This is a genomic window from Oceanobacillus limi, from assembly GCF_900111445.1.
Lineage (GTDB): Bacteria > Bacillota > Bacilli > Bacillales > Amphibacillaceae > Ornithinibacillus > Ornithinibacillus limi.
Genome location: NZ_FOHE01000011.1, coordinates 55805 through 113475, shown reverse-complemented (window position 1 = coordinate 113475; position 57671 = coordinate 55805). Strand labels below are relative to the sequence as shown.

The following is a 57671-nucleotide window of genomic DNA, read 5'->3' as shown; positions in this document are numbered from 1 at the left end:
AGATCTACCCCTTTCCTTAGAGTATATAAATGTAAATGAAAGAATATGATTCTACATTTATATTTTACAAGAAAATTCTCATAATCTCTATAGTATAGGAAAGGGTTTCATGAAATGTTCACAATGCCTATTAATTGGAAATTTTTGCTTCAGCACTTATTTTTACATTTTTAGAAATGAATAAACGTTTGATTTCAAAGTTGTAAGTGAAATCATCGACCTTAAAATTCTTATTTTCAATTGTAGCTAATAACAATTCATTGCTTTCATTAACTACATTAATATCTTGTCCAATAATATGTTTGATTTCTTCTTGTACCATTTGTTCTAGCTGAACAAGTAGTAATGTGTCGATTCGCATGTCTTCTGCATTAGTTATTTCTAATTCAATGTTTTCGACTGTCATAGGTTTTTTGGATTGTTCGTCCAAGCTTTGATTGTCCTCTTTTAATGCATCAATTCGATTATTAGCCTCTGATAATTCTAATTGCAATGTACTATTCTCTTCCACTAATCGCTCATACATGGTTCCATACATAAAGATGACAACGAAATAGGAAATTAATGCACCAAAGAATACACCTGCTAAAAAACGTTGCCAGCCAGGCTTTTTATGATATGGTGGAATGTGCATTAGGTAATCTCCTCCTGTATAAGCCAACCGATTAATAACATAGCACCCTTCACGCCACCCATAGCTGATAGAATTAGTAACCCTTGTTTGACAATATCTATGGAAGATCCATCGGGACCTAAGCTTTTTTCTAAATTTTCGATAGCATCAAATGTTCCACCAATTGCGGCTACAATTGCCCATATCCGGAGTTTTTTTGCCAATCGGTTCATTTCTGTAAATGGAGCATCTCCAGTTGCGAAGGCACCAATACTTCCTATCAGAGTTCCGCCAATAATTACTCCAAAGGCTATAAAAAAACAATGTATCAAAGAAGCAAAGAATCTTTCCTCCATTTTAGACGCTCCCTTTTTGTTCTGTACTTCTTTCATTCTATGAAATGAGTAGACAAGTTATGTTAAAGGTATGTTGATATACAGAATGGATATAGATTCGTTATAATAGAAGAAACATTCCCGTTATTCGGGTTGATAGTGAAAGGTAAGGGCGGGATACGATGTCATTCACTCACTTGCAAGTTAAAAGTGGTTACAGCTTAATGAACAGTACAATAACGATTGAAAAATTAGTGAAAAAAGCTAGCGAGTTGCAATTTGATGCATTGGCATTAACCGATGAAAATGTATTATATGGTACAATTCCTTTTTATAAAGCATGTCGAACGTTTGGAATTACACCTATTATAGGAATGACTGTTACCGTATTTAATACGGACGAAGAGAATGAGTCCTGTGTACTGTTAGCGAAAAACAATCATGGATACAAGCAGTTGGTGAAATTAAGCACCACAATCCAAACAAGACAACAAAAGGGGATAGAGAAAGGGAAACTTAAAGAATATACGGAGGGTACATTATGTATTCTACCTATTCATAGCAGTAAGTTGAAAACTAGAATAACGTCTACCTCTTATGATCGGGTAAAACAATATTTAGATACTTGGGAAGCGATGTTTGCTCCTGGGGATTTTTACTTAGGAGTGGAAGATCATGGGGAAGAGAATGACCATGCAATTCATAATGCAACAAAAGCCTATTGTGAATTATACCAGACGAAAGCAGTTGCCATTAATGATGTATGTTATTTAAATGAAAATGAGGATATTGCATTTGACTGCTTGCAAGCATTAAAGCATGGAAAGCAGTGGTCCATCGAACATGCTAAACCTACAAAAAAGCAACATCACCTCCGTTCGTCACTAGAGATGGAGCAAGTGTTTCATGATTCATGGAAGGAAGTAGTACTAGAATCCGGTAATATAGCAAAGAAATGTGAATTAAGCTTCGATTTTGAGAAGCGTATGATACCTGCCTATCCAGTTCCAGAGGAAGTCTCTGCGCATGCCTATCTGGAAAAAATTTGTTGGCAAAACCTTGAACAAAGGTATGAAGTGGTAGACGAACACGTTACGAATCGACTAAATTATGAGTTGGAAGTCATTCAATCAATGGATTTTAGTGACTACTTTTTAATAGTTTGGGATTTTATTAAGTATGCAAAGGAAAATAACATTGTGGTTGGACCTGGGAGGGGATCGTCTGCTGGTTCAATTGTTGCGTTTGTTTTAGGTATAACTGACGTCGATCCAATGAAACATGATTTATTATTTGAACGTTTCTTAAATCCTGAGCGAGTTACCATGCCGGATATTGATATCGATTTTTCTGATCAGCGGCGTGATGAAGTAATTGAATATGTGCGTCGTAAATATGGGCAAGCACATGTTGCCCAAATTATCACGTTTGGAACATATGCCGCACGCTCTCTTGTACGAGAGTTAATCAAGAGTTTAGATGTTGACCAACAAGATGCCTATTTTATTTTAAAAGAGATCCCAACGCAGTCATCTAAGACATTAGTAGAACATGTGAAAGCTTCCGAAGAGTTAAAGAATTATATAAAGCACTCAGAAAAACTAAAGACATTATTCCAAATTGCTGTTGTTTTAGAAGGGTTACCAAGACACATTTCTACACACGCAGCAGGGGTTGTGATCAGTGAACAGCCACTTATCGAACATGTTCCCTTGACGGTTGGGACAAATGAAACGAGTCTAACCCAATTTACGATGACAGACCTAGAGTCAATTGGGTTATTGAAAATTGATTTTTTGGGATTGCGCAACCTAACATTACTGGAACGCATTTTACAATCTATTTCCTACACGGAAAAGGAAACGATAAGTTTAGAGGAATTTCCCGAGAACGACGGTGAGACATTTCGATTATTACAAGCGGGACTAACAAATGGGATATTTCAGTTGGAATCTGAGGGGATGAAACAAGTATTAACGCGTCTAAAACCAACTTCGTTTGACGATATCGTTGCCGTTAATGCATTATATCGACCTGGACCGATGGAATTTATTTCTGTATATATCGATAGGAAACATCAGCGAAAAGCAACGACGTTCCCTCATCCTGACTTAAAATCCATCTTGGAGTCTACTTTTGGTGTACTTATTTATCAAGAGCAGATTATGCAGATTGCTAATCGTATTGCAGGGTATTCCTACGGAGAGGCAGACATATTACGGAGAGCGGTTAGTAAAAAACAACAGGCGATTATGGAAGAACAAAAGCAACTCTTTATACAAGGATGTTTAAAGAACGGATATACAAGGGAAGTTAGTGAAGAATTATTTGCCTGGATTGTTAAGTTTTCGAACTATGGCTTTCCTAAAAGCCACGCCGTTGCTTATAGTAAAATTGCGTATCAGTTATCTTACTTAAAAGCACATTATCCGAAGAATTTTTATGCGGAATTATTAAGTTCCATTGTCAATCAACACGATAAAATACATGTGTATGTGAACGAAATGAAAAATCTAGGTATTCCTATATTTGCTCCAAACATTAATAGAAGTTACGGTAAGTACGCTGTTGAAGATAATGGTATTCGAATGGGGTTACTCGCGATTAAGGGAATTGGCAATCAGGTAATCAAAGAAATTATTCAAGAACGTAAAAATGGTGGTCCATTTAAAAATCTGTTTGATTTTTGCCTGCGAGTTTCACAGAAAGCGATTAACAGGTCTACTATAGAACAGCTGATAATGGCTGGTGCTTTTGATGATACGTATAGTAATCGAGCAAGTCTATTAGCTTCTATTGATCAAGCAATTGAACAGGGTGAATTGTTTAAGGAATTCTCTGATCAACCAAGTCTTTTTCAGGATCAATTGGAGCTAGATGTAAACTATGTAGATATAGAAGATTTTAGTCAGATGAAAAAATTGTCCGATGAAAAAGACCTATTAGGGGTCTATATCTCTAGTCATCCTTTAAAAGATGAGCGTGTTCTATTACGAAAGAATGGGTTTGTTTCATTAGATCAATCGAAGCGTCTAGTAGGGAAGAAACATGTAAGAGGTGTAGCAATTGTACAAGCAATTAAGGCTATTCGTACCAAAAGAGGTGACCAAATGGCGTTTGTAACACTTGGTGATGAGTCAGGTGAAATGGATGCAGTTGTGTTCCCAGATACTTATCGTACAATAAACCGTTGGTTAGCTGAAGAGGTAATAATTGTTTTTTCGGGTAAGATAGAAGAAAGAAATGGTAAGCTACAGTGGATTCTATCAGAGGTTGTTAAGTTTAATAGGGACAAGCTTGCAACAAATGTGCAAAAGCGCTTATTTATCAAATTAACCGAACAAACGAAAAAAGATGCTTTGTCATTCATACAAGGACTAGCTCAGGAATACCCTGGTAATACTCCGATTATTATTTACCAAGAAGAACAAAAGAGAACCTATCAATTATCCTACGACTATAATGTCGATCCAAGTTACGCCTGCTTACAGGCATTAAATAAAAAATTTGGAAGAAGTAGTGTTGTTTTAGAAAAATAAACAATGTTTTCAAAACGATTTGCTTTTTCATGTTGATACGTAGTAGATGTATTATGCGACGTAAGAAATGTACTCAAAAATGAAGCTGATGGTGGAATACGTAATCCGCCAATGGGAGAAAGCAGGATTCATTTGACCACCATTGGGTCGAAATAGCGGAATCACGATCCTCATCAATGACGAGGTGGATCCTCATTCCGCTAAATCGCCGATATCATTCTTTCGGAGCATGGTTTTGGATCCTCATTCCTTTATTCACCTATATTTAGTATAATTTACACTGATTTATGACTAATAGAGGAACGAGGATCCTCATACACCTGGTTTGGGCGGTATTTTTGTGATTTAGCGGAACCTCGATCCTCATCAATGACGAAGTGGAACCTCATTCCTTTATATTTAGGCTCAGGCAATCCGCGGAAAGTGAACATCTGACGTAGCGACTTTCTAACAATACTTCCATTGGGTGAAACCAAAAGTTGCGTCGCAGTATATACATAATGCGCAGCAAAAAATGCGAATACGGCTATTTTTAAAGAGGCAAATTGTCTATACTTTACAGACGTTTTTGATCTGTTATAATGTAATAGTTAAGTGGTCTGACCACCTATTTATCATAAATTATACCTTCTACTGCAAAAGGAGAGAATAAAGTGAATTTACGTGATGAAGCATTACAAATGCACAAAGTCAATAAAGGTAAATTATCGACCCAATCAAAGGTACCAGTTCGAAATGCAAAAGAACTCAGTCTAGCATATTCCCCTGGTGTTGCCGAACCTTGTAAGGAAATACACGATCGTAAGGAAACAGTTTACGATTATACAATGAAAGGAAATATGGTTGCAGTAGTAAGTGATGGTTCGGCAGTATTAGGACTTGGAAACATTGGGCCTGAAGCGGCATTACCAGTTATGGAAGGGAAATCCGTTCTATTTAAGAGTTTTGCTGGAGTAGATTCATTTCCAATTTGTTTAGACACACATAATGTAGAGGAGATCGTACGAACAGTTAAATTGATGGAGCCTACATTTGGTGGAGTAAACTTGGAGGATATTGCTGCGCCAAATTGTTTTATTATTGAAGATCGCTTAAAAAAAGAAACCAATATTCCAATCTTTCATGATGATCAGCATGGTACGGCAATCGTAACAGTTGCTGGATTAATTAATTCATTGAAGTTAGTAGGGAAATCTTTCTCGGATATAAAAGTAGTCGCAAACGGTGCTGGAGCTGCAGGAATTGCTATTATTAAATTATTATATCATTTCGGTGTCCGTGATATGGTTATGTGTGACTCAAGAGGTGCTATTTTTGAAGGAAGACCTTACGGAATGAATGACGTGAAAGATCAGGTTGCTAAATTTACAAATTTAGATAAAAAAGAAGGAAGCCTTGAAGAAATGCTTGAAGATGCAGATGTGTTTATTGGTGTTTCTGTAGGTGGAGCCTTAACAAAAGAAATGGTACAAAAAATGAACGAGGATCCTATCATCTTTGCAATGGCAAATCCGGATCCTGAAATCATGCCAGATGATGCGAAAGAAGCTGGTGCAAAGGTAATTGGAACAGGAAGATCAGATTTTCCTAATCAGGTGAATAATGTTTTAGCCTTTCCAGGTATTTTTCGTGGGGCATTAGATGTTCGGGCGACTAGAATTAACGAGAAGATGAAAGTTGCTGCAGCTGAAGCTATTGCTTCCCTTATTAGTGAAGCAGATATCAATCCGGATTATGTAATTCCTGCCCCGTTTGATGCGCGTGTCGCACCGCTCGTAGCTTCTAGTGTTGCAAAGGCTGCGATGGAGTCTGGGGTTGCTCGCATCCAAGTTGATCCAGAAGAAATAGCTGAGAAAACAAGAAAATTAACGAAAATAGAAAATTAATGGTCAAATCCTATATACGGTAATATAGGTGTAAAGGAGTGGATCATGGCTGTGTCCATGTCACCGAAGCAAAAGGTATATCAGGAAGTTCTACAGGAAATACGTAAGTTAATTGATGAAAATAAGCTAAAAACTGGTGATAAATTGCCATCAGAACGCGAGCTCTCTGAAAAGTTAGGTGCGGGGAGGTCGTCAGTTAGAGAAGCTTTACGTGCGATGGAACTGTTGGGTTTAATTGAGACAAAGCATGGTGAAGGAACATTTCTAAGTGCATATCGTCCCTACCAATCGGTTGAGGTTTTAGCATCTTTTATTTTACAAGAAACGTCTACAAGGAATGATTTATTACAAACGAAGAAGAAGCTAGAAAAAGAAGCTGCTAAAATGGCCTATGAACGTCTTACGGATCAGAATATTAATGAACTTGAAAAGCTAACAACGGATCTATCTGATGACATGAAAAAGCAACATCTTACCTATTTTACGTATTTATTTACTAAAACAGAGAACCTTTTATTAACCCGGATATGGAGGTTAATGGAAGAGTATTCACATACAATGGATGCACATTATTATGATCAAAAATTTTATGTTGAACTAATAAATATATTTAGAACTAGGAAGTATCCATCCATTGAATCCCTATTTGAGGATACAGTTATTATAAAATAATTTTTATCGACTCTTTATGACACCTTTTTTATATTGGATTCGATATAGTAAGTAGAGTTTCAACACTTCTGAATGAAAAAACCGATCGATCGCGGTCGTTCCGAAAAAAGGGGGAGTTACCTTGCTTAAAGACCTTTTTACTAAAAAAAGGAAATATGCATCGGTACCAAGCGAACAAGTGAAATCAGATATACCAGAAGGGCTCATGAAAAAGTGTAGCAATTGCTACAAAATATTTTACCGAAAAGAAATGAACAAAAACTTAAATGTTTGCCCGAATTGTGGGCACCATCATCAATTAACAGCCTGGGAAAGAATCGATAGTTTATTTGACGAAGGAACATTTGAAGAATGGGATGGTGGATTAGCACCTACTAATCCTCTTAATTTTCCAGGTTATGAAGAAAAGCTAGAAAAAGATCGTTTGAAAACAGGTCTAAATGAAGGGGTTGTAACAGGAAAAGGTACGATTGAGGGACAAGCTACTGCCTTTGCTGTAATGGATGCCAGCTTCCGAATGGGAAGTATGGGTTCTGTAATGGGAGAGAAAATAGCCCGTGCAATTGAAAACGCTAAAGAGCAATCCCTACCATTCATCATATTTACTGCTTCTGGTGGAGCAAGAATGCAAGAGGGTGTGTTGAGCCTCATGCAAATGTCAAAAACATCTGTTGCAATCAAACGTTTCTCTGATGCTGGTGGATTAATGATTTCTGTCATGACGCATCCAACTACTGGTGGAGTTTCAGCAAGCTTTGCATCCTTAGGTGATTACAATTTTGCTGAACCAGGGGCTTTAATAGGATTTGCTGGTAGACGGATTATTGAGCAAACTACAAGAGAAAAACTTCCAGATGATTTTCAAACTGCTGAGTTCTTATTTAAACATGGGCAGTTAGACCAAGTAGTTAATCGTCATGATTTAAAACAACTATTTGTCAAGATATTGAAAATCCATCAGAAGGGTGGGAGCTCTTCATGAAACAGGTACTAGAGTTTGAGAAACCTATTGTAAATTTAAAAGAGAAGATTGCAGAATTGAAGAAATTTACTAGTGAAAGTGATATTGATCTATCCGAGGAGATTACCACATTAGAAAAACGTTTAGCCACTTTAGAAGATGATATATATGGGAATTTAAAACCATGGCAACGTGTACAAATGGCAAGACATCAAGAACGTCCAACAACATTAGACTATATCGCGGAGTTATTTACGGATTTTGTTGAGTTTCATGGGGATCGTTCTTTTGGAGACGATGAGGCAATTGTATCAGGTATTGCTTTTTATCGTGATACCCCTGTGACTATCGTTGGACATCAACGCGGAAAAAATACAAAGGAAAATCTTCGGAGAAACTTTGGAATGCCACACCCTGAAGGTTATCGAAAAGCGTTACGTCATATGAAGCAAGCTGAGAAATTTAATCGTCCAATCATTACATTTATTGATACGAAGGGAGCAGACCCAGGCAAGGAATCAGAAGAACGCGGTCAAAGTGAGGCGATTGCTAGAAATTTAATGGAAATGGCTGGTCTGAGTGTACCAATTATCTGTATTGTAATTGGCGAAGGTGGAAGTGGTGGAGCATTAGCATTAGGGGTTGGTGATCGTATCCACATGCTTGAAAATTCGACTTACTCTGTTATTTCTCCTGAAGGGGCGGCTGCATTATTGTGGAAGGACTCAAGTCTTGCTCAGAAGGCTGCCGAAACGATGAAAATTACAGCACCTGATTTATATGATTTAGGTGTTATCGATGAGATAATTGCTGAACCAAAAGGTGGAGCACATCGTAATATTAAGGAACAAGCAGTTAACATTAATAAGGTTCTAGAAGAATCACTCAATGAATTAATAAATGTTAAAGCTGATGTATTACTTGAGAAAAGATGGGAAAAATATAAACAAATTGGAGATTATATGGAACTATAGGGAATAATCATGTGGGTTCGCAACCCTCATGATTATTTTCATTTTTATGTAAATTTTAGGAATTTTACATAAGGGAAATTCTCGGTTAATAAGTATGTTACATTTTAAATGGAATATACTGTTTAAACGTTGGTGCATCAATAAGTAAAACATAATTAAAAATTATTATTCAATCCATTGTTTTTAATTGATATTTTACGTTTTTACGATTATCTTGGATAAGGAGGTATCCTTATCTAGAACCGGTTTTGGTCTGACATGCTTAATTTTTAAGCAGGAGTACATACTAATACTGGATAATATAGAATATCAGCAACTTGAGGTGATTATTAAATGAAAAAAATAGGTGTTTTAACAAGTGGTGGAGATGCACCTGGAATGAATGCTGCAATTCGAGCAGTTGTTAGAAAATGTATCTATCATAATGTTGAGGTTTATGGAATAAAAAATGGGTATCAAGGACTGATCGAAGGTAATATTGAGAAAATGGAGATCGGGTCTGTAGGAGATATTATTCAACGTGGTGGAACGAAGTTATACTCTGCAAGGTGTGAAGAGTTTAAAACAGATGCCGGGCAAAATAAAGGAATTGAACAGCTTAACAAGTTTGGAATTGAAGGTTTGGTTGTAATTGGAGGGGATGGTAGTTTTAGAGGTGCCCAAAAACTAACAGCAAAAGGTTATCCTTGTATTGGCGTACCTGGGACAATTGATAACGATATACCAGGAACCGATTTTACTATTGGCTTTGATACAGCTTTAAATACAATTATTGAAGCGATTGATAAAATTCGTGATACAGCAACATCTCATGAACGTACATATGTAATTGAAGTGATGGGTAGAAATGCTGGTGACCTTGCATTATGGGCTGGTTTAGCTGATGGAGCAGAAAGCATTTTAATACCTGAACAACCAGATGACTTTCAGGATGTAATTGAACGCCTGAAGCGTGGTCATGAACGAGGTAAAAAACATAGTATTATTATCCTTGCTGAAGGTGTTGGAAGTGGAATTGACTATGGCAAGAAAATTCAAGAGGCAACAGACCTGGAAACACGTGTCACGGTGTTGGGGCATATTCAACGTGGAGGTTCTCCGACGGCAAACGATCGTGTGTTAGCTAGTAGGCTTGGAGCAAAGGCTGTTGATTTATTATTGGCAGGGAAGGCTGGTAGAATGGTCGGAATTGAAAATAATAAGTTAGTGGACCATGATATTGATACAATTTTAACTGTCGAACACACAATTGATGAAGAAATGTATCAGCTTTCTAAAGAATTATCGATTTAACTTTTTTGACATGAAATAGATAGATTTATTTTCATTTGATTTATAATGTAGGAGGAATTATTAATGAGAAAAACCAAAATTGTATGTACAATTGGTCCGGCTTCGGAATCCGTTGAAACGTTAGAGCAGTTGATTGGAGCGGGAATGAATGTAGCGCGTTTGAACTTTTCACACGGAGATTTTGACGAGCATGGTGCTCGTATTAAAAATATTCGAGAAGCGGCTAAAAAAGCTGGAGAAACGGTAGCTATTCTTTTGGATACAAAAGGTCCCGAAATTAGAACTGGTACGTTTAAGGATGGGCAAGCAGAGCTTGTAGAAGGACAACCTGTATATGTGTCCATGAAAGAAGTTGAAGGTACAGCGGAACGCTTCTCGGTAACGTATGAAGGTTTAATTGATGATGTTCATGAGGGTTCAAAAATATTATTAGATGATGGTTTAATTGAATTAGAAGTAGTAGAAATTGATCATACAAACAAGGAAATTAAAACCGTGCCATTGAATTCTGGTACAATTAAAAATAAAAAAGGTGTAAATGTACCAAACGTTAAGGTGAATCTACCTGGTATTACAGAAAAAGATGCCAATGATATCGTATTTGGTATCGAACAAAATGTAGATTTTATTGCCGCTTCATTTGTACGGCGCCCTTCGGATGTATTAGATATTAAAGAGCTTTTAGAAAAACATAATGCAGAGCACATTAAAATAATTCCTAAGATTGAGAATCAAGAGGGTGTTGATAATATTGATGGCATCCTTGAGGTTAGTGATGGTCTCATGGTGGCACGTGGAGATTTAGGTGTCGAAATCCCAGCAGAAGATGTTCCATTAGTTCAAAAAGAATTGATTAGGAAATGTAATATCGCAGGAAAACCTGTCATAACTGCTACGCAAATGCTAGATTCTATGCAGCGCAATCCAAGACCAACGAGAGCAGAGGCTTCTGATGTTGCTAATGCAATTTTCGATGGAACAGATGCGATTATGTTATCCGGTGAAACAGCAGCTGGTAATTATCCAGTTGAATCTGTTCAGACAATGAATAATATAGCAGTGAAGACAGAGACAGGCCTTGATCATGAGACAATTTTAAAAATTCGATCTGAATCCGTTGATATGACAATAACAGATGCGATAAGTCAATCGGTATCTCATACAGCAATGAATTTAGGTGTTGATGCAATTATTACACCAACTGAAAGCGGTCATACAGCACGCATGATTTCCAAATATCGCCCCAAAGCACCAATTGTTGCTGTTACATTTTCAGATCAAGTAAACCGTCAATTATCGCTTGTTTGGGGTGTACATGCTGTAATGGGTGGAAGAGCAACGACAACCGACGAAATGCTTGATGTTGCAGTTGAAACTGGTATTAGTGCGAACCTATTCAGAAGAGGTAGTCGTGTCATTATTACGGCGGGTGTTCCAGTTGGAGAAAGCGGAACGACTAACTTAATGAAAGTCCATGTAATTGGTGACGTGGTTGCAAAAGGGCAAGGAGTAGGAAAGAAGAGCGCATATGGAAAAGCTGTCATTGTTAGAAACGCTGAAGAGGCAGTAAAAAATGTTGAAACTGGTGATATTATTGTAACGTATGGTACAGACCGTGATATGATGCCAGCAATTGAAAAAGCAAGTGGAATTGTTACGGAAGAAGGTGGGCTAACTTCACACGCTGCAGTAGTTGGTTTAAGCCTGGGAATTCCGGTAATTGTTGGTGCTAAAGGTATTGTTGATCAGTTAACAGATGGAGAAGACATTACAATAGATGGTAGTAAAGGTGATATTTATAAAGGCCATGCTAGTGTTCTATAAGGAAGTACCTATAGCTTCTAAAGCATAATGTACAGTGTTAACTAAAAAAGAGGGGGAATCCCCTTCTTTTTTATAGGTGTAAATTCTGAATATTAGATCTAAGTAAAGAGAAAGTAAACGTCACGCATTCCTTCATAACAGAGATGAAAGCCTAAATGAAGGGAAGGAATCCTCACTCGGAAACTTATAACAAAGATGTAAAGCATCATTTATTCCAACAAAAAATGTCTTACATATTCAAATTCATAATAATGGAGGGGTTACATGCGTTGGTTATTAATAGCATTTCTTATTATACCAGCCCTTGAGATTGGAGTTTTCATTTGGGCAGGAGGAATGATCGGACCGTGGTGGGTTGTTGGACTCATTCTACTAACAGGAATTGTAGGTTTAGCTTTAGCTAGACAACAAGGAATAGAAACGTGGCAACGAGCACAACAATCCATGAATTACGGTCAGGTTCCAGCTGAAGAAATTCTTGATGGAATCTGTATTTTTGTTGGTGGTGTATTTTTATTTACACCTGGATTTATCACAGATATTGCAGGGTTTATTTTAGTATTACCTGGGACAAGAGGGGTTTTTAAAGGTGTACTACAAAAGCTTATTAAGCGACTAATGGATAAGGATGTTGTTATATATCGAAAGTGGTGAATTAGGCTAACCTTTAATAAATTCCCAAACTCTTGACAATGTACGTGATTGCACGAGTACATAAGAAAAAATCATTAATAATGGTGCAATCAATATCCCAATAACGCCCCAAATTTGGATACTAATAAAAACAACAAATAATCCAAAGAGTGGATTTACACCGATGCTATCTGATAGAATTTTTGGTTCTAAAATTTGCCGAACAATAATAATTAGACTAAAAAGTATCGAAATACTTATTGTTAACCAATAGTTCCCAGTTACAAAAGTAAATAAAATCCAAGGAATAAAAATTATCCCAGTACCAATAAATGGTAGTATATCGAAAATTGCTGCTAGGAATGTTATGGTTAAAGCATGTTCTACATTAAGAATCAATAGTCCGAAAAAAGTAATACATGTTGAAATACTAATAAGGATTAATTGCGCCTTAAAGTAACCACCGAAAGCATTTTTTAGGTGAGCGGCTAGGTCATGATAGTAATTGTGTAATTTTTCAGGGATGACTCGTTTTCCAGTATGCCTAAGCCGCTCCAAGTCTTTTGTAATAAAAAAAGTTGCTAAGATAATAAAGATAAAAATTGTTAATGAATTTGGTAATAGTAAAATGAGTGATGGAATATTTAAGAAAAAACTTTGTAGTGCTGCTGTCCCTGTAGTAGTAATGTATCCTAAAAAACTTTGTATGTTTTCAACAATAGTTTCCTGCTGTGCTGGTTGTAATGTATGAATGTAAGAAGTTATCGATTGATATAAAGGAAGTACTTTATCATAAACGAATGACTCGATAATTCCGACAAACGTTTCAAAATAGGTTGGGATTATATCGGCTAAATACAATGTACCTTGAACTACTTCAGAAATAATAAGAAATACAGTTCCTAAAAGAATAACAAAAATAAATATGATAACAGTAACTGTTGCTAAGCTACGAGGTAATTTTGCTTTTCTTTCCAGTACCGTCACCATTGGATTGATAAGTATAGAGATACCAATTGCAATGATGAATGGATAGGTATACATGAAAGTGTATACGAACAAAAAATAGCAACCGAAACTAATTCCTATGACGATGAGGCATCTTAACATTTGATTGGATAACTGCTTGTACATATGATTTCCCCATTTTTTAAAAAATCTTATCCTCTATAGTTTTATTTATGATGCTTTAAGAAAAAATAGACATGCTTTTAAGAATTAAATGGAATACTTTTTGCAACAAAAACAATTAATTTGTCGGTTGTAATCGCTTTTTTAGGAAATAATCTGAGAAAATCAAACGGTTTCAATTCACATTAGCGGTAGAATACTTTATAATTATTCATGGGGATGACAATGTTTATTTACATAGGGATATTGTCGAATAAAATTTACATTAACTATGTTATTACTCTTAAACTATTTCTAGAAAAGGAGAGGGTATTTTATGACAGCAACGAAAGGACTTGAAGGGGTTGTTGCAACTCAATCATCAATTAGCTCAATTATTGATGATCAACTAACATATGTTGGTTATAAAATTGATGACTTAGCTGAAAATTCAAGTTTTGAGGAGGTAGTTTATTTATTATGGAATTTAAAGCTACCAACCCAATCGGAATTAGATGCTTTTAAAAATGAAATTTCTAAACATATGGAAGTACCGCAAGCTGTAATTGACCATCTACGTTCCTACGACTTATCGACGGTACACCCTATGGCGGCATTACGCACTGCAGTTTCTTTATTAGGATTATATGATGAAGAAGCAGATGTCATGGAAGAAGAAGCCAATAAACGTAAAGCAATTCGTTTACAAGCACAAATTTCCACAGTGGTAGCTGCTTTCGCACGTATTCGCCAAGGTAAGGAGCCGGTTAAACCGAAAAAAGGTGTTAGTTATGCGGAAAACTTCTTGTATATGTTAAATGGAAAAGACCCAGAACCAATTGAAGTGGAAGCAATTAATAAAGCGCTTGTACTACATGCTGACCATGAGCTTAATGCATCCACGTTTACTGCTAGGGTTTGTGTAGCTACCGAGTCTGATGTTTACTCTGGTATAACTGCAGCAATAGGAGCATTAAAAGGCCCATTACATGGTGGTGCCAATGAACGTGTAATGAAAATGCTTTCTGAAATTGGTGAAGAAGAAAACGCAATTCCTTATATTGAAGAAAAACTGGCAAATAAGGAAAAAATTATGGGGATGGGACACCGTGTTTACCGAAATGGTGATCCACGTGCAAAACATCTTCAAAAAATGTCTAAAGAATTAACAAAACTTACTGGGCAAGAAAAATGGTATAATATGTCCGTGAAAATTGAATCATATATCAAAGAAAATAAAGGGCTACCAGCAAATGTTGATTTCTATTCAGCATCTGTATACCATAGCCTAGGTATTGATCATGATTTATTTACACCTATTTTTGCAATGAGTCGAGTGTCTGGTTGGTTGGCTCATATACTTGAGCAGTATTCCAATAACCGTCTTATTCGCCCACGTGCAGAGTGGATTGGACCAAACACACAAGAATATGTTGCAATTAACAACCGATAGGTGAAATAATAGAATGATAATAGCCGGTATTCCCGGCTATTATCATGGATTAAACCATAGAGGATAAGAAGACTAGGAGGATTTAGTTATGACACAAGGTGAGAAAATTATTGTAGAAAACGGACAAATGAATGTCCCAAACAACCCGATCGTTCCTTTTATTGAAGGAGACGGAACAGGACCTGATATTTGGGCAGCAGCTAGAAGAGTGCTTGAAGCAGCTGTTGAAAAAGCATATGATGGAACGAAAAAGATTGAATGGTTAGAGGTACTTGCAGGTCAGAAAGCATTTGACCAAACAGGAGAATGGTTACCAAAAGAAACTCTAGATAAAATTAACGACTATAAAATTGCTATTAAAGGACCTTTAACAACTCCAATTGGTGGTGGAATCCGTTCTTTAAACGTTGCACTACGTCAAGAGCTTGATTTATTTACTTGCCTACGTCCAGTACGTTATTTCGAAGGTGTACCATCACCGGTTAAACGTCCAGAGGATGTTGACATGGCTATTTTCCGTGAAAATACAGAGGATATCTATGCTGGAATTGAATGGCAAAAAGGTACTGATGAAGTGAAGAAAGTTATTAAGTTCCTTGAAGATGAGATGGATGTACATAAAATCCGCTTCCCAGAAACTTCTGGTATTGGAATTAAACCAGTATCTGAGGAAGGAACGAAACGTATTGTTCGTGCAGCAATCGACTATGCGCTGAATGAAGGTCGTAAAAGTGTTACACTAGTTCATAAAGGAAACATTATGAAATTTACAGAAGGTGCGTTCAAGGCATGGGGTTACGAAGTTGCTGAACAAGAATTCGGTGATAAAGTATTTACTTGGGCTGAGTACGATCGTATTGTGGAAAAAGAAGGTAAAGATGCCGCTAACAAAGCACAAGACGAAGCACTAGCAGCTGGAAAAATACTTGTGAAGGATGCTATCGCAGATATCTTCTTACAACAAATTTTAACTCGTCCAAAAGAGTTTGATGTAGTTGCTACGATGAACCTAAATGGTGATTATATTTCAGACGCACTTGCAGCACAAGTTGGTGGAATTGGTATTGCTCCTGGAGCAAACATCAATTATGATACGGGGCATGCAATTTTCGAAGCGACTCATGGTACGGCACCTAAATATGCAGGATTAGATAAGGTTAACCCTTCATCTGTTATTCTATCAGGTGTATTAATGCTTGAGCATCTTGGATGGAGAGAAGCAGCTGATTTAATCACAAAATCAATGGATAAAACCATTGCTTCTAAAGTCGTAACGTACGATTTTGCCCGTTTAATGGATGGCGCAACAGAAGTTAAAACTTCTGAATTCGGTGACGAACTGATTAAAAATATGGGATAATCACTCTTCTAATTTTAGATTCAGCTTGAAGCTTCAACCGTTTTACTTCTTGATAAAAGACAAGGGGGTTTTCAAATGGGTAAAAAACGAAATAAAATATCTGTGATTGGATCTGGATTTACTGGTGCAACTACTGCATTAATGATAGCCCAAAAAGAACTTGGTGATGTCGTATTGGTTGATATTCCTAACATGGAAGATCCAACAAAAGGAAAAGCTTTGGATATGTTAGAAGCTAGTCCGGTTCAAGGATTTGATGCAAATATTATTGGAACTGCTAACTATGAGGAAACCAAAGATTCTGATTTAGTTATCATCACTGCAGGTATTGCACGGAAACCAGGTATGAGCCGCGATGACCTTGTAAATACGAATGCTAAAATTATGAAGTCTGTTACACAAGAAGTTGTTCGTTATTCACCGCATACAACGATTGTTGTATTAACGAATCCTGTTGATGCAATGACTTATACAGTATATAAAGAATCTGGTTTTCCGAAAGAACGTGTTATTGGTCAATCAGGCGTACTAGATACTGCTCGTTTCCGTACATTTGTTGCACAAGAATTAAACGTGTCTGTAAAAGATGTAACCGGATTTGTACTAGGTGGACATGGAGATGACATGGTCCCATTAATCCGTTATTCTTATGCAGGAGGCATTCCTTTGGAAAATTTAATCTCAAAAGATAGACTTGACGAGATTGTTCAACGTACGCGTACTGGTGGCGGTGAAATTGTAAATCTCTTGGGGAATGGTAGCGCATATTACGCACCAGCTGCATCACTAACGGTAATGGCAGAGGCAATTTTGAAAGATCAACGTCGTATACTGCCTTCGATTGCATATCTTGAAGGTGAATATGGCTATAAGGATATTTATCTAGGTGTACCTACAATCCTTGGTGGTAACGGTATTGAAGAAATTATTGAGTTAGATCTAACAGAAGAAGAAAAAGCAGCATTAGATAAATCTGCTGATTCGGTTAAAAACGTTTTGAACATATTGCAATAGTTATCATGAAGAGCTTCTTTCCTTTTATGGAAAGGAGTTTTTTCTTTTATTTCGTAGAATATCATGGTATTATTTGATATAATAGAAAACGCTTACATTCTATGGAGGTGTCAACATGATAGGGAAGAAAAGGAAATTAGGAAAGAAGATCGATAATTTACATATTGGTGATTCATACACTGCAACTCACATGATTCAAGATAAGGATTTATTATTATATCTTGGTTTAACAAATGATGCCAATCCTCTTTATATCCAACACGATTACGCTTCACAGACTCCATATCATCGTCCAATTGTACCTTCCGTAATGCTATTTGGAATGGTGTCTTCCATTGTTTCGATGCATTTACCAGGGCCAGGAAGTCACATTACAGACCATGAAATGACCTTTCCAAAACCGGTATATCATAATACGGAAGTTAAATTTACGGTAGAGGTGACCTCCATTGATGTGGAGGCTCATAAAGTCACGCTATCTGTTCATGGGTTTGATGTAGAAGGGGATGAGGTCATAACAGGAGAATTAAAGGTTTGTCCCGCTTATAAACCAAAATCCATCACAGCAAGTTCTTTGGAGAATTTTTTCTAATAGTAGAAGATAAGAGTTATCTTTTATCGGATAGTTCTTTTTTGTTTAAGACTAATTTCAACTTGCCTACCTTAAATGTTGTTTTTAAAGTTTTCTTTACAATTCCATTCAAATATTTCTTTTATCTTTCATCCATTGTAAGATAGATATATAGAATGGCTTTTAGGGGAAATGGGGAATAGATGATGAATGAGAAAATACTTATTGTTGATGATGAAAGCTCAATCGTAACTTTGTTAAAATTTAATATAGAAAAAGCTGGTTATCGTACGGATGTAGCGTACAACGGACTAGAAGCTATCAAAAAGGTAGAAGAAAATGATTACGACTTCATCATTCTTGACTTAATGTTGCCTGAAATGGATGGGATAGATGTTTGTAAACATTTAAGAAGTGAACACATAGAAACTCCAATTTTAATGCTCACTGCTAAATCGGAAGAGTTCGATAAAGTGTTCGGGCTGGAGATAGGAGCGGATGATTATTTAACCAAACCTTTCAGCCCAAAAGAAGTATTGGCACGGATTAAGGCGATCCTAAGAAGGACCAACAAACAAGTAGAACAACGGCCAAATACAATAAAGATCGGTGACATAACAATATATCCAGAAAGATATGAAGCGGAAAAAGCGGACGAAGTATTAACGTTCACTCGAAAAGAATTTGAATTACTTCATTATTTAGCAAATCACAAAGGGAAAGTATTATCTAGGGATCAGCTTCTTAGTGCCGTATGGGATTATGATTTTGTAGGAGATACTAGAATCGTAGATGTGCATATTAGTCATTTACGGGAAAAAATTGAACCATCAACGAAGAAACCTGTTTATATTAAAACCGTACGAGGACTTGGATACAAAATGGAGGTACCAACATGAAACCCCTATTTAAAAAGCCAATTATTTATTACGCGCTAGGAATTACACTTTTGGTTATTATTACGGGTATTGTTTTATATCAAGTCATTGATAATTATATCGTATTAATATCAGCATTATTAACACAATATATTATTTTAATTATGATTCTTTTACATGTGTTTGACATGTATATAAAACCAATTCAAAAAGCTAGTAAAACAATGGATGCATTGATCAAAGGTAATTTTCGTGCTCGTATGCATCATCCGATAACAGGTAGTGTCGGAGAATTGAGCAGTAAGATTAATGCATTGGCACGAAACCTAAGTGAGTTGTCAATTCATGAGAAAATGCAGGCGGAACAGTTTTCAACTGTTATCGAAAATACCCAAAGTGGCTTGGTTCTAATTGATGATAAAGGGTATATTCATTTAGTGAACCGTAAATTCTTATCCATGTTTGGTCAAAACCAAAAAGACTACATCGGTTATCTTTATTATGACGTGATCAATCATGAAAAAGTACATCGTACAGTACAAGAAACTTTCTTATATGAAAAAAACGTAAAAAAGTCGATTAAACAAGACAATGATGGAAAGCAATACATTGAGGTTGTGGGTGCACCGATCTTTAATGAACGAAATCTATTAAAAGGTGCTGTACTTGTCTTTTATGATATTACCGAGCTAAAAAGGTTAGAAGTAATGCGTAAAGACTTTGTAGCAAATGTATCACATGAGTTAAAAACACCGTTAACATCTATTAAGGGATTTGCGGAAACGTTAATGGATGGAGCTCTTGATGATAAGGAAACAACGCAAGATTTTACACAAATAATTTACGACGAAAGCAACAGGCTTCAGGCATTAGTTGAAGACCTATTAACGTTATCCAAACTAGAAAAAGAAGAGTATCAACTGTCTTTAACAGAGTTTAATTTATCAAAGGTAATTAAGGAGATTATACCGATTATAGAACACCAGGCTAAAGAGAAGGAAATTAATCTTACAGTAAATTGTGAGCAAGATGTATTATTAGAAGCAGATTATGATAGTATTAAACAAGTATGTATAAATCTATTAACCAATGCGATCAATTATACCCCAGCAAATGGAGATGTGTCATTGACTGTTATCGAAACGGATGAACAGATATGTATTGTTGTTTGTGATACTGGAATTGGTATTCCATCAGAGGCATTACCTCGTATATTTGAGCGCTTTTATCGAGTCGATAAAGATCGGAGTCGAAATACTGGGGGCACAGGGCTGGGGTTAGCGATTGTAAAACATATTGTTGATGTTCATGAAGGTAAAATAGAAATAGACAGTGAAGTAAATAGAGGAACAGAAGTTACGGTATACTTCCCTAAAATTTATAAGTAAGCCTCAAATAAAAACCTCGCAAATGCGAGGTTTTTATTTAGGAATGATGGATTTGCTCTTACAAAAAATACATTGGTTTTTCAACCCAAAGTTCCTCGAAATCTTCCATAACATCTTCATCAAAGTAATCTGGGATACCAGAAGTATGTGTTAAAAGATGGTTAATGGTTATTTCTTCATGAAAATGTGGAAAGCTTATAGGAAGACAATTCGTTAACTTCGTGTCAAAGGATAACCTTCCAGCTTGTACCAACTGACAAATTGCTCTTTGCCTATATTGGAAAGTATTTCATCATTAGTTTACATATTTTTTTACGGCCGGTAGAGTAAATGATAAAATAAATGAAACAGAGGTTCGAGAATGGAGGAAGAAATTTAATGTCCAATAAACTAGTATTAATTGATGGTAATAGTATTATTTACCGTGCATTTTTTGCTTTACCTTTATTAAATAATGATAAAGGGGTTTATACAAATGCCGTTTATGGATTTACAACGATGTTGTTACGTATCTTAGAAGAACAGAAGCCAACCCATATGCTTGTAGCATTTGATGCGGGAAAAACGACGTTTCGGCATAATACATACAAAGAATATAAAGGTGGGCGTCAGAAAACACCACCCGAATTATCGGAGCAATTTCCATTAGTAAAAGAATTATTAGATAAGTTTAATGTCAAACATTATCAACTTGATCAGTATGAAGCAGATGATATTATTGGAACACTCTCCAAGCAGGCTAATGAAGCGCAGTGGGATGTGTCTGTTATCTCGGGAGATAAAGATTTATTACAGCTTGTTTCTGATTCAGTAACGGTGAATGTAACGAAAAAAGGAATCAGCGATGTGGAAGCATATACCCCTTCTTATATGATGGAAAAAATGGAGATCTCTCCAGAACAAATTATTGATTTAAAGGCATTAATGGGGGATAGTTCGGATAATATTCCTGGGGTACCGGGTGTTGGAGAAAAAACGGCTACGAAACTATTGAAGCAGCATAAGACCTTAGAAGAAGTATATGAACATGTAGATGAAGTAAGTGGTAAAAAGTTAAAAGAGAAGCTGATTACACATAAAAATGATGCATTCATGAGTAAAGAATTGGCAACGATTAATCGTAATTCTCCTATAGACATCACCTTAGAAGACCTACCCTATTCTGGATATGAAGTACAGGATGTTAGCTCCATTTTTAAAGATTTGGGCTTTCAATCATTACTTGAACGTATTGGTGCTGAAGATTCTACACAAGAGCATCAAGAAGAGTTAGAGGACATTGACTATCAAATCGCAGACGAGATAACACCTGATATGTTTACTGGAAATGAAGCTCTCGTAATCGAAATGCTTTCTGACAACTACCATAAATCACCCATAGAGGGGATTGGTCTTGTTAATCAGCATACATCTTACTTTATCCCAACAGAAGTTGCTACGAACTCGGAAGTATTTAAAAAGTGGGCTGAAGATGCTACTAACAAAAAACTAGTTTTTGATGCAAAGAAAACCTTGGTTTCATTATTAAAGCATGACATTCACTTACAAGGTATTACGTTTGATATGCTACTTGCATCTTATTTGTTAAATCCTTCTGAAAACAATCATGATATTCCAGCAATTGGTCATCGAATGGGGAAAAGAGGGGTATTAGTTGATGAAGAGGTGTATGGTAAAGGTGCGAAAATGAAAGTCCCTGAACAATCCATTTTTGCCGAGCATGTTGTGCGGAAAACGGCCTTGTTATTTGAATTGCAGGATGAAATGGAAAATCAATTAGAGAATAATGAACAAGCTTCCTTATTAAAAGAATTGGAAATGCCATTGGCGATCATTTTGGGTGAGATGGAGCATACCGGAGTGTTGGTTAATACAGACCGATTAGAAAAAATGCGGATTGAACTCAAAGAACGACTAGATGAATTAGAAAAAGACATATATGAAATTGCTGGTGAAGCGTTCAATTTAAATTCACCGAAACAATTGGGGCCAATCCTTTTTGAGAAATTAAAATTACCGGTGATTAAGAAAACGAAAACCGGATACTCTACCGCTGCTGACGTTCTTGAAAAACTAGAACACGAACATGAAATCATACCAAAGATTCTGTTGTATCGACAATTAGGTAAATTACAATCTACTTACATTGAAGGGCTATTAAAAGTAGTAGATAAAAAAACAAGTAAGATTCATACCCGTTTTAACCAGGCACTTACACAAACAGGTCGACTAAGCTCTATCGATCCAAATTTACAAAATATACCAATAAGACTGGAGGAAGGACGTAAAATACGCCAAGCTTTTGTTCCGGTTAAAGAGGATTGGCTAATGTTCGCTGCTGATTATTCGCAAATTGAATTACGTGTTCTTGCTCATATTGCAAATGATGAAAAACTAATCACAGCTTTTCAAAACGATATTGATATCCACACGCAAACAGCCATGGATGTTTTTCATGTTGAACGAGAGCAAGTAACGGATAATATGCGTAGACAAGCCAAAGCGGTTAATTTCGGTATTGTTTATGGAATAAGTGATTACGGTCTTTCCCAAAACCTCGGTATCAGTCGAAAAGAAGCCAAGCAATTTATTGACCGCTATTTCGAAAGTTATCCTGGGGTAAAACAATATATGGATGATATTGTTCAAGAAGCCAAGCACAAGGGATTTGTAACCACCTTGATGAACCGTCGGAGGTATTTACCAGATATCACAAGTCGTAATTTTAATGTACGTAGTTTCGCCGAAAGAACGGCAATGAACACGCCAATCCAAGGAACCGCTGCAGATATCATTAAGAAAGCGATGTTAGATTTACATGAAAAGCTTCTAGAAGAGAAGCTTCAAGCACGTATCCTTCTACAAGTACATGATGAATTAATTATAGAAGCTCCAAAAGAGGAACTTTCAGCTTTACAAGAAGTCGTGCCTGAAATGATGGAAAATACTGTAGACTTAAAGGTTCCATTAAAAGTGGACTATGCATATGGAACAAGCTGGTTTGATGCTAAATAAGGAGATAGAATAGAATGCCAGAATTACCAGAAGTAGAAACGATTAAAAACACACTTAAACGATTTGTTCTTGGAAAAAAGATTGCTAATATAACGGTTAATTGGGGAAATATCATAAAAGAACCCGATGACGTAGAGGAATTTAAACATTTACTTATCGGTCAAACCATTCATGATATTCGCCGAAAAGGAAAATTTCTAATGTTTGCTTTAGATGATCACATATTGATTTCTCACTTGCGTATGGAAGGGAAATATAGTGTCGTGGCAAAGGAAGAAGCAATTCCTAAGCATACTCATGTTATTTTCCATTTTACGAATGGGGAGGATTTGCGTTATAACGATGTACGAAAATTTGGCACGTTACACGCAATTCCTAAAGGAGAAGAGTTTAAAGAAAAGCCCTTAAATCAATTAGGACCGGACCCGTTTGATGACGGTTTTACGTTCGATTACTTTTATGAGAAGTTGAAAAAGACAAATCGCGTTATTAAATCGGTGCTTTTAGATCAAACGGTTGTAGCAGGTCTTGGAAATATTTATGTGGATGAAACTTTATTTAAAGCTGGAGTTCATCCCCTTAAGAAGGCAAATAAATTAACAAAAAAAGAAGTGAAGGCGATTCGTGAGCAGGCAATCTTGACTTTAGAGGAAGCTGTTACACAAGGTGGTACAACAATTCGTTCCTATGTAAATGGCCAAGGTGATATGGGGATGTTTCAACAAGAGCTTTTTGTATATGGTCAGGAAAATAAACCATGTAAGAATTGTGGGAGTCAAGTCATCAAAATGAAGGTGGGTGGACGAGGAACGCATGTTTGCCTCAACTGTCAAAAAAATTAGGAGAGAGATGCATGGCATTAATAATTGGACTTACTGGAAGTATTGCAAGTGGTAAAAGTACGGTTTCCCACATGTTTCATGATCTGAACATTCCGGTAGTGGATGCTGATAAAATTTCTAGAGAAGTCGTGAATCGTGGGGAAAAGGCTTATCAAGAGATTATCGATGTCTTTGGTGAGGGCATCTTGACAAAGAGTAAAATAATCGATCGCAAAAAGCTGGGGGCTATTATTTTTAAAGATGAAACCAAACGTAACCAATTAAATGGAATTGTACATCCTGCTGTTCGGGAGCGTATGCTTGAGAAACGAGATACTTATGTAGAGGCAGGAGAAAAATGTATCGTACTTGATATTCCTTTGTTATTTGAAAGCAAATTAACACATTTTGTCGATAAAACGCTAGTAGTTTTTGTTGATGAAGATGTCCAATTACAACGATTAATGGAGCGCGATGGTTATACAGAGGAAGAGGCCGACCAACGAATACAATCACAAATCCCGGTTAAAGAAAAAGCTAAATTGGCTGATGCTGTAATTAATAATAATGGAACAATAAATGAAACGAACCAACAACTGAAACAAATTCTACATGACTGGCAAGTTTTATAAGATAAGATCGAAGCTTACGGTGTTTTTATGCCGTAAGCTTTTTTTCATCTTGGTTATATTTTGTGGGATGATCAGAAGTTTAGTATGAGAAAGTTTTATTTCGAAATAACATCACTTTTTACTTAAAATATGTTATACTAATTATGGAAAACATATATAAAGTATAACATATATAGGAGGACTAGAAATGGAGAAAACTCGAATTGCAATTAATGGGTTTGGCCGCATTGGACGAATGGTGTTTCGTCAAGCGATTCAAGATGATCAATTAGAGGTTGTTGCAATTAATGCAAGTTATCCTCCAGAAACTCTTGCACATTTAATTAAATATGATAGTGTTCATGGCATTTATAACGGAAAAGTGGAAGCGCTTCAAAAAACATTAGAAGTCGATGGAAAGGAGATCTTCCTTGTTAACTCTAGAGAGCCGGAAAGTTTGCCTTGGAAAGAAAATGATATTGACATTGTCATTGAAGCAACGGGGAAATTTAAAACAAAGGAAAGTGCAGGATTGCATCTACAAGCTGGAGCGAAAAAGGTTGTCATAACAGCACCTGGTAAAGATATTGATCGAACAATTGTTATGGGAGTTAATCATAAAACATATCAAGCAAATGATGTAGTGATTTCAAATGCTTCCTGTACGACGAACTGCCTAGCACCGGTAGTTAAGGTGCTTGATGATCGTTTTACCATTATAAATGGTTTAATGACAACCGTACATTCATTTACAAATGATCAAAAAAATCTAGATAATCCCCATAAAGATTTACGTCGGGCTCGAGGCTGCACCCAGTCAATCATTCCGACATCAACTGGAGCAGCAAAGGCCTTATCGGAAGTGTTGCCACATTTAAAAGGAAAGTTACACGGCATGGCTTTACGTGTTCCAACACCAAATGTTTCTTTGGTCGATTTAGTTGTCGATGTAGAGGATTCAGTAACGGTAGATGAAGTTAATCATGCATTTCGGGTAGCTGAACAGAATGAAATGCATGGAATTTTAAGGTACAGTGAGGATCCACTTGTATCTATTGATTATACGACTACAGAGCATTCTGCTATTATTGACGGGTTATCTACAATGGTAATGGATGAGCATAAAATAAAAGTGCTCGCTTGGTATGATAATGAATGGGGTTACTCGAAGCGTGTAGTTGATTTAACAAAGTATGTTGGTGAAACAATCTATCAAAAGCATGCAAGTTTTTCCTAGATAAATAGAATAAGAAAACTGTTGTTTTAAGAAGTCCGAGCGGTGATTCCAAGTTTCATTCTGCAAAGAGTGAACTTGAGTTCGTTCGGATTTTTTCTTTTGTAGAGAATTCATACTTTGAGGTTAAGTTTGCTTGTTATTTCAGTGGTTTTAAACTTGCTTACGTCGACTGTAGGTTGTTTGGACTGTTTTAATTATAGTTGAATTTTGCTAGCTTACTTATTACGCTAGTCAGGTTTGATAACAATGTCTAAGTACGCAGCTATTACCTGGTTTTCTAATAAATTCTACTAGGGGAATTGTCGAAAACATGTTAAACTATAGGTAGAATAATATATCGGAAAATAATTAATTGGAGTTGACACAGATGGCTTTTCGTCATACAGTATCAAAGTATTTAAATAATCATGCAGAAACAAGTGAAAACCATTGGGATTCTACGCTGCAAACCAAATATTATAAAACAACAAAAGATAAAGCAATGGCTGCTTTAGAGAATATTTATAAAAATGCTCCAAATTATGAGATTAATTCCATCTCGCAAGATCACGGTGAAATAAGTCTTCATGTCAAAAAAGGGAAGAAGGCATTTATCGTTGTCACGGTGATCATGGTACGTCCCTACCAGACAGCAATTGATTTTTCTGTAACAACGGAATCATTATTACCGATTGATTTTGGTTATAGTACAAAATTAATTCAACGATTATATGAGCAAATAAACAAAGACTTGCCTTTAATCGACAAGAAGTAAAATGATTGGAGCCTAGGTTAGATGAGATGTTCAAATTGCCAAAATAAAAGTACAAAGGTACTAGATTCTAGACCAATTGAAGAAGGAAGATCCATTCGACGTCGACGTGAGTGTGAACGATGCGGCTTCCGCTTTACAACTTTCGAGCGAATTGAAGAGATTCCGTTGATTGTTGTTAAAAAAGATGGAGCAAGACAAGAATACAGTCGAGAAAAGCTCATCCGTGGATTAATCAAGGCATGTGAAAAACGTCCAGTATCGATGGAAACAATTGAATCGTTAGCTTTAGACGTAGAAAAAGAATTACGGAATACAGGAGCTTCAGAAATTGACAGTAATGAAATTGGTGAAATGGTAATGGCCAGACTGTCAAAAATTGATGAAGTTGCTTATGTTCGTTTTGCTTCTGTTTACCGACAGTTTAAGGATATCAGTGTATTTTTAGAAGAGCTAAAAGAATTAATCAATATCGAAAACAAAGAAACAAAATGACCTGGTATACAGCTCTGTTTTAAGAACTGATACCTCCACTAATTGAGTTAAACAAAGGCTTATCGCCATAAAGGCTTGGTGATAAGCCTAGTTTTCTTATTAGAGAGTAGCGAAGGCACATGCCATTATAATTAGGCCTTTCCTCGTGTTTTAATGAATGAAATGACAAAGGGGTAGGATACCAAATGAACTTTATAGGAAAGATACTACCAATCGATGGTTATCATGTCACCTTTCAAGGGAATGCCCTGCCAATTGATTATACACAGTCTTTAACCCATCTATATCAACCATTAATAGGTGTGAAAGCTGTTATGCTCTACCAAACCCTCTTACATGAAATCGAATTGCAAACGACTGCAACAAAGCAAACACACCACACCTTAATGAACTATTTAAACATTCCGTTAGATGAAATCTATGAATCTCGTCTAAAACTAGAGGGTATAGGTTTATTAAAAACCATCAAATCAGATATACAGGAACAAACTTTATTTACGTATGTATTAAAAAGTCCTTTTGCTCCAAGTGAATTTTTTAAAGACGGTATGCTCCCACAACTATTATTTCATCATATAGGTGATCATAAATTTCATACTCTTAAAGCTTACTACGGAAATACAGAGAAAGTGGAGGAGGGGAGCGATATCACCGTTTCGTTCCATGATGTATTTGATACGCTAACTCCAATTGCGGGCAATAAGGAACCTGTATCATCTGACACAAGTCCTCAAGGACCAAATATAGAGGAAGTGGACTTTACTTGGATGGAGCAAATGCTGAAGCAGCGTATGATCCCTGTGAAAAATGTATTAACTAAAAATAATAAACGAGTTATGAATCAGATGATGGTATTGTATGACTTAGCGATGCATGAAATTGAGAAATCATTATTATGGGCCCTAACGGATGAAAATACGTTAAATATAGATGAATTTATCAACGCTTGTCATGATACGTTTAAATCAAAACAAGGTCAGGCAAAGGTTCAATTAGTTGAAAAAAGTGTCCAGAAAGTTGACAATCAACAAGTAAGTAAACCTTTAACAAAAGAAGAGCAATTAATTAAAGAGCTTGAAACCATGTCACCAAAACAATTATTGGAGGATTTATCGAGCGGGAGTCACGCATCTGACCAAGATTTAAAAGTGATACGTGAGGTAATGACTACGCAAGGGTTACCGTCACCAGTTATGAATGTGTTAATTCACTATGTATTACTGCAGTCTAATATGAAACTCTCAAAAGCTTATTTAGAAAAAATAGCGAGTCACTGGTCGAGAGCAAACTTGAAATCAGCAAAAGAGGCGATGGCCTTTGCGAAGCGAGAAAAGGATCGATATCGTCAAGGAACAACGCAGAAGCAGAACACGAATTATTACAAGAAGCAACAATCTACAGAGGTTATTCCTGATTGGTTTAAGGATCGGAAGAATAAGAAAGGAACTAATACAGCACGGGTAGAGACGGCAGATGACGCTCAAAAGCAGGCAAGAATAGATGCCATTCAACAGAAATTCTCTAGTAGAAAAAATAATAATATTCAAGGATGATTTTTATGAAACCAGTACAATCTTCCTTAAAAAAATGGATGGAAGAGAACAAAAATTTTCGAGAAAATTATAAAAAGATAAAAGAAGAGGTTTTAACAGATCCTGAAATTAAGGAATTTATAGAATTGCATCCAAATATACCGCAGCATGAAATTGATAAAAAATTGATTAAATTATACGAATATAAAACCCAATCAAAGCAATGTGCTAATTGTACGTCGATTGAATCATGTAGAAATATGCTACAGGGCTATTCGCCAGTATTACATGTAGAAAATAATGAAATCCATTTATCCTATGAAAAATGTCATAATAAAGTAATTGCTGAAAAGCAACAGGAACAACATAAATTGTTTCAAAGTTTGTATGTTCCCAAAGATATATTACGTGCTACCATTGATGAAATCGATCGTACTGATCCGCAGCGAACAGATGCTATTTTAGAAATTTATGAATTTCTCGAGCAAATAGATAGTGGCTTACCTCAAAAAGGGATTTACTTCTATGGTCCGTTTGGAGTAGGGAAAACATATTTTTTAGGAGCTCTTGCAAATAAATTAAAGGAATATAACATTTCTTCCATGCTGATATACATGCCAGAGTTTGTACGGGAAATCAAGTCTTCATTGAAGGATGATTCCATTAACCAGAAAATTGATTTCTTCAAAAAAGCAGATGTGCTAATGATTGATGATATTGGAGCGGAAACACAATCTGCTTGGTTCCGAGATGAAGTACTTGGTTCGATATTGCAATATCGAATGATGGAGCGTTTACCAGTCTTCTTTACATCTAACTATAGTATGGATCAACTAGAGAGCCACCTCGCTAAAACCAACCGAGGTGATATTGATAAGGTGAAAGCTGGTAGAATAATGGAACGAATTAAGCAAGTAAGTAGAGAAGTACCTATATTTGCGAATAATCGACGTGATAGCTAACATTTTGTTAGCTATTTTATTTTTTTAGAAGAATTTCGGAATCATGATACAGTCAACAGCGGAGCTCATTTTTACATTGGCATTATGATCACTTATAAGGGCATTCGTTAGAAATTAGGACAACTTGCACTACTAGAATTGGGGTTATTTGCTATGGATGAAATTTAGATTTCACCTTTGTAGCTAGGCCTGAGGTAAGCTATGGTTAAACTATCTCAATCAGGACAAATATCCAGAGTTACTAGTTTTCCTGGATTATTCATTTTTTTGTTTCCTTGTCCATATAATGTAACAGTTTGGTTTTGGATGAGGGTGATGTCATTTGCTGGATGTTTATTTTAGTTCGAATAAAGAAGTAATTAGCTTTTGTGAGCAATTATTTCGTTATAACAAGAAAATTGAGTTACATTGGAAAACTCATGAAGAATGGGGGAATCATTTACAAATAGACGAGCAAGATCCGGATCAGGTTGCGTTGGAAGCTGTTGCTAAATCGATGGTGGATGTTTACATGTCACATCGCCTCTCACATTTAATTAAAGGTGTCATTGAAGATTGTTATTATTATACAAATCGAGATGAAATCGAGAGGATTTTAGACCTAACACATTGGATCGTTTCCGGTGAAGATGATGATAGTTTAGAGGTGCGTAATAGTAAAGAAGATCCAACACAGATTTTATATTCATTATTCCTTACAAATATAAAAGATATGTCAACCGTTCATTTTGATTCCATTATTAATTTTCGGCTAAAGGTTTTTAAAGATCAAATCATTCATTATGTGGGTTTGGCTATTGATGAATTTAAGCGTGAAGAAGACCATCAGGAATTTGTGAATATGTTACGAGATTTTATTACAAAAAAAGAACCAAAGTTTAATGTCATTTATATTTTACAGGGTAATCCGTTTGATTTTTTTAAGCCTAATGGGAAACGGTTTTCGAAAATGGAATTAAGAATGCTGATGCAACAAGAGCCAATGTACATTGTTGGATTGGATGAGGATGAACTTAATCTTGCCCCATTGGTAGCTATGGCACCGAAAAAAATTAAAATATATGGGGATCATCCATCAGAGCCAAAAACAACGACTGTCATTAATGTTTTTCAAGAACGAGTTGAGCTGGAGCCTGTTTCCAAGTTTCCATTTCCGTATTATTTAAAAAATAATTAAGAAGGCTTGATTATCTGTTTTATACACGCTATAATGTGATTTATATTTAAATATTAATGATAGGAAAAGTAATGAAAAGGACAAGATCATTTGCTACGTGTGTTGCACAGAGAAGGGGGTCCTGGCTGAAAGCTCCCACAACCAACCAAATGATTACCACCTTTGAACTCTTTTACTGAACCGAAGTAAGTAAAAGCGTATTATCTGCGTTAAAGATCCATGAAGCTGCAACGTTTTTTAGCAGGAATTAGGGTGGAACCACGTGACCAAGCGCTCGTCCCTTTGCATATAGGCAAAGGGGTGGGCGTTTTTATATTTTTCTAATTCAATAACTAGGATACATACTATTAAAAAGGAGTGTTTATGATGGCAGAGATTGAAATTATTTTTCCAGATGGAGCAGCGAAATCGTTTCCTGAGGGAACAACTGGTGAAGAAATAGCAGCATCTATTTCACCTGGGTTAAAAAAGCAAGCATTAGCTATTAAATTAGATGGACAACTTTATGATTTGCGCCGTGGATTAACAGTTGGTGGTGAAATCGAGATTATTACCTATAAAAACCAAGAAGGGATCGAAATTGTAAGGCATTCTACAGCTCATTTATTGGCACAGGCAATTAAACGTCTGTATAAAGATGTTCAGTTTGGTGTCGGTCCAGTTATTGAGGAAGGTTTTTATTATGATCTGGATATGGAGCATTCCATTACACCAGAAGACCTACCTAAAATTGAAAAAGAAATGAAACGAATTGTTGATGAAAATCTAGAAATCCAACGAATTGAAGTATCACGAGAGAAAGCAAAGGAAATGTTCCAAGAAGTAGGCGATGAACTTAAACTAGAGCTTATCGACGCCATACCGGAAGAAGAACAAGTTACGATTTATCAACAAGGAGAGTTTTTTGACCTATGCCGTGGGGTTCATGTTCCATCAACAAGCAAGCTAAAAGCATTTAAATTATTAAGTATTTCCGGTGCTTACTGGCGCGGTGATAGTAATAACAAACAATTACAGCGCATATACGGAACTGCCTTTGAAAAACAAGGTCAGGTCGAGGAATACTTACAAATTTTAGAAGAACGTAAAGAACGTGACCACCGAAAGTTAGGGAAAGAATTAGATATCTTCACAAATAACCAACAGGTTGGTCAAGGGCTTCCATTATGGTTGCCAAAAGGTGCAACCATTCGCCGTCAAATTGAAAGGTACATTGTTGATATTGAAGAACGTTTAGGATATGACCATGTGTATACTCCTGTATTAGCAAATGTTGATCTATATAAAACAAGTGGACACTGGGATCATTATCAGGATGATATGTTTCCTGTAATGGAAATGGATAATGAAGAATTGGTGTTACGACCAATGAATTGTCCGCACCATATGATGGTATTTAAAAATCAATTATGGAGCTATCGTAACCTACCAGTACGTATCGCTGAATTGGGAACGATGCACCGATACGAGATGTCTGGTGCTTTAGCAGGGTTACAACGTGTCCGTGCTATGACACTTAATGATGCCCATATTTTTGCTCGTCCAGATCAGTTAAAAGAAGAGTTTGTTCGGGTTGTAGAGCTTATCCAACGCGTTTACAAGGACTTTGGTATTGATGATTACTACTTCCGTCTATCCTATCGTGATCCAGAGGATAAGGAAAAATATATTGATAACGATGAAATGTGGGAAAAAACACAAGGAACCCTTAAAGAAACAATGGAAGATATGAATTTGGATTATGTAGAAGCGGAAGGAGAAGCAGCGTTTTACGGCCCTAAATTAGATGTACAGGTGAAAACAGCATTAGGAAAAGATGAAACATTATCTACTGTACAAATTGATGTCCTTTTACCTGAGCGTTTTGAATTATCCTATATTGGTGAGGATGGTAAGGAACATCGCCCGGTTGTAATCCACCGTGGAGTCGTTTCTACAATGGAACGTTTTGTTGCATTCTTATTAGAAGAATATAAAGGGGCATTCCCAACTTGGTTAGCACCAGTGCAAGCAAAAGTAATCCCTGTATCCCCACAGGTTCATTTAGATTATGCGAAAAAAGTAGCAGATCAGTTACAATTTCAAGGGGTCCGCGTACAAGTTGACGAACGAGATGAGAAGATTGGGTATAAAATTCGGGAAGCACAAACGGAAAAAATACCATTTGCCCTTGTCGTTGGGGATAATGAAATTAATGAAAATGCAGTTAATGTAAGAAGATATGGTGAGAAAGACTCCGAAACAATTCCATATGAGGATTTTGAAAAACTAATTAAACATGAAATAGATGAGAAAGTATTACGTAAGAAGAAATAGTAGAACACGTCCCGAGCACATTTGCATATAATGAATATGTGCTTGGGCTATACAGTTTATCTTATCTATGTTATAGTTATAAAGGTTAAGGAAAGTAATTTCCTAACAGTTGACAGATTATACAATACATGCTATTGTATAAAAGTTGATAATTAAATGATCTGAGACAAGTAGAAGCACCCGCTTCTCACCTGTTCAACGCAATGGCAGTTGACTGGTTAAACATCTTTAAACTTGACATTAAAGACGTGTGGGTGCATTTGTGTGCCCACTTTTTTTATGGATAGAAACAGCTTGTCAATGAAGGATCAATTTTTTAACAAGAAGCAACGTGACCAAATGTATGGAAACGGAAGCTGTATTTAAAAAATTTGGAGGTGGCTGGCTATTAGCAAAGATATGAACGTTAATGAAAAGATTCGTGCGAAAGAGGTACGTCTTATCGACTCAAATGGTGATCAGCTTGGAGTTAAATCACGTCAAGAAGCATTGGAAATTGCATCAACTAGAAACTTAGATTTAGTTTTGGTTGCACCTAATGCAAAACCACCAGTATGTCGAATCATGAATTACGGTAAATATCGTTACGAGCAACAAAAGAAAGAAAAAGAAGCTCGTAAAAATCAAAAAGTTATTAATGTAAAAGAAGTACGCTTTACACCTGGAATTGGTGATCACGATTTTAACACAAAATTGAAGAATGCTAGAAAATTCCTTGAAAAAGGTGACAAAGTAAAAGCGACAGTTCGTTTCCGCGGACGTGCAATTACGCATAAGGAGCTAGGAAAAGAAGTTTTAGACAGATTTTCTGAAGAAGTTAAAGATATTGCAACCATTGAATCGAAAGCAAAAATGGAAGGCCGTAATATGTTTATGATGCTTGCTCCGATAAATGAAAAACAATAATTATTGACGCTTACGAGGAGGAAATCAACATGCCAAAAATGAAAACCCATAAAGGTTCTCAAAAACGTTTCAAGAGAACTGGTTCTGGAAAACTGAAACGCTCACATGCTTACACAAGCCATATGTTTGCAAATAAATCTCAGAAACAAAAACGTAAATTACGTAAAAGTGCGATGGTATCTTCAGGAGATTTCAAGCGCATCAAGACAATGATTCCTAAGTAAGGAACTGGGATGGTTTTAGCACCCTGGTTGTAAATGTCCTGGGTGTTAGAGCTAGGTAGGACAAACTAAATTAAACTAACTTGATATACAATGGATTTGTATTAGGAGGGAATTAATATGCCACGTGTAAAAGGTGGAACAGTTACGCGCAGACGTCGTAAACGCGTATTAAAATTAGCTAAAGGTTATTATGGTTCGAAGAGAACGTTATTTAAAACAGCCAAACAACAAGTAATGAAATCAGGTCAGTATGCATACCGTGACCGTAAACAGAAAAAACGTGAATTCCGTAAGCTTTGGATCGCACGTATTAATGCTGCTGCACGTATGAATGACCTTTCATACAACAAACTAATGCACGGTTTAAAATTAGCAGGAATTGAAATTAACCGTAAAATGTTGTCTGATCTTGCTATCAATGATGAGCAAGCATTTACTCAATTAGCTGAAAAAGCAAAAGCTGCTTTAAAATAATTATTTTTTTACAGAGGACCAAACCACAATAGATTGCTGGTTTGGTCTTTTTTTACCAAATAGGAGAGTTTAAATTTTTCTTATCCTACATAAATGTAACGAAGGCATTGTCCTAAATATATTGGCGAATGCCAAGTAACTTGATTCGCTTCAAGTGATGCTTCCGATGAGGTGTTTGATTAATGTCGCGGTTACGAAAAAAATAGGAGTGATAATATTGGGCGAATTGCAAATGTTCTTCCCATATATTTTGGTTGTGAATATTGTTGGTTTTCTTTTTATGGGATTGGATAAGCGTAAAGCAAAAAAACAAGAATGGCGTTTACCAGAACGTACATTGTGGGGGATTGCTATTTTAGGTGGTGCAGTAGGATCTCTCATCGGTATGAGAATATTTCGCCATAAGACGAGACACAAAGCCTTTGTCGTTGGAATGCCCTTATTAATAATACTACATTTATTAGTGTTGATATACATAATGGATATGTCATAACCACTCGTCAAATGTCATACACTTGTTTTATAGAGGAAGTGTTCATGATCAAGCTCTAATCAAGGGAGGCGGATTATGGAAGGGTATAGCACTTATATTTTGGCTATTATTGAGACGGGTGGATTATTAGCTCCTTTGCTTTTTATTAGTTTTCATTTATTAAGACCATTATTTTTTCTGCCGGTTGTGTTTATATGTATAACTGGAGGAATCATGTTTGGAGCTGTTGCAGGGACACTTTATTCCATCATAGGGATAACCTTATCAAGTGTTATCTTTTATGGAATCATACGTTGGATGCCAAAAACCTTTCAAAGATTGGTAAATTTAAAGAAAAAGATTATTGGCAAGCATGGTGAATTAACCACCTCGCAAATTACGGTCCTACGACTCATACCGTTTATACATTTTCATTTATTATCCCTGTGCTTGATTGAAATATCAACAAGTTTTAGAGATTATACGAAGGCATCATTAATCTCTAATATTCCACTAGCCTTTGTTTATACATCCATCGGTCAATGGATTGCAACGTTATCTCCAATTTATATCTCCGCTTTTTTATTAGCTCTCCTGCCATTATTATATGCTTTGAGAAGAAAGGAAGTTATCATAAAATGGCAAGATTTCTTCCAAGTCAGTACGTAATATAACAAGAGTTAGTATCCGAACGATTACAATTGTTCGGATTTTCCTTTCGTGTGAATTCACCCTTTTGTTGCAGATTATGTATATAATGCGGCGTAATGATTTGTTATATTTGCTTTCAGTAATTGATATATTAATTGAAAGATCAAACCGCCGCTACGAAAATTTCACTACGCTTTCCGCGGGCTCGCGATAAGCCTCCTCGCTCGCAACAAAAACAGTGCGCCTACGTCTTCTAGTAATGCTTCGCAGTAGGCTTCCTCGGCGCAAGGGAGCAAAGAAGTTTATTCAAGTAGGGCCCTCGCTCTCTGTGGGGTCTTATCGTCTTCGCTTTCCCGTAGGACAATGGTTTTCGGTGGGGCGAGTAAGCGCAGTCCCAAGGAAAGCTTCGGGAGCGATACATCGCACGCAGAAAGTTTTCGTTATGTCGTGCTGTCAGATTCCGAATCATCTGAAATCATGAGCTTATTGATTGGATGTTTCCATTTAACTTTAGAAAATGGATAGTGAATTAGTAATTCTTTTTCTAAAAAGTACAGGTCATCTCGAGTTAATCCCTTTAGTTCCATTGGGTCATGCACCACAACATGTATATCAACAACCTCAAAAGACTGCTCGGTAGTCCCAACATATTTTTCTCCTTCAAATAGACAACCTTTAAAGACAAATTGTAAATTTTTCTTACTGTTATTTGGCTCATCTAAAAAATAGAATTCATTTGATTCCTTTGCCTTATGCAGTTTCCTTTGTGGGTTTAGAAAATATTGAACAATAGTATAAATGAGGAGTCCAATTGCTAGTACAATTAGGATGCGAAATAAGTAAACTATCATTATCGATCGTCTCCCTAGTTATTATTATCTGTGCATACGAATAACATAGCAACTTAGTTTCACGTATTAGTAAAAAACATGATACAATGATGAAAAAAAGGAAAGAGGTAGAATATTGGATTGGTCTTCATTATTTAGCATGCAAAAAAAATTAGATTCGTACATAGAAGCAAATCACGGCTTAAAAGAAAAAAATGTGTTTGATGACAAGTATTTAGCGTTACTGGTTGAATTAGGCGAATTAGCGAATGAAACGAGATGCTTTAAATTTTGGAGTTTGAAGCCTAGTAGTAGCCATGATACCATCTTAGAAGAATATGTAGATGGGATCCACTTTATATTATCATTAGGAATTGAGAAGGAATTACAGTTTGATACAACGATTGATGAAGCCCCATCTATTTCGCTAACACAGCAATTTAACAAGGTCTTTCAATTATGTGTCCTGTTCAAAACAACACCAAGTAAGGAAAGTTATGAGCAATTATTTAAAAGTTATTTAGAGTTAGGGCAGTTACTCGGATTTTCCGAAAAAGATATACAAAATGCCTACTTTAGAAAGAATGAAATTAATTACGAGCGTCAGAATCAAGGTTATTAGGAAAGTAATTGTATTGTTTTTAAATTTTTCTAATAAAAGTTATACTAAAGTAGTGTACTGATAAAAGGAGGATAACATGATATGGCAAAATTAGATGAAACATTAACAATGCTTAAAGATTTGACAGATGCTAAAGGAATATCCGGCAATGAAAAAGAGTCAAGAGAAGTTATGGAAAGCTACATAAAGCCATACGCAGACGAGGTTTACACCGATAACCTAGGAAGTTTGGTTGCAAAGAAAACAGGAGATGAGAACGGCCCTAAAATTATGGTTGCCGGTCATTTAGACGAAATTGGATTTATGGTTACTCGAATTGATGATAATGGATTTGTCTATTTCCAAACAATAGGTGGATGGTGGAGTCAAGTGATGCTTGCTCAACGAGTAACGATCACGACTGCAAAAGGTGATGTCACTGGTGTAATAGGTTCAAAACCACCACATATTCTTCCAGCAGAAGCTCGAAAAAAACCGGTTGATATTAAAGATATGTTCATTGATATTGGAGCATCTAGTAAGGAAGAAGCAGAAGAATTCGGTGTGAAGCCAGGGGATTCTGTTGTTCCTTATTTTGAATTCACTCCTTTAAAAAATGAGAAAATGCTATTAGCAAAAGCATGGGATAATCGTATTGGCTGTGCAATAGCAATTGAAGTGCTAAAGCAGCTTAAAGGTGAAAAACATCCGAACGTTGTTTATGGTGTCGGTACGGTTCAAGAAGAGACTGGTTTACGTGGTGCTAAAACATCGGCAAACCTAATTCAGCCTGATATTGGATTTGGTGTAGATGTTGGTATTGCTGGTGATACACCAGGAATTAAAGAACATGAAGCTGATAGTAAATTGGGTAAAGGTCCTCAGATTATTATTTATGATGCCTCAATGATTTCACATAAAGGGGTAAGAGATCTTGTTGTTCAAACTGCAGATGATAATGATATACCATATCAGTATGCTTCGATTGCGGCGGGGGGAACTGACTCTGGATCCATTCATTTAACTGCAAATGGAGTACCATCATTATCAATCACGGTTGCTTCTCGTTATATTCATACACACGCTGCAATCATTCACCGTGACGATTTTGAGAATGCGGTTAAGTTGATTGTAGAAACGATTAAAAAGTTAGATGCAGATAAAGTGAAAGAGATCGTATTAGCGTAACTGGTTGAAATCGAATCGGTTGCAAAAAGGATCGATAATTCCATTTCCTAACGCATCATAATTAAGATAAGAAAAAGGCGCTTCGGTAATAATTACCAAAGGCGCCTTTTTCAAATTGGAAAACACTTGCTATGCTAAGTAGGACTTCATTACTTTTTTCACGTAATTTTGTGTTTCCTGTATAGGTGGTATTCCATTATATTTATCCACGTTTCCTGGCCCTGCGTTATAGGCTGCCAATGCTAATTCGACACTTCCATTATATCGATCGAGCATTTGCTTTAAATATTTAGTACCACCTTCAATATTTTGAGCTGGATCAAATGAATTGGTAACTCCAAGACCTCGAGCTGTACTAGGCATTAATTGCATTAGTCCTTGTGCCCCAGCATGGCTTACTGCTTTGGGGTTGTAGTTAGATTCTGCTTTTATTACAGAATGGATTAACTTTTCATCGATTCTATATTTTTTAGCAATAGTAGAGACTTGTTCATTAAAGCTAGAGTTAGATGCAACAAATGTATTCTGAAACGAATCGATCGTGAATGGGTTAACTGATGATGACACAAAGGAATTACTTTTATCAGAATTTAAATTAGTTGTCGTAGAAGCTGCATTTAATTGATCCTGCAAAATTTGTTTGAATGCTAGATCTATCATTGGTGATTGACTTGATATCCCATCCTTACTCCCCTGAAGAATTGACATTGCTTGACTTTGGATCATTTGTTGTAAGTATCGTATTTCCATGTAAAATCGCTCCTTAAAGGTGTGCAATACTAGTCCCATTTGACCATTTATAGAACACACACCTAAACCTAATTCTATTGTACAACATTTTAAATAAAATACTAGATTGAAATTATTTCCTTTCCTGATTTTTGTAGCATATTATGGTAGAAAGGATCATTTCCAATACAAATAACACGGTGACAGATGTCTTGGATTTCATCCATATCATGGGAAGTATAGATGACCATGACCTTATGTTCCTTTGCTTGTTTTTTCAAGTACGCACCGATTTCCTTACGGGATTTCAAATCAATTCCTACTGTTGGTTCATCTAGCAATAGGAGCTTAGGCTGATGGATAAGGCTTATTGCAAGGTTTAATTTTCGTTTCATTCCACCGGATAACGTTTTTACAGGTTCCGTCCATTTTGATAAATTCATATCAATGCATAGTTTCTTTAATTCATCCTTTGTTCTATTACTCCAAGAAAGCTTTTCAAAAAACAACATATTTTCTTCAACGGTAAGCTCTTCCCAAATAGCAACATCCTGTGGAACAAAACCAATCCATTTTCTTATCTCTTTATATTGTTTGGCATATGAAAGATCATTCAGCGTAACTGTTCCGTTAGATGGTTTAGCAATAGTTGCCAAAATCTGAAGTAGGGTACTTTTTCCAGCGCCATTCTCTCCGACAAGGCCGATTATTTCTCCAGGTTCTACATGAAATGATAGCTGATTAAGAATATTAATATCACGATAACTCTTACTAAGCGTTTCAACATTAAGCATTGGAATGCTCCTTTCTAAAATACCAGAGGATTACCATAGAGATACAGATAAGTAACCATAATACTGTTATTTCACCAGATAGAAACTGTTGCAGGGGATTAATTGTTCCGAGCCAATCTATTTGGCTTTGAGATGGTAGAAACATGCCACTTGCTATTGCAATGATGGAAGTGATGGCAAATGTAACACAATAAGAAACATAAACATTTCTAAATAGTAATACGAATAAAAAAGCTAACAATGAAATCATGACCCGATAAGAAATAAGGACTAGAATGTTTGCTTTTGAATCTAAATAAAAATAAAAGACCATTAAACTAATGAAATCAAATAGAAACATTAAAATCGTATAAAGAAATAAATTATGTATTGCGTATTTCTGAAACCCCACCTTTGTAAAATAAAAACGAGTAAGTACAGAAGTAGATTTCTCCTTAATGACCCAGTCCATGATTAAAAAAGTACTAAGAAATGATAGAACTGCCCAGATGGTCCATGGATTCCAACTTATTTTGTCTTCATCTTCAACAAACGTGTTAGCCCCCAAATACTGAAAGGAAGTATTTAGTAAATTTTCTTTTGCTTGTATTTCTTTACTCTTATTTATGATTGCTTCACTTGACCAATTTTGTTCTTCATCCATTGCTTGTACGGTCTGTGCTGCTTTCGATCGCCCGGTCTCTTGTTGAACAAGTGATATAATCATCTCCTTTACCGGAGCGTATGCAAATGATCGTTCCGTTTGATAGCTAGTTATTAAATTGCTTCGACTTCCATTTTGGATTTGTTCTTCATAGCCCTCATGAACGATAAAGACACTGTCAAGTTCATGTTTTGTTAGTAAATGTAGTGCATCTTCTTCGGTAGCTTTATTGATGTGTACCAAAGAAGAAGCTTGAATGGATTCATATAGCCCCATTGCCAACGGTGTTTCTTCTTCTAGTACAATACCAACTGGAACTCGAGAATCCTCTTGGATGGTATTAGAAACAGTAATTATTAAGATTGTTGCTAGTAACGGAAAGAGTAACCAAAACAGGAGACTTATCCATTGTTTTTTCCACATGATAATACGAGTATGAAATACGTCTCTCATTGATTTATTCGCTCCTTCCATAATGAACAACCAATCATAATCAAAAATCCTATAATAATTGTAAGGAATAGAGGAAGATAGTCAGCATAAAGCCTTCCATTCACAATAATTTCCTGCAACCAATAGAAGGTTTGAGTGGAAAAAATATGTTCTATTTTACTCTGTATATATAAAGGATAGTAGATAGTTGGGATCACTGCTCCACTCAATAGAATGATCAATAAAGTAATCATCGATTGAATAAGTAATCGTAATTTGGAATTGCGTATTAAGGTTTCTAGTAATACGAGTAATTCCAAGTAAATTATACTATATAGCAACGTTAATATCGCAATTCGAGAGAAACTCTCTAAAGGTAACTGGATCTCCTCCTGTAATAAGTGTAGAGTAAGGAAAGCTGCCCCTGCTAAAATAGATACGAATACTAACGTGACGATTCCTTTAGAAATTTGTTTAGAAAGTTCTGTTACTCCATACATTTTCATCCGTTGTTGCATTTTAATGGAATCTTCTTGGTATAGAAAGTTATAGATCACGAGTAGCCAAATGGTCAAAATAATAAACCAAGCTGAAATGCTATAGTAAAGGATGGGGGAGGATGTCGCGTTATTTCTTATTTCCTCTTCGTTCAAAATCCTATCCTTTCCTAGAGTATAAAAAAGAAACTCTTGAAACTGTTCAAATAATAAATTACTTCTGTCTTCTTCATTCATTCCTAGTTCCTTGGCATAGTAATTTATCGCCAAAATATTCGCTTGTGATGTACTAATATGTCGCGTAACACTATCTACTATTTCTTTAATCAGTTGGCTCTCCAATGATTGCTCAGGATTCCCAATTATGGATATTTCCACGGATTTACCAGTATATAACTTCTTCGTGAATTCATTAGGAAAAACAAGGTATGTACTTATTTCATTTTGTTGCATCGCAGAAATTGCCTCGGATTCTTTCATTTCATCCATTTGAATAAATGTACCTAATTGATTGGATTCCTCCATCAATTCAATGATCATTGTTGTTTCATCCGATTGATCTAGGTCTACTAGTCCCACCGAAATGGACTTGTCTTCAGATGGAGAGACGATCGATACAACAATTAAACCTATTAATCCTATAATAATAATTGGAAATAGTAAAAGAAGAGGAAGTGTTCGCCACTTCCTCCAAAGTTGTAGTATATTTGTTTGTAAAAATATAAATGTATGCTTTGCAAACTGCATGGTTTTCACCTACTTTGAACCTTTAGACTTAAAATCCAGGTCCCATAATACCAAACATCCATTCCTCAAATTGAGGGTATAGCTCCATTTCCATGTACATCATTAATTCGTCGATATTCATACTACCAAGATCCTTCACTTGATCATCACTAGGTATTTCTACAGAACTAACTGTAGAAGCATCTTTAGAAAGATGTAAAGTTAGTAGATCTTGTGGTACTTCAGGACTTTCAACGGAAAATGCATGTTGTGAACTCATTTGATCCGCATCATAGGAAGCATCTCCAGTCCAATTTAATGTTCCAACGAATCCGTATCCGTCATCAACAGAGAACCTACGTTCAAAATCTTTCTTATTATCATCGAGTGATTCACTAGATTCATAGGATAGTACTACATCTTCTGCTGATAGTTGGATTGAATCATTCATTTCACCATTTTCAAGTGATAGCTCGCCCGTCAATTCGACCGTACCTTCATCATACGCATCTTTAAAACCAATTTCGTACGTGAATGATTGATTTGCTTCCTCCATTAAGTGGTTGCCGTTTAAATGGAGTGTAACCATTTCGTCTTCATTTGGTCCAAGTTCGACTTCAAAATCACGTTTTACAATTAATTTATTATGGATCCAAATTGTAGAATTCAAGCCATCTGGCATGGATAATTCTTCAATTTCTTCGCTCGCTTCTTCCATTCCTGCCGTAAAATCAGCAATAAACTGATCCGCATCCTCCATTAATACGGAGGACTGTGGTACTGTAAATGCACCAAATGTTTGTAGTTGATACTGCTCTTGGATTATGTCTTTTAATCTGTCATCGTTTGCCATCTTCTCAAAAAGCTCAGATAGGATCGTTTTTAATTCTTCTTCAGATAGGTTAAAGGCTATTTTCTCTGTATCTAATGTTTCGTTAGCTACTTTAATTGTTTCGTCTGTAGATTCAAAAGCACTATCAGGCAACGAATCATAGATGAACAAAGCATATTCTTCCTTTAGGTAATCTATGTCTTCGTCTGATAGTAGATTATTCCCATCGAACATCATACTAAAATCCAATTCTTCATCTCCTGTGAAGGTATATGGATCCATTTGGCTTAGTAGTTTACCAAAATCCTTGCCTTTAAGCTGTAGTAGTTCCTCAACGAAAGGTAATCCTACCATACCTTTTTCAGAAGTAACAAAAACATCCAAACCACCGATTTCAAATCCACCAAGACTACCTTCCAATTTAGAGGATAATCGTTTTTCTTCTCGATCTATTGCTGTCGTCATTGTTACAGTAGAATTGTTAATAATTTGTTCTGGACTCATTAGGCCGTAGGATTCTCCTGATGGATCATTAAATTCTGCTGATAACTCCATTACGCTTTCAATTGGATTTTCAGCAGAATACTCACTCCAGTCTAATTCAGATTGGTAGCGTTTCTCAATTTGACCTGTTAAGAATTCTAAGGAGTCTTTTTCTGCCAAAAAATATTTTTCTTTCGGTGATTTGTCCATTATTACATAAGCTGCAACAGACCCTCCGATAACTAGTATTGCAACCAACGTAATCATGAAGATTCGTTTAATGCCTTTCGGTTGTTTTCCCCCACTTTGTACGCTATCTTCCATTTCTCTTCCCCTCTCTTATAAAACTCCTCTATTATATGTATTAGGAGTCAGTAACTCAAATTCCTATTCGTTTGAATTCCCTTATTTGTATACCATTTCATTGGAAAATAGTCAAATAGTGCCGAAAAATCTAAAATAAGGAAATTAATACGTTATACCTATATTTTTCTACGAGTTGATCCCAATTCATAGTTCTTTTATCATAACATATGTTCATGATTACGTAGAGTTATGATTTGTAATCATAGATAATAAATTAGCAAATAGGTCGAAGGATGTAATTTGAATGAACGACAACTTTCGACGAATTTCTCTTTCTCGAAATAAAACCAATTAATCATACTAAAAAAAAAGGTGCTGTAGGACATGCACCTTTTTCAAAATTAGCTAGTTGCTTGTTTTACACCTTGTTCCAGTGCATCAAGCATTTCTTGTTTTTCTTGTTGCCCTGATTGATTCCAAATTAATTCAAATAGTACTCCTAATCCTGGTAGCATTTTTTCTTCTCCTTGTTGAATCGCATCAACAATCGTTGCTTCTAATTGTGACTGATCATTTTCGGAAATGTTGGATAAAATAGCCTTACGCAAGTTTAAATCCATATTTTCACCCCTTTTTATATTTAAACTATGGATAGTTTGACCAGCTTGTATGGAAATATGTATGATAGTACAAGATAAAATGAATAGGAATGATCATGCATGATAACATCGATACAAAATGATAAAGTGAAAAACTGGAAAAAATTACAGAAACGAAAAGAACGTCGAAAATCTGGAACCTTCCTTGTTGAAGGCTTTCATTTGGTAGAAGAGGCCAGGAAAAGTGAGTGGCAACTACAAGAAATTATCGTACAAGAAGGGATAGAAATTCCAAGCTGGTGCCGATCACTTGCTATTACGGAGGTCGGAGAAAATGTATTCCAGTATATTTCTGAAACAAGAACGCCACAAGGGATTGCTGCTATCGTCTCCATTAAACAACCATCAGAAATAATGGGGAATTATATATTATTAATTGATGCGATTCAAGATCCAGGTAATCTAGGGACGATTATACGTACTGCAGATGCTGCTGGTTTTGATGCTGTAGTGCTTGGGGATGGGACAGTGGACCTATTCAATGATAAGGTTATCCGATCAACGCAAGGATCCATATTTCATATTCCAATTACACAAGAACCACTGGAGTCACGTATAAAATCTCTCCAAAAGGAAAATTTTTCAATATGGGCTACTGCATTAACCGATGCCAAACCTTTTCATAGGATAGAAAAACAAGAAAAAGTTGGATTAATTGTTGGTAACGAAGGTGCAGGTATTCATGAAAATATATTAGAGATGGCAAATACAATTGTAAACATACCCATTTATGGAAAAGCAGAATCACTGAATGTGAGTGTTGCTGCTGGTATTTTAATGTATCATGTAAAAATGTGACAAGGTTAATCTTGCAAATTACGATTAATTTATCTATAATTACCATTAGATTTAATATTGAAAAGCTGTGAAAGAGCATATTAACAACTGTAAAGATCAGTAAAGGGAGGAAATGCCTTAGACTGGAAGCATTTCTACTGTGAAATGTTGTTAATGCTTCACTCTGGAGCTGACACTTGGACCTTGATGAATCAAGTAAAGGTGTTCCGGATTTATCCGTTATTTTATTGAGTTGGACACGTAAGTGAGATATATGTGTCAACAAGGGTGGTACCGCGACCAAAGCCTCGTCCCTTTTTAGGGATAGGGGCTTTTTTGTTTGCTTAACATTACTCCTCGTGACAGTGTTAACAAAATGTTTTGGCTTAAAATTAAATCTATAGTTGATTAAGAATTTCAAAAACATAAGACTAATGGGAGGTTTTAGACATGAAGGAAGAATTACAGTTGCTAGAAAAAGAAGCAATTGAAAAGATTGAGCAAGCAACAGATATGAAAGAACTTCAATCCATTAAAGTGGCATACCTTGGTAAAAAGGGCTCACTTACGAGTGTTCTACGTGGTATGGGGAAGCTTTCAAAGGAAGAACGCCCTGTTATTGGTGAGCTTGCCAACAAGGTAAGGGAAACGATAACAAATGCTATTGAACAAAAGAACGAAGGACTGGAACAAGCAGTATTAGAAGAGAAATTACAAAAAGAGGCGATTGATGTAACATTGCCAGGCAGACCAGTTCCTACTGGAGGTCCACACTTACTAACTAAAATTGTTGAAGAAATTGAAGACTTGTTTATTGGTATGGGTTTTGAAGTACGCGAAGGACCAGAAGTTGAAACAGATTATTTTAACTTTGAGGCTTTAAATTTACCGAAAGATCATCCAGCACGTGATATGCAAGATACATTTTATATAACGAATGAATTATTATTACGTACCCATACATCACCGGTTCAAGCACGTACAATGAAAGCTTATGATGATTCTAAAAGTGTAAAGATGATTTGTCCAGGTAAAGTTTATCGTCGTGACACAGATGATGCGACTCATTCGCATCAGTTTACTCAAATTGAAGGACTATTTGTTGATAAAGATGTGAAAATGAGTGATTTAAAAGGGATTTTAGATACGTTTGCTAAAAAACTATTTGGCGAGGATCGTCAAATTCGTTTGCGACCTAGCTTCTTTCCGTTTACAGAGCCTTCGGTAGAAATGGATATTTCTTGTAAAGTTTGTAACGGAGACGGGTGCTCTGTATGTAAGGGTTCAGGATGGATAGAAATTTTAGGTGCTGGTATGGTACATCCCAATGTGCTATCTATGGCAGGCTATGATCCGAAAGTCTATTCTGGGTTTGCATTTGGTATGGGGCCTGAACGAATTGCAATGCTAAAATACGGGATTAAAGATATTCGTCAGTTTTACACAAATGATGTTCGATTCTTAAAACAATTTCATAATGCGTAATAGGGAGGTTTCATAATGTTAGTATCTTTAAATTGGCTAAAAAATTATGTTGACATAGATGGGATTAGTCCAGAAGTTTTAGCTGAAAAAATCACGAAAACTGGAATTGAAGTAGATGGTATTGAATACATTGCTGAAAAAAGTAGTAATGTTGTCGTTGGTTATGTGGAGTCTTGTGAAAAACATCCAAATGCAGATAAATTAAATCTATGCCAAGTAGATGTTGGAGACGAAGAGAATTTACAAATTATTTGTGGTGCTCCAAATGTGGCACAAGGCCAGAAGGTAGCGGTAGCGAAACCTGGTGCTGTATTACCTGGGAATTTTAAAATTAAAAAAGTAAAATTACGCGGTGTTGAATCGAATGGAATGATCTGTTCCTTGCAAGAATTAGGAATTGATGAAAAATATGTTCCAAAGGATGTAGCTGAAGGAATATTTGTATTTCCTAATGATGTTATCGTTGGGGAGAGTGTTGAACCATTACTGAATTTAAATGATGCTGTTTTAGAATTTGATTTGACCCCCAACCGTGCAGATTGTCTAAGTATGTTAGGTGTTGCTTATGAAGTAGCTGCAATTCTGAATCAACCGGTTAAACTTCCTGACGAATCCTTAGAAACTAGTGAGGATTCTGTTCGTAATCATGTAGAAGTAGAGGTAGAAGATCCAGAATTAAATCCATATTATGGTGCATTCCTTATCAAAAATATTGAAGTGAAACCAGCTCCGCTATGGATGAGGAATTACTTAATGGCAGCAGGAATTCGTCCAATTAATAATGTTGTTGATATTACGAATTATGTTCTACTAGAATATGGTCAACCATTACATGCATTTGATTACGATCGTCTGAACTCGAATAAGATTGTTGTTCGTCAAGCGAAAAATGGAGAGAAAATAATTACATTGGACGAAGTAGAACGTAGTCTGACAGAAGAAAATTTAGTGATCACAAATGGTCAGGATCCAATAGCACTAGCTGGTGTTATGGGTGGAGCTAATTCCGAAGTAACGGACCAAACAACGAACGTCTTGTTAGAAGCAGCTTTCTTTAATCCATCTTCTATCAGAAGAACCGTAAAACAAACGGGGTTACGCAGTGAAGCTAGCACAAGATATGAAAAAGGAATTGATCCAAACCGTGTCAAGCGTGCCGGGATTCGTGCAGCCCAGTTATTACATCAATATGCCGGTGGAAGTGTATTAGATGAGGTAGTAGAATTCGATGCATTGGATCGGGATGAAAAAGTGGTTTCTATGGATGCGGATGAAATTAATAAACGGTTGGGCACCGAGATTACTAACGAAGAAATGGGGAAAATTTTAAATCGATTAGGGTTTAATTTTGACCAAAATAAATCAGACTTTACCATTTACGTTCCAACGAGACGTGGAGATATTACAATCTTTGAAGACATGTTAGAAGAAGTCGCTAGAATTTATGGATATGACAATTTACCATTTACATTACCTCAAGGAACTTCACAAGCAGGAGGTTTAAGCGATGAGCAACGTTTAAAACGAGAAGTAAAAGGTTTCTTGCAAGGCACTGGCCTAATGGAAACAACAACCTATTCTTTAACAAATGAAAAGCTTATTCGTACGCTAGTAAGTCCAGAAGTAAAGGAAATGGAACCACAACCAGTGGAATTGGCAATGCCGATGAGTGAAGATCATAAATATTTGCGACTTAGTATCTTGCCAGAATTACTGCAATCTGTAGCTTATAACCGTGCTAGAAATCAATCCGATGTAGCCTACTATGAGATAGGTTCTGTATTTTTAACGAAGGAAAAGGAATTGACTACACAGCCGAACGAACAACTACGTTTAGCCGGAGCATTAACAGGTAAGTGGTTAGAGCATCCTTGGCAACAAGAAGTAAAGCCTGTTGATTTTTATGTTATTAAAGGAATTGTGGAAGGATTGTTCGATCAATTACAAATGCCTGTTGACTTTGACCAAGCAATTATTCCTGATATGCATCCAGGAAGATGTGCCACGATTTCGATGGATGGGGAAGTTATTGGCTTTTTAGGTCAATTACATCCAACATTAGAAAAAGAAATGAGCTTAAAAGAAACTTATGTATTTGATATCAACATGGAAGCTGTGATTGGAGCATATAGCAACGTTCCAAACTATTCACAAATTCCTAAGTATCCGTCAATTTCTCGTGATGTTGCTTTCATAATGGATGACAATGTTAAAGCTGGTGATGTAAAAGAAATTATTGAATCTACAGGTACTCCACTAGTAAAACAAGTACAGATTTTTGATCTATATAAAGGTGATAATCTTCCAGAGGGTAAGAAGTCTGTAGCATACAACCTGTTATATCAAGATCCAGAAAAGACGTTAAAGGATGATGAGGTAGAAGAATCATTCCAAAAAATCATTCAGACCGTTAATGATATATTTGATGCTTACGTACGTTTTTAATGAAGAGATTTAGGCAATAGAGCTTTAATCCAAGAAAATCCGAACGATCAAATTCGTTCGGATTTTCTTATTGAATGAATTCTTATTTTGCTAATTAAGTAGAGAGTGTAACACAGTGAATAATATGAATTCACAAGTCTGTTTGTTCCCATTTGACTCCATTTGATTCTATAACATCAATAAGTTTATTTCTACCTAATATTTCGTAATACTTGCCATCAATATTTAAATGATTATTATCTTGAATATTAATTGTATACCTGGTTTTATTTGTCTTAATAATCATAAAGTATATACTGTTAAAAAGTTCTCTTTTTCTTTTAAATTTAATTTTTAAAGGTTGCTCAATTAGTTTTGTGATTTCATCATTGTTCGTAAGTCTCATTTCTTTTTCTTCGTTATTAACTGTATTAAGGTATAGTATATAAATTTCACTAATATCTTCATCTTCCGAAAATAAATTATTTATAACTTCTTCATAAGTAGTTGTACTCCATTGATTAATTAATAAAACGATAACTAGAAAAATAAATAAGAAGATCACAGCAAATATCCATCTTTTGTTCTTCATTCTATCCATCACTCTCACTCGGAGGAATTTTTATTATAATTTTATGACAAAACTAATGAATATAGATGCATTTTTCCTACAAAACAATAATTCCAAGAGAACTTTTATCCTATATACAACTGGCAGGCAAGACCTTAACGCGACGTCTTGTGTGTTGTAAGAACCCAATTAAAACCACGAGCTAAAACCACAGAGGTAAAGTGGGGATCGAAAATATCTGATTCGTTCAACTTGGTATATGAGTAGCTTAAGAAGCCCCACTTAAGAATCATGAAGAATGGTTGCAAAGTCGTATGTTACATTACATGAAAATGGTCTTATAGGTATGCTTTAGCTTTATTTGTATTTGCGAAGTGTACTTTTGCGCACTTTTGTAAGACTGGTTCACCTTTTTCCTTGATGACTCTGGCAATCGTTTGATCTACTAATTTTGAAGCACCTTTCTTTAATGGTATACCTAACTCTTCAGAAAGTTTATCCATTTCTTTAACAAAGCTTGCTCTTGCAATAATCGATCCAGTGGCAACAGCAATAGAATAGCTTTCTGCTTTCGTCATAAAGTACGTTTTTTCATGTAACGTGTGGTTTTCTGATCCTATATGTTTTTTATATACATGTGGTTCACAAAACTGATCAATTAATATTCCGTCTAACGATTGGTTCCCTACCTTTTGCAGCAAATTGGAAATTGCAGCATGGTGAAGCATTGCTTTCATTTTTCCTTGGGACCAACCACGTTTTTGCAGGGTGTTATATTTGTTATTGTGTAGGACCAGTAACGAATATGGTATGTTTAGTTTAACAATTTCTTTTGCAAGCTTAGATATTGTCTCGTCTGTAAGATTTTTAGAGTCCTTAACACCGAGTTGTTTTAATGTAGTAATGTGACTGCTATTCACATAAGCACATGCAACCGTAATTGGGCCAAAATAGTCTCCTGTTCCCGCTTCATCCGATCCGATATGAGAACCCGTAAATAAACTGCTTGGTGGGGTATATGATGACGTAGATGAGGTTTTTTTATTTGTTGGTTTATTGTTTTTAGGAATTTCTGCGTCATCTATCCATTTCACTGCCTCGGCTTGAGGTGAACTCCCTTGAAACATTACTTTGCCAGACTTATAAGCTGTGATCACGGCGTTCGTCGTTTTCGCACGAAATATTGCGCCTTGTGGTACATTTGTTAATGATTTATGATAATATTGTTTCATTGCTTCTATTTTTTGTTTTGATAGTAAAAAGACATTTTGTGCCATTCAATCGCTCCATTCATTGTTATACTATTGACTATAGCAAATGAAAGGTTATAAATGAAATGTTTAAATTTTGCATAAGAACAGTTTCCTTAATACGTGTCTTCGTGTTAAGATGAAGTGAAGAATTTTAATGGGAGGCTATTTGCGTGACCCAGGATGATAAAACCCGTTTAACTGTTGAAATACATAATAGATCATATACGATAGTTGGAACAGAATCGGCCAGCCATGTACGAATGGTGGCTAGCTTAGTTGATCAAAAGATGCGAGAGATTCAAGAAAATAACCCCCAGTTAGACACGGCTAGTTTAGCTGTACTTACTGCGGTAAATTCCATGAACGACTATTTGAAATTAAAAGAGGACTATGCAGCTTTGCAGGGGTCATTAAAAAAGAAAGAGGATTAAAAAAGTATGATAGATTTCATAATAATACTATTATTGTTGTTTGGTTTATTAATAGGTTTAAAGCGAGGATTAATTTTACAGGCTGTACATTTGGTAGGGTATATCGTATCATTTATTGTCGCTGCAACCTATTATGATGATTTGGCCTCCAAATTGGCTTTATGGGTCCCATATCCTGAACTAACAGACGATAATTTGTGGGCAGAATTTATTCAAGCATTGCCATTGGAAAATGCTTTTTATAATGCAATTTCATTTGCGATTATCTTTTTTGTAGTAAAGATTGTTTTACAAGTTATTGCATCGATGTTAGATTTTGTCGCTTCGTTACCGATTCTGAATTCTATTAATAAGATTCTAGGGTCGATGCTAGGATTTTTAGAGATATACTTGTTATTATTTATCGTATTATACATATTAGCACTAACACCGTTAACCGAATTACAAGAGTGGATTACGGATTCATCCGTAGCGATGTATATTGTTGAGAATACACCATACTTATCAGAGAAAATTAAATCTCTCTGGTCAATAGAACCATATATATAGATAATGTTAATAGAGAGACTAATTCAAATTATTAGGGCTTATGTTGTATGGTCATGTACAATAAGTATAATCCTATAATGAATTAGTCTCTCTTTGTTTGGATAGATGTAAGGAAAAGGTGATTGATATGGAAATAAACAAAAAAGATGTTATAAAATTATTAGAAAAAATCGCTATATATTTAGAACTAAAGGGTGAGAATCCATTTAAAATTTCTGCTTATCGCAAAGCAGCACAAGCTCTTGAGCGTGACGACCGTTCCCTTACAGATATAGATGATTTCACAAAAATTAACGGTATTGGTAAAGGAACAAGCGCGGTCATTAAGGAATATGTAGAAAACAAAACTTCCGATACTTTACATCAGTTAGAAAAAGAGGTCCCTCAAGGTTTGGTTCCACTATTAAATGTCCCTGGGCTTGGTGGGAAAAAATTAGCCAAACTTTACCAAGAGCTTGATGTTATCGATGCAGAATCATTAAAAGATGCATTGCAAACTGGGAAAGTTGAGGGTTTGGCAGGATTCGGTAAGAAGTCTGCGGAAAAAATTCTAGCTTCATTAGAAGAAGCTGGTACGAGACCTGAAAGGTTACCTATTGCTGTTATGCTTCCTATTGCGGAAAGGATCGAGAATTTTTTAAGTGGCTTACAGAATGTAAAACGTTTCTCTCGAGCTGGTAGCTTGCGTAGGATGAAGGAAACGATAAAAGATATTGATTATATTCTTGCAACAGATAAGCCAATTGAGGTTAGAGAGCAATTATTGCAAATAAATGACCTGAAGGAAGTAATAGCCAAAGGTGATACGAAGGTCTCTGTTACAATAGAAGACGTTTATGATATAAATATTGATTTTCGGTTAGTCAAAGACGAGGAATTTGTAACAACTCTCCATCACTTTACTGGATCGAAAGACCATAATGTTGCGATGAGGCAGCTTGCAAAAGCTCGTGGCGAGAAGATAAGTGAATATGGAATCGAAGTAGAAGAGACGAATGAAAGTCTTACATTTGATACAGAAGAAGCATTTTTCAATCATTATGGACTCAATTATATCCCACCTGAATTAAGGGAAAATAGTGGTGAAGTTGAAGCGTTTAAGAAACAGCATAATTTGGTTGAACTAGATGACATTCTTGGAGATTTACATATGCACACAACTTGGAGTGATGGTGCCCAATCTTTAGAAGAAATGGTTCTCCAGGCTCGCAAAAAAGGTTATCGTTACATGGCGATAACCGATCATTCAAAATATTTGCGGGTTGCCAATGGATTGAATGAAACTAGATTACGACAACAACGGGAAGAAATCGAACGTTTAAATGAAAGATATGAAGACATTCATATTTTCGCAGGAGTAGAGATGGATTTATTACCTGATGCAACCTTAGATTTTTCTGATGAATTTTTAAAGGAAATGGACTTTGTAATCGGTGGAATTCACTCTAGCTTTAACCAGTCGGAAGAAAAAATAATGGATCGTTTATATGCAGCTTTGGATAATCCATATGTATCAATTATTGCACATCCAACTGGTCGTCTTATTGGACGCCGAGAAGGTTATAAAGTAAATATGGAAAAGTTAATGAAACGAGCAATGGAAACAAATACCGTATTAGAAATAAATGCGAATCCAAATCGGTTTGATTTATCTGCAGACTGGGTTCGAGTTGCTCAGAGTATGGGCGTTAATATTGCAATTAATACCGATGCACATAGTTACCCGATGTTAGAACATATGAAGTATGGGGTAGGTGTAGCTAGAAAAGGTTGGATTGAAAAGGATACGGTTATTAACACTTGGTCCAAAGAGAAACTTATTGCTTATTTTAATCGTAATAAATAAAAATAGGAACAACGAGAAAAGGGAGTAATCCAATGAATGAACGAATTCTCCGGGTATTAGAATTTAATAAAGTTGCAGAGCAATTAACCAATCATGCAGCTACGTCGCTTGGGAAAGACCTCGCTACAAAGCTGAAACCATCTACAGATATTAACGAAGTTGTTGCATTACAAAATGAAACAGATGAAGCAGTCCAAATTTTAAGGTTAAATGTAGCAATTCCCCTAGGCGGTATATTTGATATTCGTGGTAGTGTAAAGCGTAGTGTTATTGGTGGTATCTTGAATTCTGGTGAATGTCTTGATATTGCAAATACAATATATGGAGGTCGCCAGGTAAAGGATTTTATAGAAAAGTTGGAAGATGATCTACCAATATTGAAAAAGCAGGTGGAAGGAATTACTCCACTCCGGGATCTAGAAAGGAAAATTAAAAGCTGTATCGATGATCATGGATATATGATGGACAGTGCGTCGGAAAAACTTCGGGCGATTCGCTCATCGATTCGCACCTATGAAAGTAGAGTACGAGATAAATTAGATAATTATACGAAAACGAAAAGCAACATGTTATCAGATGCAATTATTACAATAAGAAATGATCGTTATGTTCTACCAGTTAAACAGGAATATAGAGGTGCAATTGGTGGAATTGTCCATGATCAGTCTGCTTCCGGACAAACCTTATTTATGGAACCGAAAACAGTAGTTGATCTGAATAACCAATTACAGGAGGCAACATTAAAAGAAAAGCAAGAAATAGAACGGATTTTGAAGGAACTTAGTGATGAAATAGCAAACAATGAAGATGTCTTACTAAATAATGTCGCTATTTTAGCAAGCATTGATTTTATCTTTTCTCGGGCAAAGTTAGCCCAAGAAATGAAAGCAGCAATGCCACAGATGAATGATAGTGGCCGAATTAAAATGCAACAAGCCCGACACCCATTAATTTCGATGGATGAGGTCGTAGCAAACGATATTGAAATTGGCAGTGATTATACTGCAATTGTGATAACAGGTCCAAATACTGGTGGTAAGACAGTTACCTTAAAGATGATTGGTTTATGTACGTTAATGGCACAATCTGGATTACAAATTCCGGCTTTTGACGGTTGCGAATTAGCCGTATTTGATGATGTGTTTGCAGATATTGGTGATGAACAATCCATTGAGCAAAATTTAAGTACGTTTTCATCACATATGACAAATATTGTAGATATTCTAAAGCATGTAAATGCTCGTACACTTGTGCTGTTTGATGAGTTAGGTGCAGGGACGGATCCTCAAGAAGGGGCAGCCTTAGCAATGGCTATACTGGATGAAGTTGTGTCGAGGAATGCGCGAGTTATTGCAACTACGCATTATCCTGAACTGAAAGCATATGGATATAATCGATCAAATGTCATTAATGCTTCCGTTGAATTTGATGTAGAAACACTGCAACCAACGTATCGATTATTAATTGGTATTCCGGGAAGAAGTAATGCCTTTGATATTTCACGTCGGCTAGGCCTGGATGAACAGATTATTGATCATGCGAAAAGTCATATTGGTGTAGATTCGAAAAATGTTGAAAATATGATTGCTTCACTGGAACAATCACAGATTCAAGCAGAGAAAGATTATGAAGAAGCACATCGAGTCTTGCTTGAAAGTGAGCAACTTCGGAGTGAAATGGAAAACGAGTGGTCCAAACTTGAGCAACAACGTGAGTCGATTTACAAGAAAGCTGAAGAAAAAGCGGAAAAAGCATTACAAAAGGCAAGAGAAGAAGCTGAAGCAATCGTAAATGAAATTCGAAATATGAAGACAAATGCTGAATTGAAAGAACACGAATGGATTGAAGCGAAAAAGATGTTAGAAGAAGCTCGTCCTAACCTTGGCAAGAAAGAAAAAAATAGCGAGCAGACATCTAATAATTCTCAACAGGAATTGCACCCAGGCGATGAAATTAAATTGCTTACTGTGAATCAAAATGGTACTGTGTTAGAAAAGATCAGTGAGAAGGAATATCTTGTTCAGGTCGGAATTATGAAAGTGAAAGCTAAACGTAAGGATTTACAAAAGGTAGGCAAGAAAAAGCAACAAATAGAAAAACCACTAGCCACAATCAAAGGGTCTAATTACCATGTAAAGACAGAGCTGGATCTTCGTGGAGAACGATACGAGAATGCACTTCATCAATTAGAAAAGTATATTGATGATGCAATTCTAGCTGGTTATTCGAAAGTTTCTATTATTCATGGGAAAGGAACAGGTGCATTACGAAAAGGTGTTCAGGAATTTGTGAAGAAGCACCCAAACATTGCTAAGCAAAGAGCTGGTACTGCTGGTGAAGGTGGAAGTGGAGTTACGGTGATTGAATTTCAATAGTTTTTCTTGGGGGGAGAAGAAATGGAAGGATTTTGGGAACTGCTTGCAGTAGAAACAGCAGCAAGGTATAGTGTTGTAATTTTATGTACCATTGTTTTTTTAGCAGTATTCGAATTAGTAACAACCTATAAAAATTGGTCAGAAATTAAAAGTGGAAATTTAGCGGTAGCAATGGCAACTGGTGGCAAGATTTTTGGAATTGCCACCATTTTCCGCTATTCCATTGAGCATAATGATTCTTTGTTAATTAGTATCGGTTGGGGATTGTATGGTTTCTTACTTCTACTCATAGCATATTTTATTTTTGAATTTCTAACACCAACGATTAAAGTTGATGAAGAGATTGGGAATGGAAATATTGCTGTCGGTTTTATTTCTATGGTCATTTCCATAAGTTTGGCATTTGTAATAGGTGCAAATATCATCTAGGGAGAGGAAAAATGGATACACTTGAAGTACTTGCAAAAATATTAATCGTTGTGGCAATTATCTTTGTTGTTGTAGGGGTCTTTTATTTAATCTAAATACGTTAATTCCTACTCATTATGCCGATTTTTTGATGATTTATTAAAAAAATATACAAAAAGTTAAATAAAATTTCAAAAAATATCAATTAGTCGGTATAATGAAATATAAATATAGTACTAAGGGAGGAATTGATGTGGAAGAAAAGCTATGGCATGCGAACTATCCAAAAGAAATTCCAACTACCATTGATTACGACGAAAAACCTTTACATGTCTTTTTGGGTGATGCTGCAAAACGTTACGGTGAAAAGAAAGCGCTTTATTTTATGGGGAAGGAGTTGTCATTTACTGAGGTCCATACACAAGCAAAGATAATGGCAAATTATTTCCAACAATTGGGGTTAAATAAAGGGGACCGAGTAGCAATCATGCTACCTAATTGTCCGCAAGCGGTCATTAGTTATTATGGTGCCCTAATGGCAGGTGGAATTGTAGTCCAAACAAACCCTCTATATACAGAAAGGGAGTTGGAGTATCAATTAAATGATTCAGGTGCAACGTTTATTGTATGCTTAGATATCTTAGTGCCGCGTGTAAAGAATGTTAAGAAAGATACTCCATTAAA

At 36.0% G+C, this 57671-nt stretch carries 52 protein-coding genes, 1 pseudogene and 3 other annotated features (1 of these 56 cut by a window edge); of the genes and pseudogenes, 40 read left to right on the top strand and 13 right to left on the bottom strand.

Annotation, left to right across the window (positions count from 1 at the left end):
- Positions 1-130 precede the first annotated feature (130 nt).
- Positions 131-634 (bottom strand): sporulation membrane protein YtrI, encoded by a 504-nt coding sequence (ytrI, locus tag BMX40_RS12775; protein ID WP_090870499.1) that lies wholly within the window; start codon positions 632-634, stop codon positions 131-133.
- Positions 634-969, bottom strand: coding sequence for a sporulation membrane protein YtrH (gene ytrH / locus BMX40_RS12770; protein ID WP_090870497.1), 336 nt, complete (start codon positions 967-969; stop codon positions 634-636). The genes ytrI and ytrH overlap by 1 nt, the downstream gene beginning before the upstream one ends.
- A 161-nt stretch (positions 970-1130) precedes the next feature.
- Here ytrH and dnaE point away from each other — a divergent pair, with 161 nt between their 5' ends.
- The 8 genes from dnaE to BMX40_RS12730 all read left to right on the top strand — a co-directional run bounded on the left by dnaE (position 1131) and on the right by BMX40_RS12730 (position 12751).
- A complete protein-coding gene (gene dnaE, locus BMX40_RS12765) occupies positions 1131-4487 on the top strand; it encodes a DNA polymerase III subunit alpha (protein WP_090870495.1) in 3357 nt (1118 codons plus the stop codon).
- A 653-nt stretch (positions 4488-5140) separates the two neighbouring features.
- A complete protein-coding gene (ystJ, locus tag BMX40_RS12760) occupies positions 5141-6373 on the top strand; it encodes an NADP-dependent malic enzyme (protein ID WP_090870493.1) in 1233 nt (410 codons plus the stop codon).
- Between the two features lie 45 nt (positions 6374-6418).
- Positions 6419-7045, top strand: coding sequence for a FadR/GntR family transcriptional regulator (locus tag BMX40_RS12755; RefSeq protein WP_244513531.1), 627 nt, complete (start codon positions 6419-6421; stop codon positions 7043-7045).
- 121 nt (positions 7046-7166) lie between these two features.
- Entirely contained in the window at positions 7167-8027 is an 861-nt protein-coding gene (gene accD / locus BMX40_RS12750) for an acetyl-CoA carboxylase, carboxyltransferase subunit beta (RefSeq protein ID WP_090870491.1), read from the top strand.
- Entirely contained in the window at positions 8024-8980 is a 957-nt protein-coding gene (accA, locus tag BMX40_RS12745; protein WP_090870489.1) for an acetyl-CoA carboxylase carboxyl transferase subunit alpha, read from the top strand. The genes accD and accA overlap by 4 nt, the downstream gene beginning before the upstream one ends.
- A gap of 333 nt (positions 8981-9313) precedes the next feature.
- The gene (pfkA, locus tag BMX40_RS12740) at positions 9314-10273 is read left to right on the top strand and encodes a 6-phosphofructokinase (RefSeq protein WP_090870487.1); all 960 of its coding nucleotides are present in this window, start codon (positions 9314-9316) and stop codon (positions 10271-10273) included.
- Between the two features lie 63 nt (positions 10274-10336).
- Positions 10337-12097 (top strand): pyruvate kinase, encoded by a 1761-nt coding sequence (gene pyk / locus BMX40_RS12735; protein ID WP_090870485.1) that lies wholly within the window; start codon positions 10337-10339, stop codon positions 12095-12097.
- Positions 12098-12361: 264 nt separating this feature from the next.
- A complete protein-coding gene (locus BMX40_RS12730) occupies positions 12362-12751 on the top strand; it encodes an FxsA family protein (RefSeq protein WP_090870483.1) in 390 nt (129 codons plus the stop codon).
- 6 nt (positions 12752-12757) lie between these two features.
- Here the strand turns inward: BMX40_RS12730 and ytvI are convergent, their stop codons facing one another.
- Complete coding sequence (gene ytvI, locus BMX40_RS12725) at positions 12758-13840, bottom strand: sporulation integral membrane protein YtvI (protein ID WP_244513539.1); 1083 nt, start codon at positions 13838-13840, stop codon at positions 12758-12760.
- A 337-nt stretch (positions 13841-14177) separates the two neighbouring features.
- On the opposite strand from ytvI, the gene citZ reads away from it, so the two are divergent.
- From citZ to pnpS, 6 genes are all read left to right on the top strand, one after another.
- The gene (gene citZ / locus BMX40_RS12720; RefSeq protein ID WP_090870479.1) at positions 14178-15293 is read left to right on the top strand and encodes a citrate synthase; all 1116 of its coding nucleotides are present in this window, start codon (positions 14178-14180) and stop codon (positions 15291-15293) included.
- 88 nt (positions 15294-15381) lie between these two features.
- Positions 15382-16653, top strand: a complete 1272-nt coding sequence (gene icd, locus BMX40_RS12715; protein ID WP_090870477.1) for an NADP-dependent isocitrate dehydrogenase — start codon at positions 15382-15384, stop codon at positions 16651-16653.
- Positions 16654-16728: 75 nt separating this feature from the next.
- Entirely contained in the window at positions 16729-17667 is a 939-nt protein-coding gene (mdh, locus tag BMX40_RS12710; protein ID WP_090870476.1) for a malate dehydrogenase, read from the top strand.
- 115 nt (positions 17668-17782) lie between these two features.
- Complete coding sequence (locus tag BMX40_RS12705) at positions 17783-18259, top strand: MaoC/PaaZ C-terminal domain-containing protein (RefSeq protein ID WP_090870474.1); 477 nt, start codon at positions 17783-17785, stop codon at positions 18257-18259.
- Positions 18260-18444: 185 nt separating this feature from the next.
- Positions 18445-19137, top strand: coding sequence for a response regulator transcription factor (locus tag BMX40_RS12700; protein WP_090870472.1), 693 nt, complete (start codon positions 18445-18447; stop codon positions 19135-19137).
- Positions 19134-20504, top strand: coding sequence for a two-component system histidine kinase PnpS (pnpS, locus tag BMX40_RS12695; protein WP_090870470.1), 1371 nt, complete (start codon positions 19134-19136; stop codon positions 20502-20504). Before BMX40_RS12700 ends, pnpS begins: the two co-directional genes overlap by 4 nt.
- Positions 20505-20565: 61 nt before the next feature.
- Here the strand turns inward: pnpS and BMX40_RS12690 are convergent.
- Positions 20566-20769: pseudogene (locus tag BMX40_RS12690) on the bottom strand (serine hydrolase domain-containing protein); the annotation flags it as partial.
- Positions 20770-20882: 113 nt separating this feature from the next.
- Here BMX40_RS12690 and polA point away from each other — a divergent pair.
- From polA to BMX40_RS12615, 15 genes are all read left to right on the top strand, one after another.
- On the top strand, positions 20883-23519 hold the full coding sequence (gene polA, locus BMX40_RS12685) for a DNA polymerase I (protein WP_090870468.1): 2637 nt from the start codon (positions 20883-20885) through the stop codon (positions 23517-23519).
- Between the two features lie 14 nt (positions 23520-23533).
- Positions 23534-24361, top strand: coding sequence for a DNA-formamidopyrimidine glycosylase (gene mutM / locus BMX40_RS12680; RefSeq protein ID WP_090870466.1), 828 nt, complete (start codon positions 23534-23536; stop codon positions 24359-24361).
- An 11-nt stretch (positions 24362-24372) separates the two neighbouring features.
- A complete protein-coding gene (gene coaE / locus BMX40_RS12675; RefSeq protein WP_090870464.1) occupies positions 24373-24972 on the top strand; it encodes a dephospho-CoA kinase in 600 nt (199 codons plus the stop codon).
- A 187-nt stretch (positions 24973-25159) separates the two neighbouring features.
- Complete coding sequence (locus tag BMX40_RS12670) at positions 25160-26188, top strand: glyceraldehyde-3-phosphate dehydrogenase (RefSeq protein ID WP_090870462.1); 1029 nt, start codon at positions 25160-25162, stop codon at positions 26186-26188.
- A gap of 367 nt (positions 26189-26555) precedes the next feature.
- Positions 26556-26942, top strand: a complete 387-nt coding sequence (locus tag BMX40_RS12665; protein ID WP_090870460.1) for a cytosolic protein — start codon at positions 26556-26558, stop codon at positions 26940-26942.
- A gap of 21 nt (positions 26943-26963) precedes the next feature.
- Entirely contained in the window at positions 26964-27434 is a 471-nt protein-coding gene (nrdR, locus tag BMX40_RS12660) for a transcriptional regulator NrdR (protein WP_090870458.1), read from the top strand.
- 185 nt (positions 27435-27619) lie between these two features.
- Positions 27620-28987 (top strand): replication initiation and membrane attachment family protein, encoded by a 1368-nt coding sequence (locus BMX40_RS12655; RefSeq protein WP_090870456.1) that lies wholly within the window; start codon positions 27620-27622, stop codon positions 28985-28987.
- Positions 28988-28992: 5 nt separating this feature from the next.
- On the top strand, positions 28993-29928 hold the full coding sequence (gene dnaI, locus BMX40_RS12650; RefSeq protein ID WP_090870454.1) for a primosomal protein DnaI: 936 nt from the start codon (positions 28993-28995) through the stop codon (positions 29926-29928).
- A 322-nt stretch (positions 29929-30250) separates the two neighbouring features.
- On the top strand, positions 30251-31105 hold the full coding sequence (gene ytxC / locus BMX40_RS12645) for a putative sporulation protein YtxC (RefSeq protein ID WP_090870452.1): 855 nt from the start codon (positions 30251-30253) through the stop codon (positions 31103-31105).
- 62 nt (positions 31106-31167) lie between these two features.
- Positions 31168-31390 (top strand) — a binding site (T-box leader).
- An 81-nt stretch (positions 31391-31471) separates the two neighbouring features.
- Entirely contained in the window at positions 31472-33421 is a 1950-nt protein-coding gene (gene thrS / locus BMX40_RS12640; protein ID WP_090870450.1) for a threonine--tRNA ligase, read from the top strand.
- A gap of 162 nt (positions 33422-33583) precedes the next feature.
- Positions 33584-33707, top strand: a sequence feature (ribosomal protein L20 leader region).
- Positions 33708-33820: 113 nt separating this feature from the next.
- Positions 33821-34327 (top strand): translation initiation factor IF-3, encoded by a 507-nt coding sequence (gene infC / locus BMX40_RS12635; RefSeq protein WP_139177939.1) that lies wholly within the window; start codon positions 33821-33823, stop codon positions 34325-34327.
- Between the two features lie 29 nt (positions 34328-34356).
- Positions 34357-34551 carry a 50S ribosomal protein L35 gene (gene rpmI / locus BMX40_RS12630; protein ID WP_090870446.1) on the top strand — a complete coding sequence of 65 codons (195 nt, stop codon included), beginning with the start codon at positions 34357-34359 and terminating at the stop codon, positions 34549-34551.
- Positions 34552-34668: 117 nt separating this feature from the next.
- Entirely contained in the window at positions 34669-35025 is a 357-nt protein-coding gene (gene rplT, locus BMX40_RS12625) for a 50S ribosomal protein L20 (RefSeq protein WP_090870444.1), read from the top strand.
- 217 nt (positions 35026-35242) lie between these two features.
- The gene (locus BMX40_RS12620) at positions 35243-35518 is read left to right on the top strand and encodes a DUF1294 domain-containing protein (protein WP_244513526.1); all 276 of its coding nucleotides are present in this window, start codon (positions 35243-35245) and stop codon (positions 35516-35518) included.
- 75 nt (positions 35519-35593) lie between these two features.
- Positions 35594-36166, top strand: a complete 573-nt coding sequence (locus tag BMX40_RS12615; protein ID WP_090870442.1) for a TVP38/TMEM64 family protein — start codon at positions 35594-35596, stop codon at positions 36164-36166.
- 422 nt (positions 36167-36588) lie between these two features.
- Here the strand turns inward: BMX40_RS12615 and BMX40_RS12610 are convergent, their stop codons facing one another.
- The gene (locus tag BMX40_RS12610; RefSeq protein WP_090870440.1) at positions 36589-36999 is read right to left on the bottom strand and encodes a sigma-w pathway protein ysdB; all 411 of its coding nucleotides are present in this window, start codon (positions 36997-36999) and stop codon (positions 36589-36591) included.
- A 115-nt stretch (positions 37000-37114) separates the two neighbouring features.
- On the opposite strand from BMX40_RS12610, the gene BMX40_RS12605 reads away from it, so the two are divergent.
- Together BMX40_RS12605 and BMX40_RS12600 are read left to right on the top strand one after the other, a co-directional pair.
- The gene (locus tag BMX40_RS12605; protein ID WP_090870438.1) at positions 37115-37600 is read left to right on the top strand and encodes a dUTP diphosphatase; all 486 of its coding nucleotides are present in this window, start codon (positions 37115-37117) and stop codon (positions 37598-37600) included.
- A gap of 81 nt (positions 37601-37681) precedes the next feature.
- A complete protein-coding gene (locus BMX40_RS12600; protein ID WP_090870436.1) occupies positions 37682-38767 on the top strand; it encodes a M42 family metallopeptidase in 1086 nt (361 codons plus the stop codon).
- A gap of 129 nt (positions 38768-38896) precedes the next feature.
- Here the strand turns inward: BMX40_RS12600 and BMX40_RS12595 are convergent, their stop codons facing one another.
- The 6 genes from BMX40_RS12595 to sspI all read right to left on the bottom strand — a co-directional run bounded on the left by BMX40_RS12595 (position 38897) and on the right by sspI (position 44829).
- Positions 38897-39517 (bottom strand): lytic transglycosylase domain-containing protein, encoded by a 621-nt coding sequence (locus tag BMX40_RS12595; RefSeq protein ID WP_090870434.1) that lies wholly within the window; start codon positions 39515-39517, stop codon positions 38897-38899.
- Between the two features lie 101 nt (positions 39518-39618).
- Entirely contained in the window at positions 39619-40290 is a 672-nt protein-coding gene (locus BMX40_RS12590; RefSeq protein WP_090870432.1) for an ABC transporter ATP-binding protein, read from the bottom strand.
- Positions 40283-41386 carry an ABC transporter permease gene (locus BMX40_RS12585; protein ID WP_170840783.1) on the bottom strand — a complete coding sequence of 368 codons (1104 nt, stop codon included), beginning with the start codon at positions 41384-41386 and terminating at the stop codon, positions 40283-40285. The genes BMX40_RS12590 and BMX40_RS12585 overlap by 8 nt, the downstream gene beginning before the upstream one ends.
- The gene (locus BMX40_RS12580) at positions 41383-42609 is read right to left on the bottom strand and encodes an ABC transporter permease (RefSeq protein WP_090870428.1); all 1227 of its coding nucleotides are present in this window, start codon (positions 42607-42609) and stop codon (positions 41383-41385) included. The genes BMX40_RS12585 and BMX40_RS12580 overlap by 4 nt, the downstream gene beginning before the upstream one ends.
- A 28-nt stretch (positions 42610-42637) precedes the next feature.
- Complete coding sequence (locus BMX40_RS12575) at positions 42638-44227, bottom strand: DUF6583 family protein (protein WP_090870426.1); 1590 nt, start codon at positions 44225-44227, stop codon at positions 42638-42640.
- 383 nt (positions 44228-44610) lie between these two features.
- Complete coding sequence (gene sspI, locus BMX40_RS12570; RefSeq protein WP_090870424.1) at positions 44611-44829, bottom strand: small acid-soluble spore protein SspI; 219 nt, start codon at positions 44827-44829, stop codon at positions 44611-44613.
- 99 nt (positions 44830-44928) lie between these two features.
- Between sspI and BMX40_RS12565 the strand changes: the two genes are divergently transcribed.
- From BMX40_RS12565 to pheT, 3 genes are all read left to right on the top strand, one after another.
- Entirely contained in the window at positions 44929-45666 is a 738-nt protein-coding gene (locus tag BMX40_RS12565) for a TrmH family RNA methyltransferase (protein ID WP_090870422.1), read from the top strand.
- A 58-nt stretch (positions 45667-45724) separates the two neighbouring features.
- Positions 45725-45964 (top strand) — a binding site (T-box leader).
- A 131-nt stretch (positions 45965-46095) separates the two neighbouring features.
- Positions 46096-47130 carry a phenylalanine--tRNA ligase subunit alpha gene (gene pheS / locus BMX40_RS12560; protein ID WP_090870420.1) on the top strand — a complete coding sequence of 345 codons (1035 nt, stop codon included), beginning with the start codon at positions 46096-46098 and terminating at the stop codon, positions 47128-47130.
- 15 nt (positions 47131-47145) lie between these two features.
- Positions 47146-49575, top strand: coding sequence for a phenylalanine--tRNA ligase subunit beta (gene pheT, locus BMX40_RS12555; RefSeq protein ID WP_090870418.1), 2430 nt, complete (start codon positions 47146-47148; stop codon positions 49573-49575).
- A 130-nt stretch (positions 49576-49705) separates the two neighbouring features.
- Here pheT and BMX40_RS12550 read toward each other — a convergent pair whose 3' ends face one another.
- Together BMX40_RS12550 and rnhC are read right to left on the bottom strand one after the other, a co-directional pair.
- Positions 49706-50146, bottom strand: a complete 441-nt coding sequence (locus BMX40_RS12550; protein ID WP_090870415.1) for a hypothetical protein — start codon at positions 50144-50146, stop codon at positions 49706-49708.
- 317 nt (positions 50147-50463) lie between these two features.
- On the bottom strand, positions 50464-51402 hold the full coding sequence (rnhC, locus tag BMX40_RS12545; RefSeq protein WP_090870413.1) for a ribonuclease HIII: 939 nt from the start codon (positions 51400-51402) through the stop codon (positions 50464-50466).
- A 146-nt stretch (positions 51403-51548) separates the two neighbouring features.
- On the opposite strand from rnhC, the gene zapA reads away from it, so the two are divergent.
- From zapA to BMX40_RS12515, 6 genes are all read left to right on the top strand, one after another.
- Positions 51549-51809, top strand: a complete 261-nt coding sequence (gene zapA, locus BMX40_RS12540; protein WP_090870411.1) for a cell division protein ZapA — start codon at positions 51549-51551, stop codon at positions 51807-51809.
- Between the two features lie 6 nt (positions 51810-51815).
- Positions 51816-52358, top strand: coding sequence for a CvpA family protein (locus BMX40_RS12535; RefSeq protein ID WP_090870409.1), 543 nt, complete (start codon positions 51816-51818; stop codon positions 52356-52358).
- A 127-nt stretch (positions 52359-52485) separates the two neighbouring features.
- Positions 52486-54204: a DNA polymerase/3'-5' exonuclease PolX gene (gene polX / locus BMX40_RS12530; RefSeq protein ID WP_090870407.1), complete on the top strand. Its 1719-nt coding sequence runs from the start codon at positions 52486-52488 to the stop codon at positions 54202-54204.
- Positions 54205-54236: 32 nt separating this feature from the next.
- Positions 54237-56579 carry an endonuclease MutS2 gene (locus BMX40_RS12525; RefSeq protein ID WP_090870405.1) on the top strand — a complete coding sequence of 781 codons (2343 nt, stop codon included), beginning with the start codon at positions 54237-54239 and terminating at the stop codon, positions 56577-56579.
- A 21-nt stretch (positions 56580-56600) separates the two neighbouring features.
- Entirely contained in the window at positions 56601-57008 is a 408-nt protein-coding gene (locus BMX40_RS12520) for a DUF350 domain-containing protein (RefSeq protein WP_090870402.1), read from the top strand.
- A 196-nt stretch (positions 57009-57204) separates the two neighbouring features.
- Positions 57205-57671, top strand: partial view of a long-chain-fatty-acid--CoA ligase gene (locus BMX40_RS12515; protein WP_170840782.1) — the 5' portion only. 1264 nt of this gene lie beyond the right edge of the window; only the first 467 of its 1731 coding nucleotides appear in the window; its start codon is at positions 57205-57207; its stop codon lies off the right edge, out of view.

Bases quoted from the DNA above. Each gene is read 5' to 3' on its own strand.
- ytrI (WP_090870499.1), bottom strand. From the start codon at position 634: ATGCACATTCCACCATATCATAAAAAGCCTGGCTGGCAACGTTTTTTA.
- ytrH (WP_090870497.1), bottom strand. From the start codon at position 969: ATGGAGGAAAGATTCTTTGCTTCTTTGATACATTGTTTTTTTATAGCC.
- dnaE (WP_090870495.1), top strand. From the start codon at position 1,131: ATGTCATTCACTCACTTGCAAGTTAAAAGTGGTTACAGCTTAATGAAC.
- BMX40_RS12755 (WP_244513531.1), top strand. From the start codon at position 6,419: ATGGCTGTGTCCATGTCACCGAAGCAAAAGGTATATCAGGAAGTTCTA.
- accA (WP_090870489.1), top strand. From the start codon at position 8,024: ATGAAACAGGTACTAGAGTTTGAGAAACCTATTGTAAATTTAAAAGAG.
- pfkA (WP_090870487.1), top strand. From the start codon at position 9,314: ATGAAAAAAATAGGTGTTTTAACAAGTGGTGGAGATGCACCTGGAATG.
- pyk (WP_090870485.1), top strand. From the start codon at position 10,337: ATGAGAAAAACCAAAATTGTATGTACAATTGGTCCGGCTTCGGAATCC.
- BMX40_RS12730 (WP_090870483.1), top strand. From the start codon at position 12,362: ATGCGTTGGTTATTAATAGCATTTCTTATTATACCAGCCCTTGAGATT.
- ytvI (WP_244513539.1), bottom strand. From the start codon at position 13,840: ATGTTAAGATGCCTCATCGTCATAGGAATTAGTTTCGGTTGCTATTTT.
- citZ (WP_090870479.1), top strand. From the start codon at position 14,178: ATGACAGCAACGAAAGGACTTGAAGGGGTTGTTGCAACTCAATCATCA.
- icd (WP_090870477.1), top strand. From the start codon at position 15,382: ATGACACAAGGTGAGAAAATTATTGTAGAAAACGGACAAATGAATGTC.
- mdh (WP_090870476.1), top strand. From the start codon at position 16,729: ATGGGTAAAAAACGAAATAAAATATCTGTGATTGGATCTGGATTTACT.
- BMX40_RS12705 (WP_090870474.1), top strand. From the start codon at position 17,783: ATGATAGGGAAGAAAAGGAAATTAGGAAAGAAGATCGATAATTTACAT.
- BMX40_RS12700 (WP_090870472.1), top strand. From the start codon at position 18,445: ATGAATGAGAAAATACTTATTGTTGATGATGAAAGCTCAATCGTAACT.
- pnpS (WP_090870470.1), top strand. From the start codon at position 19,134: ATGAAACCCCTATTTAAAAAGCCAATTATTTATTACGCGCTAGGAATT.
- polA (WP_090870468.1), top strand. From the start codon at position 20,883: ATGTCCAATAAACTAGTATTAATTGATGGTAATAGTATTATTTACCGT.
- mutM (WP_090870466.1), top strand. From the start codon at position 23,534: ATGCCAGAATTACCAGAAGTAGAAACGATTAAAAACACACTTAAACGA.
- coaE (WP_090870464.1), top strand. From the start codon at position 24,373: ATGGCATTAATAATTGGACTTACTGGAAGTATTGCAAGTGGTAAAAGT.
- BMX40_RS12670 (WP_090870462.1), top strand. From the start codon at position 25,160: ATGGAGAAAACTCGAATTGCAATTAATGGGTTTGGCCGCATTGGACGA.
- BMX40_RS12665 (WP_090870460.1), top strand. From the start codon at position 26,556: ATGGCTTTTCGTCATACAGTATCAAAGTATTTAAATAATCATGCAGAA.
- nrdR (WP_090870458.1), top strand. From the start codon at position 26,964: ATGAGATGTTCAAATTGCCAAAATAAAAGTACAAAGGTACTAGATTCT.
- BMX40_RS12655 (WP_090870456.1), top strand. From the start codon at position 27,620: ATGAACTTTATAGGAAAGATACTACCAATCGATGGTTATCATGTCACC.
- dnaI (WP_090870454.1), top strand. From the start codon at position 28,993: ATGAAACCAGTACAATCTTCCTTAAAAAAATGGATGGAAGAGAACAAA.
- thrS (WP_090870450.1), top strand. From the start codon at position 31,472: ATGGCAGAGATTGAAATTATTTTTCCAGATGGAGCAGCGAAATCGTTT.
- infC (WP_139177939.1), top strand. From the start codon at position 33,821: ATGAACGTTAATGAAAAGATTCGTGCGAAAGAGGTACGTCTTATCGAC.
- rpmI (WP_090870446.1), top strand. From the start codon at position 34,357: ATGCCAAAAATGAAAACCCATAAAGGTTCTCAAAAACGTTTCAAGAGA.
- rplT (WP_090870444.1), top strand. From the start codon at position 34,669: ATGCCACGTGTAAAAGGTGGAACAGTTACGCGCAGACGTCGTAAACGC.
- BMX40_RS12615 (WP_090870442.1), top strand. From the start codon at position 35,594: ATGGAAGGGTATAGCACTTATATTTTGGCTATTATTGAGACGGGTGGA.
- BMX40_RS12610 (WP_090870440.1), bottom strand. From the start codon at position 36,999: ATGATAGTTTACTTATTTCGCATCCTAATTGTACTAGCAATTGGACTC.
- BMX40_RS12600 (WP_090870436.1), top strand. From the start codon at position 37,682: ATGGCAAAATTAGATGAAACATTAACAATGCTTAAAGATTTGACAGAT.
- BMX40_RS12595 (WP_090870434.1), bottom strand. From the start codon at position 39,517: ATGGAAATACGATACTTACAACAAATGATCCAAAGTCAAGCAATGTCA.
- BMX40_RS12590 (WP_090870432.1), bottom strand. From the start codon at position 40,290: ATGCTTAATGTTGAAACGCTTAGTAAGAGTTATCGTGATATTAATATT.
- BMX40_RS12585 (WP_170840783.1), bottom strand. From the start codon at position 41,386: ATGAGAGACGTATTTCATACTCGTATTATCATGTGGAAAAAACAATGG.
- BMX40_RS12580 (WP_090870428.1), bottom strand. From the start codon at position 42,609: ATGCAGTTTGCAAAGCATACATTTATATTTTTACAAACAAATATACTA.
- BMX40_RS12575 (WP_090870426.1), bottom strand. From the start codon at position 44,227: ATGGAAGATAGCGTACAAAGTGGGGGAAAACAACCGAAAGGCATTAAA.
- sspI (WP_090870424.1), bottom strand. From the start codon at position 44,829: ATGGATTTAAACTTGCGTAAGGCTATTTTATCCAACATTTCCGAAAAT.
- BMX40_RS12565 (WP_090870422.1), top strand. From the start codon at position 44,929: ATGATAACATCGATACAAAATGATAAAGTGAAAAACTGGAAAAAATTA.
- pheS (WP_090870420.1), top strand. From the start codon at position 46,096: ATGAAGGAAGAATTACAGTTGCTAGAAAAAGAAGCAATTGAAAAGATT.
- pheT (WP_090870418.1), top strand. From the start codon at position 47,146: ATGTTAGTATCTTTAAATTGGCTAAAAAATTATGTTGACATAGATGGG.
- BMX40_RS12550 (WP_090870415.1), bottom strand. From the start codon at position 50,146: ATGAAGAACAAAAGATGGATATTTGCTGTGATCTTCTTATTTATTTTT.
- rnhC (WP_090870413.1), bottom strand. From the start codon at position 51,402: ATGGCACAAAATGTCTTTTTACTATCAAAACAAAAAATAGAAGCAATG.
- BMX40_RS12535 (WP_090870409.1), top strand. From the start codon at position 51,816: ATGATAGATTTCATAATAATACTATTATTGTTGTTTGGTTTATTAATA.
- polX (WP_090870407.1), top strand. From the start codon at position 52,486: ATGGAAATAAACAAAAAAGATGTTATAAAATTATTAGAAAAAATCGCT.
- BMX40_RS12525 (WP_090870405.1), top strand. From the start codon at position 54,237: ATGAATGAACGAATTCTCCGGGTATTAGAATTTAATAAAGTTGCAGAG.
- BMX40_RS12520 (WP_090870402.1), top strand. From the start codon at position 56,601: ATGGAAGGATTTTGGGAACTGCTTGCAGTAGAAACAGCAGCAAGGTAT.